Origin of the sequence: Snodgrassella sp. CS2 (assembly GCF_050310315.1) — a bacterium.
GTDB classification, from domain to species: domain Bacteria; phylum Pseudomonadota; class Gammaproteobacteria; order Burkholderiales; family Neisseriaceae; genus Snodgrassella; species Snodgrassella alvi_E.
On the sequence record NZ_JBNPBA010000001.1, the window covers coordinates 401141 to 458811 of the forward strand.

Consider the following 57671-nt stretch of genomic DNA (forward strand, 5'->3'; position numbering starts at 1 on the left):
AGGCGCCCTTACGCTGCAATTTCACGAAATCAGCCAGCATGGCCGTGTAGTTCAAAATCTGGTGACCTTTGGCACCCTCATTACCATTGCAGTATTGTCACTAGCTACCTATTGGCTGTTTAAACTGGACATACGGGTGGCTATACTGTTTGGTGCTCTCGTCTGTGTCACCGGCCCAACTGTTATTGCGCCCATGCTGCGTAGCGTCAGGCCACGTACAAAGATTGCCAATATTCTGCGCTGGGAAGGCATTATCATCGACCCCATCGGCGCCATTGCCGTTGTACTCGTCTACGAGTACATAGTTTCCAACGGCCACGAAAATTCACTGTTGCTTTTTAGCAAAATTGTGCTGGTAGCTGTAATCTGTGGTGGGCTGGGTGCTGTAATTCTAGCCAATGCCATCAAACGCTATTGGCTGCCGGAATACATGCGCAACGTCGTCACCTTTGCATTTGTACTTATTCTGTTCTCTTTTTCCAACTATCTGGAAAGCCAATCCGGCTTGCTCACGGTAACGATTTTAGGACTTGCACTAGCTAACTGGCCCCAATTTCCTCGTCAAAGTATTCTGGCGTTTAACGAATCCCTTACCTTACTCTTCATTCCGACATTATTCATTATTCTTGCGGCACGTATGGACCTAGCTGCGCTACTTGGTCTTGGCTGGCACGGATTGTTGCTACTGATGATTGCCATGTTCGTTGCGCGTCCGTTGGCCGTTTGGTTTTCTTCTATCCACTCCGGTTTAAGCGTGCAGGAGAAACTAATGATTAGCTGGATCGGACCGCGTGGTATTGTCGCAGCCTCGATTGCCTCATTGTTTGCAATGCGTTTAGAGCACCAGCATTTAGCCGGTACAGAACTACTGGCACCATTGGTATTTCTAATTATTATTGGTACCGTGTTGATTCAGGGGCTGGGCGCAAAAACAATTGCTATCATCTTGAAAGTACGCGAACCAGCCAATAACGGCGTACTGATTGTTGGCAGCAACGATGTCGCCCTGATGCTGGCTAATACGCTAAAACAACTGAATATCGATGTTTTGGTTGCCGATTATCACTACATACAGATTGCCCGTGCCCGCATGCAGGGTCTTCGCACCTATTTCGGTAATCCGGTATCAGAAAATGCACAGACACAACTCGACCTAATTGGCATTGGCCATTTGTTCGCCGTCAGCCGCGATAAAGAACTGAATACCTTATGTGAACTCCAATTTCGGCATGAATTCGGCGAGCAGAATATCTACCGTATCCGTTTTGCCGAAGAACAGCATTTAACCGCTCGCGCCCAGAAACAACATCAGTTTGTTTCCCGCCAACTGTTTGAAAAAGAGGTGACATTCGGGCGTCTGGAAAACATGCTAAACAAGCAGGCTCGGATAAAAATTACCAACATTACTGCTGCCTACAACTATCATCAGTACTGTCAAGACCATCCGCAAGCAATTCCTCTGTTCTTACAGGATAAAAACAATACCTTATATATCATCAGCAGTGAATTTCAGCCTGCATCCGCCATTGGAAAAAGATTAATTGCATTGGATTACTGAGCATCAGTTCCGAAAGTCTCAGCGACTATTGGCTCATTCAACAATTTGCTGCCTGAATCAGATTATAATTAGCTAATTTTCCGGCCAATCCAACAAGCGCTAATACTGATGACACGTCTGCAGCACTCGGTGCCAGCAAATATGTAAGCATTGCCAGATAAATCTTCTGCCTGATATAAAATCAATATAAGATGGTTTGATGTTTTATGTGCAAACCATATAGCCAAAATAACGTAAGAATATAAATATTAATTTTTAGTATTTAATATCGATTCAAAAGCTTTCAAACGTTTATGAATCGACAATAGCTCAATAATAGTTTTCCACGAACTAATCAGATATTGGAACGAATCACGCACATTGCCAAACACGTTCAGAATCTGATTAATTAGCCCCAAAGTCATCGTGCCTGCTGCAATCGAAGGGGATAATATGAATAAACCGAATAAATTATCCAACTGCATGTACCATGTACTCACCAAATTAAAATAGGCGTAATGAAAATACAATCGGTAGTAATTCACCCTTACCCGCTCAAAAAGTTCTTTTAACGTAGCTGGCTGGGCGCGTGCAATATCATCCTCTCCATATACCAACTCTTTCCGGTAAGCTGCTTCTACTTTCTGATTATTGAATTGCAATCCCGGTAGCTTAATCCCCACCACCATCAGCAGCACCGTACCAAATAAAGACCAGCCTATCGCTGCCCAAACCAGCGAGTATTTAATTTCACCAATCAATGCAAGCACAGGTACATGGCTCGACAATTCAAATAGAATCGGTAAAAAAGCAATCAGCACCATCACAGCCCGTACCAGACTGACACACAATTCTTCCACAATAGTGGCAAAGCGCATTGTATCTTCCTGCACCCGCTGAGAGGCCCCTTCTACTGTATGTAATTTTGGCCAGTGGTCTATATAATACTGGTTCATCGCAGTGCGCCAACGAAACACATAATGGCTGACAAAAAAAGCATTCAGCATAATCATAGTCACCGAAACCATCGCAATCAGCAAAAATGTCAGCATATTCTGATAAATATTACTGATTGGCCCTCCACCACTGCTAAGCATCTTCTGTATCATGTCCCAGAACGGTCCATACCAGGCATTTATCGCCACACTTACCTGCACATTAAACCAGATGTTAAACAGAATTAATGCCGAACCCCATATAGACCAACGCTGCCATGGATGGCGTGCCACCACCGACCAGAAAACCGCGAATACCAACGTAGCCAGCACAAACCAGATATAAAACCATACAAAAGCAGGCGACCAAAAACGCGAAAGGCCAATAGCCAGAGGCTTATCAGCATAGCCTTGCGGAAAGCCGAACCATTCACCTGCAGACTTACCCCCCGTATACCAGAGAGCAATATTTAAACCAATCCACAAAATGGCCGACAAAAAAAACCAACGAGGCTTAGGAAAAAACGACTGGAACACAATTTCATCCTGACAAAAAAACTACCGGTTAAAAAAGATGGTTTCAACAATGTCAGCTCGTGCGTCACCAGCCATATGCATGCATCAGCAGAGATTGTAAAGAAGCTATTAAAAAGCGAGTGACCCACAAAGTCAATCAATATAGTTAATCCAGTAACGGATTTATTTTAAACATCTGTTTGTTGTGTCTGCTAGTCTCAAGCACAGCAAATTGGCTTAGAGCATCCATTTTAAAATGGATTTGGATTTGTTCGTAAAAATTACGGTACCCAAATTCCACCAGCAGAAAAAAAGATAGCAGAAAATGAGCAATGGCTAGAAAATTTAAAATATGCCATTTTTTCCACAAAAATATTATCCTCTATATTAAATATTTATTAGCTTATTTCACTATAAAAAGCAAAGAAACAAACCCATTATCATTATATTTTTAAGCATCAAAATACTTAAACGATGCAGGCAACTAATGTACAGCCGGCATCACGTTTCTGTAGCGCTTAATTTAACATATCATTCAGGGTTATTTTGCAGACCTAAAGTAATTAAATCAATTACCATGCGTGCAGAATTTTGGCCTGTTTGCTGTAAAAACTCATCAAAACTGATGGCAGCATTAGCGTCACCATTATCGGAAATGGCTCGGATGATGACAAACGGGATATGCAACTGATAGCAGGTCTGAGCAATGGCAGCGGCTTCCATTTCCACCGCCAGCACATCAGCAAATTTATCTTTGATGGCGCTGTTCTGCTCGGCAGTACCAATAAACTGATCTCCACTGACTATCAAGCCTGTATGAATATGTGCACCAGTGTATACTTGCGCCGCACAAGTAGCTGCTTCAACCAAAAGCTGACTAGCTTTAAATCTAGGTGGCAGCTGTGGCACCTGACCAGATTCATAGCCAAAAGCGGTAACATCGACATCATGATGAGCTACTTCTTGTCCTACCACCACATCACCAATCTGCATACCAGCTTTAAGACCGCCTGCACTTCCCGTATTAATCACATAATCAGGTGTATATCGTTCAATAATGATTGCTGTTGTCAGTGCCGCATTGACTTTACCTATTCCGCTTAGTGCCAGCACTACCCGCACACCCTTAATTTCACCTAGATAAAAATGCACTGCTCCAGCCACATCATCCTGACGTTTTTCCAGTTGAGTTAGTAAATAATCCAGCTCAGGCTGCATGGCAGCAATAACGGCAATTAAAGGTGTTGGCATCATTCAATCTTTGTCATATTTTTTGATAAAAACAGGATAGCAGAATTTACTTTATGCAGCCAGATAGGCATGAATACTAACAATGTCAATGTTACCTAAACCAAACCAGATAATTTGATTCCACATTTAGTAGCAGAATTAAAATAAAGACAATTGCGACTGCTGTAATGCTTTTCCAGCCAGAGCAGCACCCAGACCACTGCGTCGTTGCTGGCTATTTTTAATTCCCTGAACCATTTGTCTGGCAGTACCACAGAAAATAAACTGCTCCCGTGCACGAGTCAACGCAGTATAAAAAAGCGCTCGGTTAAACAGTGGGTCATCTGCTGCTGCGTTAGTCTGAGGAGCCACAAACCATACACTATCGTATTCCGAACCTTGACTTTTATGTACCGTAATCGCAAAGGCATCTTCGTGAGGAGGCAGACGGCTGAGAACCATCGAACGAAAAGAATTACCATCATTAAAATAGGCACACAGGTGACCAGAATGATTTTCATCAGGAAGAATGATACCTATATCGCCATTATACAAACCCACCGCATAATCATTTTGGGTAATCATGATAGGTAAACCAGCAAACCAGCTATTGGTATTCAGATGCAGCCGACTACGCAAAAACTGCCGGTAATGCCGATTAAATGCTTCAGCATCAGCTCGCCAAGCTGTCAACACCATAATATCATTTAGATGGCTAAAAACTGCATCAACATCATGATCGGCCACGGCCTGCCACCATGGCTGATGCAGAGCATACAAATCATGACACATCCGCTGCCAATCAGCCGAACGCACCTGCAACTGTGCCGGAAAACGGCGGACGGCATTCATAGCACTTTCATCATCACCTTTAATACAGGCAGTCGCCAAAGCACCGATACCTTGCGTAGCATCAAAACGGTAGCTGTGACTCAATGTAGCCACATGACTTGCCATTCCAGCCTGACTGCTGGTTTCGGGCAGAATCTGATTTGGCAGCAGCGTGGTAAGCTTTTGTTTTAGAGCAGGAGACAATACTGTCGGCCGCGACAACTCTGCTAATACATTACCAGCACCAACAGCTGGAAGCTGATTAGCATCACCAAGCAATATTAGGCGAACATCCTCTTTCAGAGCACGCAGCAATGCCCGAAACAAAGATAAATCCAGCATTGAGGACTCATCTACCACCAGAATATCCACCGGTAAAGGATGCTCAGCATCATAAGGGCCTGTTAAAAGAGGCGGTTGTAGCTGAAGCAACCGGTGTACAGTTTGACCGCCAAGCCGTCCCAGCAAACGTCTACTATCTTGATCCAAAGGTAGTTTACTTAAAGCTCGCTGCAAGGCATTGGCCATATGTGCTGCCGCTTTACCGGTAGGCGCCACCAAAGCAATATGCGGCGGACGTGATAATTTCCATGCGTGCTTGAGCACCAATCCCAAAATTTTGGCAACAGTAGTCGTTTTTCCGGTACCCGGCCCGCCATTTATAACCACAAAATGCTGTAATAGAGCCAGCGCCGCTGCAAACCTCTGCTGTGCACTGTCTGCATCCGGAAACCACTCAGTCAGATCAACAGCCACAGCCTCCATATCTAAAGGTACAGATTTTACTGTCGTGCGTTTCCACAGATTCTCAGCAATATCCTGCTCGAGTTGCCAGATACGGCCTGAAAACAAATGATTATCCAGCAAAACAAATGGCGTATACGCACCGGCTGCCCCTACCAGCATCCGACAATTGCGGACAGATGTCCGGTATTCGCGCGGAACAACAATATAACTGTCCCCCCGATTGAACGCCCATAACAGTGCATTAGCCCAAGGTTGCATCACAGCCCATTCAGCCGGAACAACTGTACCCAGCACCTGAGCCATTGCCGCCAGAGCCGGATGGTCGGGTTGTTCAGAGCCTGCCTGCACCGTTATTTCATTTGCCATACACTGCAACCATCATTAGCCATTAACCCTAGGGTCAGTTTGCTGCAAAAGGTATTAATTTCCCATCTGATACCGTTAATACCTCATCAAAACGTACAGCAAGCTCATCATCATGGGTCACCACTACCAGACTGGTGCCTAGCTCATGTTGCAAATCGAGCATCATATCGAGCACATTACTGGCATTTTTACGATCCAAATTTCCTGTAGGTTCATCCGCCAGAATACAGGCTGGATGAGTAACCAAAGCGCGAGCAATGGCAGCACGCTGCCGCTCACCGCCAGATAATTCTCCAGGACGATGCGCCAAACGCTGTTTCAAACCCACTTTATCCAGCATTGCTCTTGCTTGTTCTTCCGCCTGTGCTTTGGGCATGTGACCAATCAACAAAGGCATCATCACGTTTTCCAGCGCTGTAAACTCTGGCAGCAAATGATGAAACTGATATACAAAACCCAGATACTGATTTCGCAGCTGACCAATGGCTTTCTGACTCAGCTCAGTAATATCACGCCCCATTAGGCGAATGCTGCCTGAGCTGGGTGTATCCAGGCCACCCAAAAGATGTAATAAAGTGGATTTACCACTGCCGGAAGCGCCAACCACACTGATACTTCGGCCACTCCCGATTTTGAAATTCAAATCATCAAGTACCGATACCTGTAAATGGCCATCATCATAAGTTTTACTGACATGTTCACATTCAATCACATATTCCGGCTTATTCATAACGTAATGCCTCCGCCGGTTGAGTTTTGGCAGCACGCCAGCTCGGATACAGCGTAGCCACAAAAGCCAGTAGCAAAGAAATCACCGCAATAGTACAAACATCAGTAAACTCCACATCCGACGGCAGGTAGCTAACAAAATAAATTTGCGATGGAATCAAATGCTTACCAGTTAGGTGCTCAAAAAAGGCAACAATGCGGCCAATATTTAAACCAAGAGTGACACCAAACAAGGTTCCGAAAAAAGTACCCAGAAAACCGGCTACCGCACCCTGAATCATGAAAATACGCATTACACCGGCTGGGGAAAGCCCAAGAGTGCGTAATATAGCAATATCTGCCTGCTTTTCAGTTACCGCCATCACTAATGAAGACACCAGATTAAATGCAGCCACCGCAATTATTAGCAGCAAAATAATAAACATCATGCGTTTTTCCATCTGTACTGCATCAAAATAACTGCGGTTTTGGAAAGTCCAGTCACGAATCCAAATTTCATTCTGTAATTTAGGTGGCACAATTTTGCGAATCACATCTGGTGCATTTTGTGGGTCAGCCAGTTTCAACCTTAGACCACTTACATTATTTCCTAGCCGGTAAAGCTTTTGAGCATCACTAATATGGGTTAAAGCCAGCGTATTATCCACTTCATAAATCTTGGTTTTTACTACCCCTACCAGAGTAAACTGTTTCAGACGCGGCACCATGCCAGCTGGCGTGACATTTCCATCAGGCGTGATAACAGTGATTTTGTCTCCAATATTAGCACCCAGCGCCTCTGCCAAATCCTTGCCCAACAAAATACCGAATTCACCAGGTTTCAGTGAAGCAAAACCATTTTTGGGCATGCCGGCTCCATAATCCACAACTTTGCCTTCCAGTGCGGGATCAATGCCGCGAATCTGCACTCCACGTACCTCGCCGGCATTGGCTAACAAAGCTTGGTCTGCTACATAGGGTGCCGTGCCCACCACCTGTGGATTCCCTTGTACTAACTTTTGCAAATCCTGCCAATGCTGATCCAGACTGTTTTCATAAAAGCCCATTTCAGCATGCGGTGCGACACTGAGTAACTGATTACGAATTTCTTTTTGAAAACCATTCATCACCGACAGCACCACAATCAAAGTAGTAACTCCGAGTGCGATACCAGCAATTGACACTGCGGTAATGAATGACATAAACCCGTTACGTTTCCTGGCCCGTAAATAACGTAAACCAATCCATGTTTCCAGAGATGCCATGAGTAAAAAATTTCAATAGAAAAAACTGATTGTACCCGAGCGTAACGAGCAGCGTCATGCTCAACACTTACAATAACAATGTTAATATTCGTTAATCAAACTATCGTTTTACACCAGCACCAGTTGAACATCTCTCATCTCAAGTAGACTAGACTATTCAAATAATTGATTATATTTAACCTTTTAAATATTTTATAGGTCGAACTTAATTTCTGAACCATAAAAACCTAAAACCACAAACGCATAAATATGTCATCCTAAAAGCAAACTGCTTTTATCAACCCAAGTTCATTCTAACCTTCAAAACACACTTCCAAATACACAAATACAGCACTGTTGAAAGAGCATCTACATAGCAAAAATCAGCTTAGTTTTACCAGAATTAACCGCCTAATTTTGATTATCATCAATACAATAGCTTTAATATATGCCATTGTTATATATACTACTTTTGCTCAATAGAAGAGTACAAAGGTTTACGCTACCATGCGCCTATTTCTAATTTTAGACTGATTCTGATTAACTGATAATGCGTATGAATACCCCATCTTCTCCACTATATAATCCGCTTACCCTACCCAACGGGGCCATTCTGAAAAACCGGCTGGTCATGGCACCAATGACAACATGCTGCGGATTCTATGATGGCACGGTTACCGACAACCTAATTGAATATTACCGCCAGCGAGCTGGCAGCATCGGAACTGTTATAGTGGAATGCGGGTTCGTCGATACCATGGGACCGGCTTTTCCTGGCGCCATCGGCATACATAACGACGACTGCATCGAAGGTCTGAGCCTGCTTGCTGCAGCTATCAAAGAACAAGGTTCTAAAGCAATTATACAAATCTATCATGGCGGACGCATGGTGGAACCTCAGCTTATCGGCGGCCAAACACCAAAAGCACCCAGTGCCATCGCTATTCCTCGACCAAATGCCACAGTACCGGTAGCAATGAGCGCAGGTGAAGTGGAAGACATGATTATAAAATTTGGCGATGCCGCCAGACGAGCCATAGCCGCCGGCTTCGATGGCATTGAAATTCATGGCGCCAATACTTATCTGATTCAACAGTTTTTCTCACCTCATGCCAACCAGCGACAAGACAAATGGGGTGGTAGCCGTGAAAACCGCACCCGTTTCCCGCTAGCGGTACTAGAAATCAGCCGGCAAATGGCAGAAGAACATGCAAATAAAGAATTTATCATTGGTTACCGCTTCTCACCAGAAGAGCTAGAAGTACCTGGGATTACCTTTGAAGATTCCTTGTTTTTACTAGATAAACTAGCACAGACCGGTCTTGACTATGTCCATTTCTCCATGGCTGCGACTTTACGTCCATCCATCATTGATACTGACGACGAAACACCGTTAATAGATAAATACATTCAACAGCGTTCAGCAGCGCTGGCTAAAGTACCCGTAATCGGCGTAGGTAATGTAGTAAACAAGGCTGATGCAGATACAGCCATGGCACACGGCTATGATTTAGTAGCTGCAGGACGAGCATGCGTTGCCTATCCAGATTGGGCAGATCGTATACAGCAATACGATGATTTACAACTGTCCATGAATAGCGATCAGCGTACCGAGCTGTGCATACCCGAGCCCTTATGGCGCTTTCCGCTTATCCATAGCATGGTACGAGAAATCAACACCAAAAAATTCCATGCCGGCACCTACCAGCAGACAGTCAGCGATGACTACGAAAACAAATTCGTTATCAATGTAGAGCTGGGAGAAGATTTCATCAAAGACATGTCACTTATAAATGCCGAACAGCTAGACCATGTTTCCGTTCGCAATTTCAACGAAATCAAAGAGCGGATACTGGCTGCCAACAGCCCTTATGTCGATGCCATCAGTGGTGCCACATCACAGTGCGATGCCTTTAAAAAAGCAGTAACAAAAGCCATTTCCACCTCCTACAAAGTAGCCAGCATTGTTGAAGGCGGCGATGGCGACGACAAAACCTGTGATGTGGTTGTAGTAGGTAGTGGTGGTGCCGGACTGGCAGCAGCAATAGAAGCTCACGACAAAGGTGCATCTGTCGTCATCATTGAAAAAATGCCAATTGCCGGTGGCAATACCAATAAAGCCTCAGCCGGCATGAATGCCGCAGAAACCCTGTTCCAGCAACAGGCAGGCATTACCGACCATAAAGAATGGTTCTATAACGAAACCCTAAAAGGCGGTAAAAACAAAAACAATCCTGAACTATTACACTACTTTGTCGAACATGCGCCGGCGGCTATCAATTGGCTGGACGCAAAAGGAATCCGCTTAAACAATCTAACCACCACAGGCGGCATGAGCGTAGACCGCACCCATCGTCCGAATAATGGTGCGGCCGTAGGCGGATTTCTGATTAGCGGCTTATTGAAAAACATCAATGAGCGCGGTATCGAACTGATGCTCGATACCTCAGTCACCGATATTGAACTAAAAGATGGACGGATCAATGCAGTAATAGTGAATGACGAAGATGGCAATGAACAACGCATCAGCACCAAAGCAATCATCGTAGCCACAGGTGGTTTTGGTGCTAACGCGCAGATGGTGACACATTACCGACCAGACTTAGCAAATTTTGTAACCACCAATCACAAAGGCGCTACCGGTTCAGGTATCGCCCTGTTACAGAAAATCGGCGCTGGTACAGTTGACATGAATGAAATACAGATTCATCCCACAGTCGAACAAAAAACTGCCTATCTGATTTCAGAATCTATACGTGGCGGTGGTGCCATACTGGTATCACGGCATGGCAAACGCTTTGTCAACGAGCTAGACACACGCGATAAAGTTTCCAACAGTATCATCGCCCTTACCGATCATTATGCTTATATATTATTCGATGAGCAAATACGTCAGGAAAACAAAGCAGCAGATACCTACATCGGCAAAGGACTGGCTGTACAGGCCGATTCTTTAGTTGGACTGGCAGAAAAACTGGATATCAATCCCGAAACCCTCAGCAATACGGTAGAACGCTATAATCGTTTTGTCGAACAGCAGCATGACGAAGATTTCGGCCGCACCACCGGCATGCGCCATCCTTTAAACCAGCCATCATTCTATGCAATTCCGATTGCACCAGGTATCCACCATACCATGGGTGGTGTTACTATCAACACCAATACAGAAGTACTGGATACCAATGCGCAAGTTATTAAAGGCGCATACGCAGCAGGCGAAGTAGCTGGTGGCGTACACGGGGGTAACCGCATCGGTGGTAACGCCATTGCCGATATTATTATTTTTGGTATTCAGGCTGGTGATCAGGCAGCTGCCTATGCAAAAGACCTATAATTATTGATTTACCTTGCTCATCACCATGTCAGAAATCTGCCATACCTACAGCCAGCAGCTTATGGGAACAACGGTTTCTCTACAACTTTTTGTAGAAAACCTGCCGGCTGTGTCAGCTGTGTTTCAAACCATACAGGCTTTGGAAACACGATTAACGGTCAACAGAAACCATTCAGAAGTGATGAGCATCAACCATGCTGCCGGCTCACAGCCGGTAGCAGTCAGCAAACTAGTATTTGATTTAATCCGTCAGGCCAAACAGGCCAGCCTACTCCCCCATAGCTGTTTCAACTTTGCCATTGGACCACTGGTTAAACTATGGAAAATCGGTTTTAACGGCCACAGCGTCCCGCCTGCTGAAGAAATTGCCCAACGGCTAACTTTAACTAGTCCTGAGCTAATAAGGCTAGACGAAAAAAATCATACTGTTTTTCTGACCAGAACCGGCATGGAAATAGATTTAGGCGCCATTGCCAAAGGCTATATAGCAGATATAACCAAACTGGTATTAGCCAGCTATGGCATCCATCAGGCCATAATCAACTGTGGCGGTAATGTATTAACCATTGGAAGCTCACCCCTCACCAGCAATCAGCAATGGCATATCGGACTAAAACGCCCGTTTGCCGCCGCAGACAGCCTGCTGGGAATTCTGCATCTGCAAAATAAATCAGTTGTAACATCTGGGATTTATGAACGCTATTTCATCCTGAATGAAAAACTGTATCACCACATCATTGATCCTCAGAGTGGCTACCCTTTAGACAATGAGCTGCAAAGTGTCACCATCATTTCCGACAACTCCTTGACTGGCGATATCTATTCCACAATTCTTTATGGCTTGGGAGTAGAACGAGGAATAAAAGAATTAGATAAACATCAATATATGGGTGCCATATTTGTGACCAAAGACAAAAAAATAATCATCAGATCCAATCAGCACTTCGAATTTAAATCACTAGCAGATGATTACCAAATTTGCTCATATGAACTAAATTGAATTCCTACGAACTGCCTGAAATAGCCAATACCCAAATAATAAATCAATATTTTTAATTATCATTATTTCATCAATAATTCTTTCAGCACCGCTATTAGACGCTGCTGTTGCTCAACTGTCCCAATACTGATACGCAAAAAATTATCAATCCTAGCCTGTTGAAAATGGCGCACCACCACACCATGCTGGCGCAAAAAAACAGCAATCTCCTCGGCAGCTTTTTCTACGTGACAAGCAAATACAAAATTGGCATAAGAAGGTAAGACTTCAAAACCCAGTTGCCGTAATTGTTCAGTCAGCCAGATACGGTTATCGATGACTTTTTTACAAGTAGAACGGAAATAGCCATCATCCTTGAAGGCAGCAATAGCCGCTGCCTGTGCCACACGATCCAGCGGATAGGAATTAAAACTGTTTTTTACTCGCTCTAGCCCTTCAATCAATTCAGCCTGCCCCAATGCCAGACCAACCCGCATACCAGCTAGCGACCGTGATTTAGATAATGTCTGCACTACGAGTAGATTAGGATAATCTGTAATCAACTTCACCGCAGAGACACCACCGAAATCAATATAAGCTTCATCCACCAGCACCACACAATCAGGATTAGCTTGCAATATCTTTTCAATCATTACGAGTGGTAGGATACAGCCGGTAGGTGCATTCGGGTTTGGAAAAATCACACCCGCCACTGCCCCAGCGTAATCTGCCGAATTAATGGCAAACTGCGCATCCAGTGGTATCACACGCGGTTTCACATCATACAACTGACAATACACTGGATAAAAGCTATAGCTAACATCGGGCATCAACAACTGCTGTTTACCTTGAAAAAAAGCTGCAAAAGCGTGTGCCAGCACCTCATCAGAGCCATTTCCCACAAACACTTGCGATTTTTGCAAACCATAGTAGTCTGCCACTGTCTGCTTAAGATTATCTGCATTCGGATCAGGGTATAAACGCAAATCCCCATTTACTGCGTCATGCATTGCCTGTAACACCAAAGGTGATGGTGCAAATGGATTCTCATTAGTGTTCAGTTTAACCAGATTAGAAAATTTAGGCTGCTCACCGGGTACATAAGGCTGCAACCTTTTAGTATTCTCACTCCAAAATTTACTCATTCTATTTCTATTCCCTTATTATAAAACTTGGTTACTTACAAACCCACACAATCGCAACTCAGCCCCGTATCACAACCGAATTCATACTGTTACAGGCTCACCAGCATAGCTTGGGCTGATCAATAAAGATTCAGCATCACGCGTACTCAATTGCTCAGGCAGCAAATAATCCAATTTTTTAGTCGTTAGCACCATACATGCCGCTTCACTCAGGCCACAGATATATAAAGTTTTACCTTGCTGATGCAGGTTACGTGCCAACACCTGCAGATGGACAAATACCGTCACATCAGTATGACAGCCTGCACTCACATCCAGATAAACCTTTTGTACTTTCAATGTCCGAACCAAATCAAAACTTCTATGGAGTAAGCTACTGGCATTAGCAAACAGCAAAATCTGTGGCAGCGTAATAACAGCTTCCTGTACCACAATCTGCACTTCAGGCAGCAACAACGGCCATGCTCGCAGACGAATAGTATGCCAGCACATCACAATCAAGCCTAAAGAAATAATCAGCCATAAACCGGCACAGATACCAAACAACACAATCAGCAGCGCAGAAACACACAACCATAACAAATCACCCCATTGGCGATAATACAAGCGCAACTCACTCCAGTTTATCTGCACGCAGATTGCATACAGCGCAATTACGGCCAGCACTGGCAGCGGAACCGCACGCCACCATGACCAGCAATAGATCAGTAACAATATCACCAGCGCTGTCAACAACGTCGAACGGGTTAATCGCAGAGCCTGATCATCTACATAACCCACACTGGCCACCATACCGCCAGTCAGCGCAGACAGAATATTAGTCAAACCAGTCAAACCAGTGCTGTACCGGAAACGATCTGGTAAATATTGGCAAATTTCTACATTAATCAATAAAGCAATCGTAGCACTCATAAATACCAGCAAAGCCCAGTCTGCATGTACTTGACTCACTTGCATCCAAACTTGCCAGTTTTGCTGTACCGGAGTAGCCACACCCAGCAATGTAAACGGCCAAATATGGCTGAGCATCCATACCAACAGCAACACCCACAAAGCTTTCGGCTGAGATTGCGTTCGCCAAAACAGCAGTAAAGCAAGAGAAAGAGCAGCCAGCACCACGCTCGGCCAGTTCCAGCTATGCCAGTTTAGCAGTAGCACCCATTGCTCCAGCCATGAGCTATTATTGGCGGCCACACCAAGAATAATCGGTGCCAGCATCACCATCAGAGTCAAGGAAATCCCCATTCCAATACCGTGCCACACCGGACGGGCAATCCAGTTCATACAATGCCGTGGCAGAATCACAGTCAGCAATACTAACCAGCCTCCAGTAAACAGAGTCAGCATACTCGCTACCATAAGCCGATCCGACACCGCACCGGCATAGTAAGCTATCGATGCGGTAAGCATCAAAGCTGAAAACGGTGCGGGCGTCAGCAATACTTTATTACGGCCACCAAAAAGAAGGCAGCACAATAGTGCACACAACAAGCTGGCCAGAGCCATAGAAATGGGCAAGCCGGTGATACCGGCACAGGCAAGAGCCATCGGCAAAACATAGCCCAGCATCTTCCAGCCATGTGACAGCCATACCAAAGGCCGCCACTTAAAGCTTTTCAGTTCCAAGGTATTATCCTTTAGCCCAAATCATCAGGATAAATTAACATCAGTCGAGCAAAATTCTTGAGCACCAGATTGCAAACGCAGATGAAGAGCGCGAGCCATTTGCAAGGCCTGCTCAGAATCCTGTGCAAGAACAGTAAAATGTCCCATCTTGCGACTCGGACGGACTTGTTTTTTACCATACAGATGTAAAAATGCCGTTGCATGATTCAGCACGACAGACCAGTTCGGCTCAGTTTGCGGCGGCCATACATCACCAAGAATATTGGCCATACAGCAAGGCTGTAACAAATCAGCAGCAGCCGGTTTTAAACCACACATTATCCTTACCTGTTGCTGAAACTGGTCCGAAATACAGGCATCCATACTAAAATGGCCCGAATTATGCGGCCGCGGCGCCACTTCATTCACTACCAGATGCATCTTGCTGCCCACAACAAACATCTCAACTGCCATGACCCCTCTATATTCCATGGCCTGAGCCAGCCGGCATGCCATCTGCTCAGCCTGCTGTAAAACTGAAAGAGGTAGTCTAGCCGGTACCAGCGAATATGCCAAAATACCATTTTCATGCTGGTTTTCTGCAACTGGAAAACACACCGTGTGCTCTTCATCAAGCCGTGCCACTACCACCGAAATTTCCGCACGCAAATCTACTTTTTTTTCCAGCACACAGCGCACCTGCCCTAATTTGGCAAAAGCAGACTTCAATTCAGCAATTGTACTAACCGCTATCTGACCTTTACCATCATAGCCCAGCGTCGCCGTCTTCAGTATTCCTGGTAATAATTCTTCAACATGGCTATCAATATCAGATTCAGCACAAACAACACGATAAGGTACCGTTTTCAGCCCAGCTTTAGCAATCCATTCCTTTTCCTGCTGCCTGTCTTGTGCAATAGCCACACATTCACCAGAGGGAGACACAACTGTATATTGTGCCAACCAGCGCATAGACTGAGCATTGACATTTTCAAATTCCGTCGTTACCGCCGCACATTCAGCCATAGCCTGTAAAGCTTTAGAATCATCAAAAGCAGAGCACAAATGCACATCAGCAAATTGAGCAGCAGGAGCTTCAGGATCAGGATCCCATACCATCACCTGATAACCCATTGTTTTAGCAGCAACTGTAAACATTGCCCCTAACTGGCCACCGCCCATAATGCCCAGCATTGAAGGTGGCAGAATACAGGAAGAAAAACAAGACATAACGGTATAGAACAACCCTCAGAATACAAACAATATCATTTTAAAATAATCTTATGCCAAAACAGCTAACCGCATTGAGATCTTAAACTTACTCAGTGTCTAATTTACCTGTCAGCAAATCAATATACAAACTATGCAAATAATAATAGTAATTAATGCACTTAGCAGCCAGATAGGTTGCAAAAAACCTTCATATCAGCCAAATCTCAGAATTTTTAAATAAAAAAATAAAATTCTTTAAATAAATTACCTTAACCAATCGAAAAATAAAATTAAGTAAACCCAAAATAATATTACCTTCAATTATGTTAACATAAATCAATTCTTGATTACAAAATCAAACACAAATGACCAGTTATAATCCATCAATTTAAATTCAAAATTAGTAAAACAGAGCAGTCAACAGTCATCTAATTAGATACCACAAACCCAAAATACATTTAATCAATTTCCAATTTATTCATAGTTTTAATGAAATTGCTGACTAGAAACATCACTACAGGGTTGTAATTGCAAAGAGCCGTTAGCCCCATCCACACATAATTTACTATCCCTATCTCGAAGCTGGCGTCCCGTTAGTAACCAGTTATTTCTTCTACTTTGCGTACAAGAAACGACTCCAACATCATGATTTTTAACAGCAAGGCAACGATTGTTCAGCCATACTTTTCCCTGATGGAAATACATAGCCTCACTGATTTCTCCAGCCGTACAAGTTTCAAGCAAAACAGGCTGCCATACCGAAGCCATGCTTTTCGTACGCAAACATACACTATTGAGCGGACGCAAGCTGATACTGGAAGAAACAGGATAAACAGGCGGATAAGGTAAACCTTCAGGATAATCTGGATAAGGCAGAGCAGCAGGATATACGGGCGTATCAGTATAAATCACAGTTGCGCCAGCAGGGGCATCAATATGTACCGTTTTATTAATCGTAGTGGTTCGTGAAATAGGCAAATCAACAATGATATCGCGTTCACCATGACCGGAATGATATATGACCTCTGCTTCGGTCAAAGCTGGACAACACAGCATACTCATCAAAATCAAAATTTGCTTGAATTGTATATTGCCAATCATTATCACCTCCCGTAATCATAACCCAGAAATTATCGATGCCTGATCTCCCAACACTGGTGAATGCGGGTATTGCGAAAATCATCAGGTACAGTATTTGCAGAAATATCCCGAATGCTGTAGCGTTGATGCAAACCAGCATTCAACGTGAAACTCCGCAGATTATTTGAGAAAAACAACACCCCCTGTGGCGCCAATAAATGCATCGCCCCATCAATCAACTTTTCCTGATCCCGCTGAATATCAAGAATATCACGCATTTTCTTACTATTAGAAAAACTCGGTGGATCCATTACAATTAAATCAAACTGCCTGCTTAGTTCAGCTGCCTGCTGCAGATACAGGAACACATCAGCACGCACAATCTGATGCTTTAAACTATCCAATCCATTTAGCTCAAAATTACGTTTCGCCCATTGCAGATAAGTATTTGACAAATCGACTGTTTCACTCAATATGGCTCCACCGGTGGCCGCATAAACCGTAAAACTACCCGTATAAGCAAATAAATTCAAAAAACGTTTACCTTCAGCTAGATTACCGATTAACCTGCGAGTATTACGATGATCTATAAATAAACCCGTATCTAAATACTTATCCAGATTTACCCAAAAAGCACGTCCGTATTCATGAATAACAAAATCTGTGCCTTCAGCACCGGTTTTTTCATACTGCTCTTTACCTTTCTGGCGCGCCCGTCTTTTAACATGAATATTGTCTGCAGGCAGCCCTGTAACGAACACTATCGCCTCAGTCACCCCGCCCAGCCATTCCTCATACTCTGCCTTCTGCATCAGCCAGCCAGTATCATATTCCTGCAAATGAACCTGATCCTTATAAATATCCACCGCAAACGGATATTGAGGAATATCACGGTCGTACATCCGCCATGCCTCCAGCCCCTGACGCTGCGCCCACTTACGCAAATGTTTAATATTCTTACCAAGACGGTTAGCAAAAGCACCTATATCATTACTCATAAATAAAACTTTACATATCTGCCATAAACAACCTAATACCCACATTGTAACGGAAAAAACCACCATCTCCCCAGCGCGTTTGAAATAACCATCCAGTCATCAGGTTGCTAAAAAAACCGAAATAACTTATAATTTAACGAATAATTTGAAACCATCGTTTACAACCTGAGTTAATTCCGGCGTATCCATAATCTCTTTTATGATGTAACGCCATCTACCATTAGCCGCAGTATTGCTTTCGCTACTTGGTTGTCGTCGATGTATAAAATACCCACACACAAGCTAACGACAACCAATTGCTATCTTTATATTACTTTCCTCCTTGGCTTAAGCTAGCAACAGTTTCCAGTAATCTATTTTCAACAAAATAAACTAGATTATCACGTTTGGTTGGTCGTTTAACCAAAGGAAAACCATGACATTGTCTTTTTCAGATTTACATTTAGACAAACAAATTACCAGCGCGCTCACTGCTGCCGGATATGAAACCCCAACTCCCGTACAACTGGAATCTATTCCCGCTGTTTTAAATAATCAGGATGTAATGGTTTCTGCACAGACAGGTTCAGGCAAAACAGCCGCTTTTCTTTTGCCAACGCTACAAAAATTGCTTAAACGCAGCGAAAAATCCGGCAAAGGCCCGCGTGCACTGGTATTAACGCCCACACGTGAACTTGCCCAGCAAGTCGAAAAAAATGCTCAGATATACGGCAAAAATATGCCTTGGCTGCGCACAGTTACCCTAGTGGGCGGCACCGCCTTCGGACAACAAATCCGAGCCTTAGCGCGCCCCATCGACCTGATCGTAGCTACTCCAGGACGATTAATGGATCACATGCGTCAGGGACGCATCGATTTTGGGCGTTTGGAAGTCCTCATTCTGGACGAAGCAGACCGCATGCTAGACATGGGCTTCATTGATGACATCGAAACCATCGTCGCAGCCACTCCTGCCGAACGTCAAACCCTATTATTCTCAGCCACATGGGATGGCATGGTTGGCAAACTGGCGCAGAAACTAACCAACCAGCCTCAGAAAATTGATATTGCCCGTGAAGAAAAACAAGGCAAAATCGATGAACAATTGCTATATTGTGACGATATTCGTCATAAAAATCGTCTGCTAGATCATTTGTTACGTGATGCCAGTATCGATCAAGCAGTAATCTTTACCGCCACCAAAGCTATGTCCGAACAACTGGCTGACGAACTATACGAAAAAGGTTTTTCTGCTAACTGTCTGCATGGAGACATGCCTCAGGGCTGGCGAAACCGTACCTTGATGGATTTACGCAAAGGCCGAATTAAAATTCTGGTCGCTACAGACGTAGCTGCACGAGGTATTGACGTACCTACTATTACGCATGTAATCAATTACGACCTACCCAAACAGGCAGAAGATTATGTACACCGTATAGGACGTACCGGCCGTGCAGGTCGCACCGGTTTGGCCATTACTTTTGCTGAAGTGAACGAGTACATCAAAGTTCACAAAATAGAACGCTACCTCAATCGGAAACTGCCGGAACATACCATCAGCGGCATGGAACCCACTCGCAAGCGTTCGAGTAAATTTGCTAATAAAGGTCGTCGTTCATTTGGCAACCAAGGCAAAAGCGGCAACTGGAATGCCGGCCGTCGCCATAATAATGAGCAGCAGCCCAACCGTTCGCGCCAAGGCAACCAAGCAGGACGTCAGCGCAGCAATCCGCAAAATAGACATAGCAGCAACAGCCAACCAAAACATTAATTCTTAATTATCTACACATTTATCAGGCAGCTTTTGCTGCCTGATATCTTCAAAATTATTAAGTTCAGACCATATCTGTTTTTATCATCATCAAACAGAACATCTTTACTGTCTTGCAAATTTTTGTTATATCTAATATATTTTATAATAAAACGAAAATTATCTAAAAAAACAATAATAATATTCATGCAGGCATAAGCATTGTCACCTTATAGTAGTACCTGTAAAACAAGTATTAATGACAACAGTTGGTGCACAACACCGACAAGCGAGAAAGGAATTAACTATGCAACATCGTCGAAGATTACAAATTTTTCAGGCAGCCAAACGAGCTGCATTTTACCAGCACACTCAGCCGGTTAATACAAAAGAGCAGATTCCAGAAGAAAACGAAAAAAATATTCTTCTATTGGAAACTGTGCACCAGTAATAGTACTTAGGTAATACATAACAAGCCATATTGATCAGATATGGCTTGATTCATAATTATCCGGATAATCAATATATCCAATACTGACTCAATTGCAATATACAATCAACATAACATATTACTTACTCTACTCTTGTTTGATAAATCCTTTAATATATAAAATCAACAAAAATACCAATAGCATTTAATTAAGCAAATAGCCTTGTCTCATCATCAAACAATCCTAACTGGTTTCCTATCTCGATTTGTGCGAAAATTCAGTTTATTTACTGGGCGAACTACCATGTTAGACAGAGAAGGTTATCGCCCCAATGTCGGGATAATCATCACCAACGACCGTAATGAGGTTTTCTGGGGCAAACGGGTACACGAACATTCTTGGCAGTTTCCACAGGGTGGCATCAAACCGGGAGAAAGTCCCGAAGCTGCCATGTATCGAGAATTGATGGAAGAAGTAGGCCTGTTGCCACATCATGTCAAAATCATTGGGCGCACTCGTGACTGGTTACGTTATGACGTTCCCACACATTGGATTAAACGCGAATGGCGAGGCTCCTATAAAGGACAAAAACAGATATGGTATCTGCTGCGTCTGACTGGACGGGAAAGTGATATCCACCTGCGTGCCACCCACCATCCCGAATTTGATGCATGGCGCTGGCACCAGTACTGGGCACCAGTGGATGAAGTGATAGAATTCAAACGCAATGTCTATCTTAATGCACTGCACGAATTGTCGCGTTTTCTGCATCAACTACCGGAGTGGACAGAATTCGTACAAAACCGTCAGAACCACGATGATAAATATTCACTGGCTGAATAAAAGCCGGTCATTCAGCCGGCATTCACCTGCCTGATCCCAGCACAAAACAAAAACAAATTACCGAAAAATTAAATTTTTTACGGTAATTTGTTCTATATTGGCAATACTACCAGTCTGAAATAAATTATGAGCAAATCCATAACTTACGATGAATCTAGCGTAACCGTACTCAAAGGTCTGGCACCAGTTAAAGAACGGCCAGGCATGTACACCAGAACCGACAGCCCTACCCACATCATTCAGGAAGTCATTGATAATGCTGCCGATGAAGCACTTGGCGGTTATGCACAAAACATCGACGTAATCCTAAATCAGGATGGTTCAGTAACCGTAAAGGATAATGGACGAGGCATACCAACTGGATTACATCCAACTGAGCAGGTTCCCGTAGTCGAACTGGTTTTTACCCAGCTTCATGCGGGTGGTAAATTTAACAAAAAAAGTGGTGATGGTGCTTACGCATTCTCTGGCGGGCTACATGGTGTCGGCGTTTCCGTTACCAACGCCCTCTCTACCAGATTAGAAGTCACCGTTAAAAGAAACAGCAAAATTTATCAAATTGTCTTTGCAGCTGGAGAAGTTATTCAGCCCCTGACTGAAATTGGCAAATGCACCTCCAAAGATAGTGGAACAGAAGTTCGCATCTGGCCTGACGGTCATTACTTCGACAACCCACAATACAACATAGCTGAACTTGAACGCACATTGCGTGCCAAAGCAGTATTACTGCCAGGTATCAGCGTCACCCTTACTCGGTATATCAATGGTACAGATGAAGCACAGACACAAAACTGGCACTATCCGAATGGCCTAAAAAGTTATTTACTGAATCTCCTTTCAGATAGCCAAACCGCTACACCTATCTTTGCTAGTGAAAATTATCTAGGCGCCAACCATGACACAGATTTCAATCAAGGCGAAGGTGCAGCTTATGCATTAAGCTGGGTAGAAGAAGGTAATGCACCCAGTGAAAGCTATGTAAACCTCATACCCACAGCCCTTGGCGGCACACATGAGGCAGGTCTCAAACAAGCCGTCTTTCACGCCGTCAATAATTTCATTAACCACCACAACCTGCTGCCACGCGGTGTAAAACTTCAATCAGATGATGTATTTTCCCGCGTCGCTTTTGTATTATCCGCCCGTCTGCTGGATCCACAATTTCAGGGACAAACCAAAGACAAACTCACCAGCCGTGATGCACTCAAACTGGTGGCAGCTATGTGCAGCGATCCGCTTGAGCTCTGGCTGAACCAAAATATCGATACCGGAAAAAAAATAGCCGAACTGGCCATTCGTCAGGCGCAGGCGCGCATGCGCTCAACCAAAAAAATAGAAAAGAAAAAAGGATCCGGAGTAGCCGTCTTGCCAGGTAAACTCACAGACTGTGAAAGTGAAGATATACGTGAAAATGAACTTTTTCTGGTCGAAGGAGATTCTGCCGGCGGTTCTGCCAAACTGGCTAGAGATAAAAATACCCAAGCCATCCTGCCCTTACGCGGCAAAGTATTAAACAGCTTCGAAATTCATCGCGATCAGTTATTTGGCAATGCAGAAATTCACGATATTTCTGTAGCCATTGGCGTAGACCCGCACGGAAAAAATGATAATCCAGATTTATCCGGCCTTCGCTACGGCAAAATCGCCATATTATCCGATGCCGATGTAGACGGTGCTCACATTCAAGTACTACTACTTACCCTCTTTTATACCCACTTTCCCCGTCTGATTGATGCAGGACACATCTACGTAGCCCAGCCGCCTCTATTCAGAGTGGATGTCAACGCACAGGGTAAAAATAAACCAGCGCGTAAACTTTATGCACAGGATCAGGCAGAACTAGATACCATTCTGGATCGACTGCAAAGCGAAAAGGTTAAAGAAAGTACCTACAGTATCAGTCGATTTAAAGGTCTGGGAGAAATGAATCCAGATCAGCTTAAAGACACCACCATGAACCCCGATACCCGCTGCCTTTTACAAGTACAGATAAGAGAAGAAGACAGCAACGAAACCCGCAACATCTTTGTTAAACTAATGGGAAAAGGAGAAGCAGCATCCAGACGCGTATGGATGGAAGCAGAAGGAGACAAAGTAGAAACCGATATATAATTAACCATATAACCAATATCGGCTTGACCTAAATACATAAGACTCTGTATCAAAGCATATCCGTAAGCAATGAAGTTTTATATAAATGTAACTACAGGTTCTTAACAAATAACAACCTGTAGTTACATTTATATGTTTAAATACGTATCAATGCTTTTTTATTTATAAGAATTAAGCTAATAGTCAAATAATATATCACCATTACCGCTAAATAATATAATTAGCTTGTTCAACAATGCTCAACTTACATCACGAATAAAAAACTTGAAACAAATTCTGTATAGCAAGAACCTTCATGCAATACAGACTAAATCTCCCCAAAACTTTAGAATTAAAATCCGTACAAAATCTAGCAAAATTAAAATATCTCACAGCATAACCAAATCAAGAGTCACAAACTATATAAAGACATACCCTCATCAGAAGGTAAAAGCAAACTCTAAACACCAGGTCATTAAAATAAATGAACATAAATTTTATTTAATATTAGTTTAATTAAAATATGGCCAACAAAGTCGTATATTATTTGCTAATTAGATATGTAAATTTATATTTATACATAGTAGTCACACAACTTAAAATTGAACTTTAAGTCAAACGGATATTGATTTAAATCAAATAAATGTTCTTTAAGCAATCCAGCATTCTGTCCATATTTAGAATAATGTTATAATAAAGAATAGTTTCTGAAGACCAATAAAATAGACTGAACAAATACTACAGAATATTACTTTCAATACAACGTCAAATCAGAAAAAAAATGCATCGAAAATAAAAATAAGAATTATCTATAAAGATAATTGATAAAATTTAATAACATTTTTTTGCAAAAAAATTCACCCATCTTTATAATTAACACGGTTACAGTCAATTTTAGAGGAATTTTCATGAAATATGATTTCATCGAAGGCGTATTAAAAACACTAAACAGTACACCTGACATTACATCTTCTGCTGTTATTTCTACTGACGGTCTGCCAATCGCCTCAGCACTGCAAAGTGGCATGGATGAAGACCGAATCGGCGCCATGGCTGCGGCATTACTTTCATTGGGTAACCGCTCTGCTAAAGAAGTATTAAAAGGTTCTTTGGATAATACTATTATTCATACAGATAAAGGCTATATGCTGCTGTTTCAGGCATCTGAAGCCATCTTGTTAACCATCACTACAACACATGAAGCAAAATTAGGTTTGATTTTGTTTGAAGCTAAACGTGCATTGAAAGAACTAGCTGATCATTTTGGTTAATATTCAGTTTGCTTAACCTGAAATGTGCCATGCCTAATTAAAGCCATACATGCAAAATAAATGGTATATCCAAAACGGTTTTTGTAATCAGCACAACACTGAAAATTTGGTTTAATCTTTCAGAATTGTTCAAATCCGGTTTCATAAACAGGATTGATCGCTGTCAGGCAAATTCATATAAGCAAAAACCGGTTTTACTGTATGACAGAAATTTTAATATCTTTAAGCATCCTTTAGATTAAAGCATAGCATATAAACATCGGGCGAAGATTACTCTGTCCCCGAAAAGCATATTCAGAAGTTTTCAGCAGCAATTGACGTATAACATCAAAACAGACAGAGCTGCTACAAAAACATAATAACACTGAAATGCTTACATTAAGCACACTCATTCTTCACCAGATTAAACCAAATTGAAGGACAAATTAACATGGATATGAGTCGTTGGATTCAGCCAAAACCTCAGAGCGAATCTACAGAGTATAAAATCAAACATTATCAGCAAGAAGGGGAATCCACAGTATATGTTACCAATCAGGAATTTCCCTATCCTGATGGCGCATTGATTGTATCCCGTACTGATCTTGACGGTATCATTACACATGCCAATGATGTATTTGTTGATATCAGTGGTTGGACCCGTGATGAAATTATCGGCGCGCCGCACTGCCTATTACGTCATCCAGATATGCCCAAAGCACCCTTTGCCGACATGTGGGCTACCTTGCAAAGAAAAGAACGCTGGTATGGCTATGTCAAAAACCTGCGCAAAGACGGTGGTCATTACTGGGTATATGCAACTGTTATTCCCAACCTGCGTCAGGGCAAAGTTATCGGCTATAGCTCAATCCGCCGCAAACCGAGCCGCGAAAAAGTAAATGAAATGAGCGCGAAGTATGCAGAAATGCTGAAATCTGAACAGGAAGGAAAATAATATGCTAAGTTTAATGGTTGTACCTGATTATTTGCCTGACCAATTCAGTACCTGGTATCTGCTCAATAACTACCTTCAAAAGAAAAGCGATCAAAATATATCACTGATCATGCCTCCTTCGTTTGATGAAGTCACAGCTCATCAGGAAAAAGAAAAAGTATCTATGCTTTTTGTTAACCCTTTTGCTGCTGGTACTTATGTACGTGAACAAGGTTATTTACCGCTCGTTAGACCTAAAAATAAATCAGACGAAATTGTCATCGTTGCAGCCGCTGATTCAGACATCAATGCAATTGAAGATCTGAAAGGAACTGTAGAATTAGCACTTTCAAATAATGAAGATGCTAATTTCATTGGGTTACGCCTGCTAGAACCAGCTAATCTGAGTGATGATGAACTAGTTATTAAACGCAAAGATAATTTCCTGATGGTTGCCTCAGGTGTAATTCGGCATCATGCAAAAGTAGGAATTATCCAATCTGATGTATATGATAGCTTCAACTCAGTCACCAAAGATCAGCTGAAAGTATTATTGAAGAGTCGTATTAACGAAGTTTCACACGTTATGCTGTATCATCCTGATGCAGTTTCCAACGCTGAACTTCTGAAAGATGTGCTATGTAAAATGGCCGATGACGCCGATGGCGCCAATATTGTAAAAGCATTAAACTTCCCTGAAGGCTTTACTGCATTATCAGAAGAAGAAATGGAATTCATGATCGACGTTGTAGACACCATGCGCAAGTAATCAAGCTTGGATTAAACCGTATAGGATACCACCTATACGGTTTAATTTTTGGCTGCCGAATTTCTCTAATCAGAAAAGATAAGAATAAAGTTATTGACTTCTTTATCTTTCAAATATACTGAATAGAAATATATTTTTTCACCAACTTATCAAGTGTAATAATTCCCTTACCTTATAATTTCATAAATATTGTTAGGTGAAATTTAAAATTAACACTTTCACCTTTTTCTAATAATACAATCAACACATATATTTTTTGAAAACAAATCTGAAATAAATAAAATTATTTTCTATTAATAATTTGAACATTTAAATATAGATATAAAACCATCAATTGAGAGTAATCAACATCAATATCTGAGCTCATCAATATTAGACAGCAGTAAAGCTTTTACCAGCCATAATTCATAGCAACATATTGGCATACCCAACTGATAATGTATCAATGCTGCCTAATGGAACACAACATGATTCTGTTATAATGGATTAAATCATAATCGTTATCAACAGCTTCAATGGCTACCATTAGCACAACAAAACCTTCACGCTATTTGCCTATATTACTAGCAATAGCAATTTTCATGCAGCAGCTGGATGCCACCATCCTGAATACTGCTCTGCCTTCCATGGCTGCGGATTTAGGACAATCGCCTTTGAATATGCAATCGGCAATTATTGCCTATGCACTGACGCTGGCCATCATGATGCCGTTGTCAGGTTTTTTATCGGACAAATTAGGTACCCGCAAGCTCTTCATGGGATCAATGGTCATATTTATTATCGGTTCAGTTCTCTGTGCAGCCAGCAACAATTTACCCCTGCTGGTATTAGCTAGGATTATTCAGGGATTGGGTGGTGCCATGCTTACTCCTGTAGCACGATTAACCATGATGCAAGCCTATGACCGCTCTAAACTGATTACCGTTATGAATTATGCCATTATGCCAGCACTTATCGGCCCAGTATTAGGACCGATTATTGGTGGTTATCTGGTCGTCTATATGAGCTGGCACTGGATTTTTTTATTAAACGTACCAATTGGTCTGCTGGGATTGCTGGTCACATGGTACATCATGCCCGATTTTAACCGGCCGGCTAATTATTTTGACGGATTAGGTTTCTTTTTATTTTCTGCGTCCGCATTTTGCATGACTCTGACCTTTGAAACCATGTCTCACGCAAATAACATTCTTTTCGGCTGTATGATGGCAGCTGCCGGAATTGGTGCATTATTTGCCTATTTAGCACATGCACGCCAGAACAACCGCGCTTTGTATCCACCTCATCTGATTCTGGTACGCACGTTTCGTCTCGGATTGGCCGGTAACCTTGTCAGCCGTTTGGGTATGAGTGCTTTACCTTTATTATTACCCTTACTGTTTCAGGTTGCATTCAGCTACGATGCAGTCAATTCAGGTTGGCTACTGATGCCGTTGGCACTGGCTGCAATATTTGCCAAACCTTTCCTGAAACCATTAATGAACCATTTCGGCTACCGCAACACATTAGCATGGAACACACGTATCATCGGCATACTTATAATGTCTCTGGCATTTATCAGTGCTGCTACCCCACAATGGCTTATTTTGCTTCATCTGTGCGTACTCGGCGCTTGTAATTCATTACAGTTTACCGGTATGAATACCATTACACTGGCTGATTTGCGGCCTAATCAAGTAAGCAGTGGTACTAGCCTAATGGCAGTTAATCAGCAGCTTGCTTTAAGTTTTGGTATCGCGATCGGTGCCTTACTTTTACAAAACCTTAGCCGAGCCAGCTTTATACATCAAAATATCACTAGTGCCTTTCGTGTCACATTCATTATTTTGGGCGTCTTTACCCTGCTTTCCAGCTGGATATTCGCTCGTCTGCATCCTACCGATGGTGATAATCTACTTACCAGAGAAAAATAAATTACTAATAACGTTTTTTTTACATAATAAAAAGACTGCCTTAAAAAGGCAGTCTTCCATTCAGCATAAATAAATTAATGAGGAATATCATCACTCAAATACACTGCTGGTTCACTTTTATCATGGGGCAGTAAAATATTCAGTATGATAGCCACAATACCCCCCATACAAATCGGGTTTTGAAACAGAATAGGCAATTGAGCAAATACTTCCGGCTCAAAAGCTACGCCCAACCCCAATCCTAAAGAAGTAGCACAGATAACTGCTTCCCGGCGGCGAATACCAGCTGTGATAATAATACGGATACCTGCTGTAACAATCAGACCAAACATAACCACCATTGCACCACCAAGAACCGGGCTCGGAATAGTGGTAAAAATTGCGCCAACCCAAGGGAACAAGCCCAATATCACCAAAATCACTGCAATGTATTTGCCTACATGGCGAGATGCAACACCGGTCATCTGAATCACACCATTATTCTGAGCAAATGTTGTTAACGGCAACGAACCAAGTGCGGTAGCAATTACAGAAACCAAGCCATCGGCCATGACGCCACCGCGTAAGCGGCTAGTATATGCTGCTCCGTCCACCGGCTGATTGGATATCATAGCAGTAGCAGTTAAATCACCAACAGCTTCAAATACACTCAGAAGATAAATGGTACCTGCTACCATAAATGCATGCCAGTCAAAAGCAAAACCGTATTTGAATGGAATTGGAATGGTAATCAGCGGCAGATCATGCAGATTGGAAAAATCAACAATACCCATAAAAATGGCGATTACATAACCAGAAATCAAACCAACCGCAATACCTGCCATACGCCACCATGCATTGCGAAAGCAGTTAAATAACAGTACGGTAAAAAGAACAAAAGTAGAAAGAGCAAGATTCGGCCATGAACCGAATGTATGATTAGCTTTAGCGGTGAGCCCCCCACCGAAATCAGTAATCCCGACATGAATCAAGCTTAAGCCTATCATCAATACCACTACACCACTTACCGTAGGAGTGATAATTTTTTTCAGAAACGGCAATAGCCATGATGCTCCGACTACTAAAAAGGCGCCCACAAAAGAGACGCCCAATAAAGTAGAAATCATGGTATGTTCATTCATCCCGTTTTCCTTCATGCCCAGTCCTAGCGCAATCATCACAGTAACAAATGAAAAATTAACCGATTGAATCGATAACAGCCCAGAACCGATCACCCCGAAACGGTGCACTTGAATATACGTACCGACACCTGAAGCAACCATAGACATCGATACCAAATAGGCAGTCATATCTGCCGGCAGTTTCAGTGCGCCGCCCACCACTAAAGCCGGAGCCACCATAGGTACGAATAGAGCGAGTAAATGGGTTAATGCACTCAGCAAACCATTAAAAACTGGAGGTTTATCCTCCAGACCATAGACCAGATCAGAGCGTTCTTCTTGTTTAAGAACAGAGGGATTATCGGCCATTTCAACCTTTCTTATTTGCTTTATACTTGCAAAAAACGAATATAAAGCCCCGTATTTTAAGCTAAGCAGATACATTTAATCTACATCAGACAATTGAGTAATAAAATCTTTAACTCAAGCAAACCTCTTTTATCAAAACACATTATGAACGGCCTATTTTCCATCAAGGGATAAAATACGCTACAATCATCACATTTTTAGCTCTCCTGTAAAGGGTAGAATTATGTTGACAGGCAGCCTGGTTGCCATCGTAACGCCTATGCATGCAGATGGTAGTATTGATTACGACCAATACAAACAGCTTATTGACTGGCATATCGAATCCGGTACCGACGCTATTGTCGCTGTAGGAACCACAGGTGAATCAGCAACCCTTAGTGTTGATGAACACCTAAACGTAATTAAAACTGCTGTAGAACACGTAGCCGGACGCATTAAAGTGATTGCCGGTACAGGTGCAAATAATACGCACGAAGCTATTTATCTTGCTCGAGAAGCACAGCAAGCTGGTGCGGATATGACACTGTCAGTAGTGCCTTACTACAACAAACCCAATCAGGAAGGCATATACCGCCATTTCAAAACCATAGCTGAAGCTACTTCTATTCCGATGATTCTGTACAATGTGCCTGGACGCACTGTTGCCGATATGCAACCGGATACTGCTTTGCGGCTAGCTCAGATAGAAAATATTGTCGGAATCAAAGAAGCCACTGGCAACATCGGCCGAGCTTGTTATCTGTTTAAACATGTTCCCGAAAACTTTGCAGTTTACTCTGGCGATGATCCTACCGCGATGGCATTCCTACTATGCGGTGGCCATGGTGTTATCAGTGTGACTGCCAATGTAGCTCCGAAAATGTTTGCCGACATGTGTCATGCTGCACTACGCGGTGATATAGCCGGTGCGCGAAGCCTGAATGATAAATTACAGCGTTTGCATGGCGACCTTTTCTGCGAACCCAGTCCGGCACCTACTAAATGGGCACTGTCCCAGATCGGTAAAATCAATCCGGTATGCCGCCTGCCCATTACGGAGCTGACTGAAGCAGGACAGACTATAGTAACAGCTGCCATGCGCGAAGCCGGCTTAATCTGAACATAAGCCTACCCTATCAGAAAAATACACACAGAAAGTGGCCGATATGAATATAAGTAAAACCGTTGTCCTGACCATGCTGGCAGCCAGTCTTGCCGCCTGTGCCAGCAAAAAAGAAAACTTACCTAAACTCGATTATCAGTCAGACAATAAAAAAATTGTTCAGCTGGATGTACCGCCAGATTTGACTGATCCCAATCAAGGTAATCGTTTCAGTGCTCCTGGCAGCTCGCTGATTAATGGTGCCGTCCGTGCCAGTGATCTGAACAAACGCAATAACAAAAACCAGCCCGCAGCCAATACGCAGGTATTGACACAAGTACCGGATATTCATTTTCAACGTGATGGCAGCATCCGCTGGTTAACGGTAGACAATAAACAAGCTGCTGAGTTATGGCCTCTATTAAAAGCTTTTTGGCAGGAACAGGGCTTTACTATAGAGCGTGAAGAACCATCTATCGGCCTGATGCAGACCAACTGGGCTGAAAATCGGGCCAAACTGCCTTCAGATGCCATTCGCGGTATATTTGAAAAAGTTGGCTTGGGTGGCGTTTACTCCAGTGGTGAACGTGATATGTTTACCATCCGGCTGGAAAGAAACAATAAGGGTGGTACTGATGTATTCTTCAGCCAGAAAGGCATGAAAGAAGTCTATACCAGCAAAGATGGTGACAGTACCGCATGGCAGCCTCGCCCTAATGAACCTGAACTAGAAGCAGCATTTCTGGCACGCTTCATGCAGTATCTAGGTGCAGATGCCAAACAGGTACAGCAACAGGTAGCCGCTCAACAGCAAAATCCGAATGAGAACGCTTTGGCCAGAACCGATGGCAGTAGTGTTTATCTGCTTGGCCCACAGGAACGCAACTGGCGCCGCGTTGCTCTGGCACTGGATCGCGTAGGTCTAAATGTTATTGGAGAAAATCAGAGCCAGTATGCCTATCTTGTGGAAGTGGCCGCTGCCGAAGCCTCATCTGTAACCAACAAAAAACCGGGGCTGTTTAGCCGCATGTTTGGTCGCAGCAAAAAAATCGAACGCCAGCAACAGCCTAAAGAGCAGCCGCGTTTGATGGTACTGGCTCAACCATTGAAAGATGGAGGAACACGCGTCAGTCTAGCCAATGTTGACGGCACACCTTATACCGGTAAAGATGGTAAAAAATGGATTCAGCAACTTGATCAGCAGTTGCGATAAAAACCAAAAGCCTGCTACAGCAGGCTTTTTTATCAGCAACCTTTTAACATTGCCCAAAATTTTTTTATTTACTTTTCAAGCAGCTAAACTCTAAATACAAACCTAATATAAAAATCAATATCGTTAATTACATTATTGGCTTGGTATAGCCCATCTTTCTCTAGAAACTTCAAATATGAGTTAAACACTACCGTGAAACAATACTGTAAGATACTTTTGACAACTCTTTTATAATCAAATCGTGACTATAAATTATTTTGATAAATAAAACAGTATCAACACAATAATCTTAAATTTTTAAGAACCATTACCTAGGAAAATGCTTCATCAGATACAATAGCTGGCAATTAAGCTACACTTGCTTTCATCTTATAAAATTCTTGAATCGACTAATATGAAAAAATGATAATCAGTTATAGTTTTCTATCTTTACTGATAATTGCTGCATTTATTATGGGTACCATCTTTTTTGCAGACATCCGTTACCCCTTATGGTACAGCTTGTGTTGTTTTGCAGTAGGTATTACAGGATTGGTTATTATTGCACCCTTTACAATTAAACTGATTAAAGTTAGCCAGAAACTCCTTCTTACATCACAAAAAAATGACTAGAATTCAATCTTTAGAAAAAATAAAATACAAAATGATTTTTAAGATCACATGGGGCAAGATACACTTAAATAACAATTTTTAAAATTTTTTATACTTATTTTAAATACAATGATTAAAATAATTATTCCCCTGAGCATTAACTTTATTCTGTTTATGGTGTCCTTTTACGTTGGCTTTTCTCTTTTTCAAAAAGAGCAACAGCTAACAACATATAGTACTGTATGCTTTTTCATCAGTAGTATTAAATGGCATGACATTTGTCAGAATTGTATACAGTTAACGCTTTAACATCTTTCAGAATTAAAAGGTGAAACTTATTTAACACAAAATCACCTAATGTCTAAGTAATAAAAAAATTTGTTGCTATACAGTTGTTTTTGAACCTGAGTAAATGACAAAATTCAATTTTTATTAATTATTCTAACGTCATGTATATTCATGTTTATTGAAGCATTTATATTGGGTACTATCTTTTTTACAGATATCCATTACTTCTTATGGTATTGCCTGTGCTGCTTTGCAATAGCTATTACAGGATTGATTTTTATTGCACCCTTTACAATTAAACTGATTAATGTTAGACAGAAATCTTATCTTAACATCACAAAAAACTAACTAGAATTCAATCTTTAGAAATAATAAAATACATATGGAATTTCAAGACCAAATAAGGTAAACTTCAATAAAATAACATTTTTTTATACTTTTATACATTTCATTTAAATACTATGTTCAGAATAATAATTCTCCTTAGCATTAGCTTTATTGTATTTATAGTGTCACTTTACACTGGCTATTTTCTTTTTCAAAAAGAGCAACAGCTTACAATATACAGCACTGTATGCTTCATCATCAGTATATTTTGTTTAATTGTAGATATTCCATTAAGCTTGAAATTATCTAAACTAGGACAAAAACAAAAATCTTAATATCTAGAGTATTAAATGGCATCACTTTTGTTAGATTTGTATTTAGTTAACGCTTTAACATTTTTTTTGAATTAAAACGTGAAACTGATCCAACGCAAAATCATTAAATTTTAAGTAATAAAACATATTTGTCGCTATACTGTTGTTTTTGAGCCTGCGTAAATGACAAAATTCAAACTTTTATTACTTATTCTAGCATCATGTACATTCATGTTTATTGGCTGGATAATATTGGGCTGCTATTATTGGGTACAAAATCAGCGCAATATTGCGCTGATTTGCTGTTTACTCGCATTTGTTAGCTCATTAGGCCAGTTTGCAGCGTTGGCATTCACATTACGTGAACGTGCTGCCCAGCAAATATATCGGTCTTTATCTTCTAAAGATGTTAAACATGAATAAAATTGTTCTTGCCAGTAATAATCAGGGTAAATTAACTGAGTTCAAGCGTCTGCTACAATCATTAAATATTGAAATAGTGCCACAGGCTGAATTCAATATTCCAGAATGTCCAGAACCTTATATTACTTTTGTTGAAAATGCTTTAGCAAAAGCCCGCCATGCCAGCCGCTATAGTGGCTTACCGGCATTGGCAGATGATTCAGGTATCTGTGCCAATGCACTAAAAGGCGCACCTGGAGTTTATTCCGCCCGCTACGCCGGTACAGAACCCAAATCAGATGCAGCCAACAATGCCAAACTGGATGCAGACTTACAACCATTCAGCGATAAAACTGTATTTTACGTCTGTGTATTGGTGCTAGTACGCCATCCAGATGATCCACAGCCAGTCATTGCTGATGCCATCTGGCGCGGATTGTGGCAATCCACTGCAACTGGGAACAATGGTTTTGGCTACGACCCGCATTTTTATCTTCCCGAACAGCACCTCACAGCAGCACAAATGAGTCAAGACGAAAAAAATCGTGTCAGCCATCGTGCGCAGGCGCTGAATATTTTACTCACTAAATTAAAGCAACAATCCGGTTTAAATCTGCATGTCTGAGTTTTCTCTACCATTGCACAATAACCAGACAGCCACGCCCAATTTGACAAATTTACCTCCTTTATCCCTGTATATCCATGTACCTTGGTGTGTGCGTAAATGTCCGTACTGTGATTTCAATTCGCATCAGTTGAAACAAGAGCTTGATGAACGGGCTTATATTTCAGCTTTACTTACCGATCTTGAGGCCGAGCTTCCCTATTTCTGGGGTAGGACGGTACATACTGTCTTTATTGGTGGCGGCACGCCCAGTCTTCTATCTGCTGCGTCATTGGAACAATTGTTGAGTGGTATACGTGCCCGCATTAATCTGCAGCCCGCTGCTGAAATAACACTGGAAGCTAACCCAGGCACCTTTGAACGCCAACGCTTTGCCGGGTACGCTGCAGCCGGTATTAACCGTCTGTCAATTGGTGTACAAAGCTTTGCTGACGACAAGCTAGCCACATTGGGACGTATTCATAGTCGTGATGATGCATTAAGAGCTATTGAAGTCGGATTATCCCTGTTTCCCAAAGTAAATATAGATCTGATGTATGCATTACCCGGACAAACTCTTATGCAGGCAAAGGAAGATATTCAAACTGCTCTTGCCACTGGTGTACAGCATATCAGTGCCTATCAGTTAACTCTTGAGCCTAACACTCCTTTTGCCCATACCCCGCCGCCACAATTACCAGACGAAGACCACCTCGCCGATATAGAAGAAGTCGTGCATTCAGCTTTAAAGCAAGCCGGATTTATTCATTATGAGACTTCGGCTTTTGCCCGTTCGCATCAGCAATGTCAGCATAATCTGAACTACTGGCAGTTTGGTGACTATATCGGTATCGGAGCCGGAGCACATGGTAAAATATCCAGCGCTCAGTCAATTGTGCGCACCACCCGCAGCCGCCATCCCAAAGACTATATACAAAGCATGCAGCGGCAACCACAACGCGTCATTAGCCGCCAGTCAGTTGCTGCCGTGGATTTGCCATTTGAATTCATGCTTAATGTTTTACGTTTAACAGATGGTGTACCTACTGCATGGTTCAATGAGCGTACCGGACTTCCGCTGTCAGTAATCCAGCAAGCTATCAGTGAAGCTGTTAAACGCGGCTTATTAGATGCCAACCCATTCTTTCTGCGCCCTACAACACTCGGACGCAGTTTTCTCAATGACTTGTTGGCTTTATTTCTGAAAGCCTGATTTTTTTTGACAACCCTTTTAATACGAAGGAGTAGCATTGTGAGCAAAACCATTATTCATACTGATAAGGCACCCGCTGCTATCGGCGCATATTCGCAGGCTGTCCGTGCAGGGGATACAGTATATCTGTCTGGACAGATTCCCTTGGTAGCAGAGACCATGCAAGTTGTTGCAGGCGGCTTTGCTGAGCAGGCTCATCAAGTATTCAAAAACCTACAGGCTGTAGCACAGGCAGCCGGTGGTAATCTGAATGACCTGGTGAAAGTAAACGCCTATCTCACTGATTTAAGCAATTTTGCCACCTTCAACGAAATTATGGCGCAATACTTTACTGCACCCTATCCAGCTCGTGCTGCGGTAGAAGTATCTGCGTTACCTAAAGGCGTACTGGTAGAAGCTGAAGCTATACTAGTATTAGAAAAATAACAGTCAGACTCGTTCAGCACAGGCAAGTATTGAGACTGCCTGTAGCTGAACGAACTGGAGAGTAAATATGGCGCAATATGTGATTGGCGATATACAAGGCTGTCTGACTGAATTTCAACAGCTTTTAAATAAACTAAATTTTAATCCCGGTACCGACACTATCTGGCTCACTGGTGACTTAGTCAATCGCGGCCCCCAGTCTCTGGCCACATTGCGTCTGGTCAAACAGCATGATGGCTGTATGCAGACTATTCTAGGCAATCATGATTTGCATTTACTCGCATTGCATTACGGTCATGGCAAACTCAAGCGTGGCGACACCATCAGTGACATTCTCAATGCCCCAGACAGAACACATTTAATTGACTGGCTACGCCAGCAACCTCTTTACCGTGAGGAAGAAGATTATGTGCTGGTGCATGCTGGTATTTGGCCGGAATGGAACTGCAAACAGGCACAACGGCTAGCGGTAGAAGTGGAAACCGTATTACAAAACAATCCGCAAGATTTTTTTGCCCGTATGTATGGCAATAAACCTGTACGCTGGAACAACAACCTCAATGGCGATGAACGGCTGCGTTTTATTACCAACAGCTTCACACGTATGCGTGCACTTACCGTTGATGGCGCCATGGATTTTGATTACAAAGGTATGCTTGGTGATATGCCATCTCAGTTAATGCCATGGTTCAAAGCACCTGCGAGACAAAACACAGACAGAACTATTTTATTTGGCCATTGGTCAGCATTAGGACTGTACCATCAAGACAATGTTGTTTGTGTCGATACCGGAGCACTATGGGGCGGAAGTCTCACAGCTTACAACCTTAAAAACGGAAGCGTGGTACAGACACCAAGTCAAACAAAGTTAAATTTTGAAAATTAAATGCCGGTAAAATAATAATTAAAATATTACCTTTATCAAAGTGATAAATAGTTTATGTTCTTAAAACATTGAGTTGTGCAGAGTTTTTTAATCATGTACTATTAACTCAGTAACGATAACGTTTATTTGGTCATTTTTAATACTAACCTACATTAGCTAAAAAAGACTAAGATACATCTATTGCTTCTTTACCTAAGCCAAGTATCATGGCTTATGTTATCTAATAATTTATTCATAAATACTTGAAGGAGTTGTCATGAAAAAAGTTCTAGTTCCTGCTGTGTTGTTAATGATTGCACTGACTGGTTGTGCGTCCAAATCTCATCACAAAGCCCCCGCTGCACAATCAACTGCAACTGCCGCTGCTACTACTGCCAATGTACAGATTGACGGACGTAAAGAAGTATCTTACCTTTGCGGTACTGGCAACGCTAAAAACAACTTACGTGTAATGTATGGTCTACAAGGCCAAAACGTTGTGGCTGCACAGGTAAACTATCAGGGTAAACTTTCTCCAGTGATGATGCGTGATGCGCGTGACGTAAATTACAATACATTCGTTTCTCCTGAAGGTATCACTTGGAAAACAGCAATTGCTACTAGCGATACTGTAGATAAAGTAGGCGCTTTAGGCTTATTACAGCCTAGCAAACAGGTTGTTAATGGTCAGGAAAGAATTGTTCCGCAAATCGTTACTCAAAACTGTGTAGTTGATAATGGTACCGTTGCTGTCGCTGCAGCTCCTGCAAAAACAAAAACTGTTAGAACTACTAAAACTGTAACTACCAAAAAAGTATACAAACACAAAAAATAAGTAACCATGTTTAAAAAACGGCAGCCACAGAGGTTGCCGTTTTTTTTACTGATGCAATTCAGGCTTAAACTTTTGGCTGTATCCGGCAACTCATACTTCAGACATATACATTAGGCCTATTTACTCTCATCCTGATGTCTTGAAAGCCTGCATCAGCGCCCTTATTTAAAGGCAGTTATTTTTCCCAACAGTTATGGCGACTGTTGATCAGCAAAGGATCATAAGACATGCAACAATTTGACGGCACCACCATTATTTCCGTTCGGCGCGGCGAAAACGTCGCCATCGGTGGCGATGGTCAAGTGACATTGGGGAACACTATTATTAAGGGTACTGCACGTAAAGTACGGAAACTTTATAACAATCAAGTGCTGGCTGGATTTGCCGGCGGTACTGCCGATGCCTTCACACTTATAGAACTGTTTGAAAGCAAATTACAGAAACATCAGGGCAAGCTGATGCTGGCTGCCATTGAGCTGGCCAAAGAATGGCGTACCGACCGCGCTTTACGCCGACTGGAAGCCATGCTGATTGTAGCCGACAAAAAAAATACCTTAGTGATTACTGGTAATGGTGACGTACTTGAACCAGAACAAAGCATTGCTGCGATTGGTTCCGGTGGTGCATTCGCGCAGTCTGCTGCGCGGGCACTGATGGAAAATACGGAACTTGAACCTGAAGTGGTGGTTAAAAAATCACTGGAAATTGCCGGTGATATCTGCATCTACACCAACCAGAGCCATACAATCGAAACCTTATAATTGTCTTGACCGATAGTTTAAATCATTAGCATCGGTTCAGCCCTATGATAGGAACATGATGAGTACAGTAGTAATGACACCAAACGAAATCGTTCATGAACTGGATAAACACATTATCGGCCAGAATCAGGCCAAACGTGCAGTAGCGGTCGCACTGAGAAACCGCTACCGCCGCAGCAGAGTTGCCGAACCATTACGAAGTGAAATTGTCCCGAAAAATATTCTCATGATCGGCCCCACCGGCGTAGGTAAAACCGAAATTGCACGCCGTCTTGCCCGTCTGGCCAATGCACCCTTTATCAAGGTAGAAGCTACCAAATTTACTGAAGTTGGCTATGTCGGCCGCGACGTAGACAGCATCATTCGAGATTTGATTGAAATAGCCTTGAAAAACATCCGCAGCCAGACAATTGCAAAAAACCGCGACCGAGCTCAGGATGCCGCAGAAAACCGCGTTTTAGATGCGCTACTACCTCCTCCTCGCACAGTTGGCTTTGCAGGAGAACCACAGGAGGCTCAACCGGAAAATCATACACGTCAAAAATTCCGGCAGATGTTACGTAAAGGAGAATTGGACGATAAAGAAATTGAAATTGAAATTGCCGCCACTCCTTCACCAGCCATGTCGGTAATGGGTCCTCCAGGAATGGAAGATTTTACCAACCAGCTGCAAGACATGTTTAGCAACATGGGTCAGGGTAAAACCAAAGCGCAGAAAATGAAAGTCAGCGCAGCGATGAAGATATTGCTGGATGAAGAAGCTGCCAAACTCATTAGCGAAGATGAATTACGTGAACAAGCCATCAAAGCAGTAGAGCAGAACGGTATTGTCTTTCTGGATGAAATTGACAAAATTGCCACAGACAGCAACCGCCATGGTGGCGACGTATCACGTCAGGGCGTTCAGCGCGACTTACTCCCACTTGTGGAAGGAACAACAGTTCAAACCAAATATGGCATGATTAAAACCGATCATGTACTGTTTATTGCTTCTGGTGCATTTCATCTCAGTCGTCCTAGCGACCTGATACCTGAATTACAAGGCCGCTTTCCCATTCGCGTAGAACTAAAAAATTTAAGTGTGGACGACTTTAAAGCCATCCTGACCAGCACAAATGCCAATCTGACTGAACAATATACAGCCTTACTGGCAACAGACGATGTGAAATTACAATTTACCGAAGATGGTATTGCTCGGATTGCAGAAATTGCTTTTCAAGTGAATGAAAAAACCGAAAATATTGGCGCACGCCGCTTGCACACGGTTATGGAAAAGCTACTCGAAGAAGTATCTTTTGAAGCGCCTGCAGGAGACATCGCCATTGATGAAGCTTATGTTAATGCGCGTTTGCAGGATATAGTCGAAGACGAAGATCTGGCTCGATACGTACTATAAACCATCAATAAAGCGGCTACGGCCGCTTTTTTTATCTGGCTGATTATTTCTTCACCGTATCTCAATTATATCGACGGCGTTTCATGATTACTACACTGACTCAAACCCATCAACCTTATCTTTATCAACGCTATTCATTAACAGGATGGCAGTACCAGCTACTGGCCACCACCATCGCCGCATTAATGATGGCTTTATCCGCCAATATTAGTATCCCATTGCAGCCAGTGCCATTATCCCTGCAATCACTCGCAGTATTACTAACCGGTGCCGGCCTTGGGCGCAAGCTTGGTGTTTTGGCTATACTTGAGTATTTACTACTTGGTGCATGCGGATTGCCTTTTTTTGCTGGCGGCCATGGCGGCATTAACGTACTGGTATCGGCTTCTGCAGGTTACCTATACGGATTTGTTGTCAGTGCCTATCTGGCTGGACTGGCTGCTGAGCGAGGCTATGATCGGCATTTTCTCAGCGGCTTATGTGCATTTGCTCTGGCACATCAAATTATTTTTGTGTTTGGAGTTGTTTATCTGGCATTTTATCTGCATATCGGCATTTATCATGCAGTAGAACTCGGCTATCTACCCTTTGCCGGTTTTGATCTACTTAAATTTTTTATAGCCAGTTTAATCATGTTTGCCTTGTGGCGGCATTCTGGGTCACTAAATCATTAAGTTTCAAACAAAAATAAACCGTCTAAATGCACAGATACTATTAATAGTCTGCGCTTTCAGACGGGTTGTAGTTCAAGACTGCGATTAAATAGCTGATTCGTTCTGCTCACCGGTACGTATACGTACCGCTTCTTCTACTGGCAACACAAAAATTTTACCATCACCAATTTTGCCCGAATGTGCGGCAGCTACAATAGTTTCAATAGCCTGCTCTACCCGATCATCTGGCAATACCAGCTCAATTTTTACCTTGGGTAAAAAATCCACTGCATACTCCGCACCACGATATATTTCTGTGTGCCCCTTCTGGCGCCCAAATCCTTTCACCTCAGATACAGTCATGCCACTAAAACCAACGTCAGACAATGCTTCCCGAACATCGTCCAGTTTAAAAGGCTTTACAATTGCTTCAATCTTTTTCATACGTGCACTTCCCTATAACTGTATCCACACAAGTAAAAACTACCATAACCTTATCTGAAACTCAAACCAGCACTGCCTTACAACATAAAATTAAGCAAAACTCTTGTTTTTCGCGTAAAATTGCGCCTCAGCCAAAACCCACTATCAAAGTGAGCTTACCTCATCATGTCAGTTGTACTGTCACTGTGCGGCGAGGCCGCACTTTCACCATTCCGTATCGAAAAACTGTTACAGCAGGCAGCAAAACTGCAACTGAACTGCGAGATTCAGATAAACAGCGAATACCGCTATTTCGTGGCTTCATCCGCCGAAATCACATCCGACAATCAACAGAAATTATTACAATTGTTGCGTGCCAGACCACAGAGCAGCCACAAACTGTCTGGAACTCAGCTACTTATTATTCCTCGATTGGGCACCATTTCTCCCTGGTCCTCCAAAGCCACCGATATTGCCCGCAATTGTGGGCTGAGCATGATTGAACGCATCGAGCGTGGTATTCTGTATTCTTTTTCACGCCAGCTCAGCCAGCAGGAACAGGATAAATGGCAAACAATATTGCATGACCGCATGACTGAAAGTGTGCTTACGTCAGAGAAAGAAGCAATAAAACTTTTTCATACCTCATCAGCACAGAGCTTCAATTATATAGACGTACTAGCTGATGGCAAAAGCGCACTGGAAACAGCCAACCGGCAAATGGGTTTAGCTTTGTCTGCAGATGAAATTGATTATTTGGCAGAAAATTATCAGCAGCTACAACGCAATCCCAGCGACGTTGAGCTGATGATGTTTGCACAAGCAAATTCAGAACATTGTCGCCACAAAATTTTTAATGCTGAATTTATTATTGATGGCAAAACCCAGCCGCAATCCTTGTTTAGCCTAATCCGCGCTACTCATCAGGCACACCCCCAAGGTACACTGGTAGCATATAAAGACAATTCATCCATTATTACTGGTGCGAATATTGAACGCTTCTATCCGCAGCCTAATCAACAACAGCAATATCAATATAATGCGGAAGAAACCCACATTTTGATGAAAGTGGAAACCCACAATCATCCGACTGCCATTGCTCCCTTTGCTGGTGCAGCCACTGGTTCGGGCGGAGAAATCCGCGATGAGGGCGCAACCGGAAAAGGAGCTCGTCCTAAAGCGGGGTTGAGCGGTTTCAGCGTATCCAACCTTTCGATCCCCGAATTTACCCAGCCTTGGGAACAATACACAGCCAGCCGTAATCAGTACGGTAAGCCGACACACATCAGCAGTGCCCTCGATATCATGCTTGATGGCCCGATAGGCAGTGCAGCTTTTAACAACGAATTTGGTCGCCCCAATTTGCTGGGTTATTTCCGCACCTTTGAAGAATTATTCAGCGGCACTATGCGTGGTTTTCACAAACCAATCATGATTGCCGGCGGTCTTGGAAATATTCAGGCACAACAGGTTTTCAAAGATACCATTCCAGCCGGAGCATTACTTATTCAGCTTGGCGGTCCGGGATTACTAATCGGACTGGGCGGTGGCGCAGCTTCTAGCATGAGCACCGGCGCTAATCACGCCGACCTGGATTTTGATTCCGTACAGCGCGGCAATCCAGAAATGGAACGGCGGGCACAAGAAGTTATTGACCGCTGCTGGCAGATGGGCACCGATAATCCGGTTATATCCATTCACGATGTCGGTGCAGGCGGTCTATCCAATGCCTTTCCCGAATTGGTAAACGATGCCGGTCGCGGTGCCACATTTGAGTTACGCCGCATTCCCTTGGAAGAACATGGCCTGAACCCACTGCAAATCTGGTGTAATGAAGCACAGGAACGCTATGTGCTGGCTATATTGCCTCAAAATTTGGCTACCTTTCAAAACATTTGCCAGCGTGAACGGTGTCCGTTCGCTATAGTAGGCACTGCCACTGATGATGGGCAATTAAAGTTACGCGATGATTTATTTGACAATCTGCCGGTAGATATTTCGCTGGATGTATTATTGGGCAAACCACCCCGAATTACCTGTACTGATTGTACCGTTACCGAATTTATCCCAGCTTTTGACGGCAGCAGGCTAGACATACGCGAAAGCCTGTACCGTGTATTACGCCTGCCAACCGTAGCCAGTAAACAATTTTTAATTACCATTGGTGACCGCAGTGTCGGTGGACTGACCCATCGTGACCAGATGGTCGGACGATTCCAGACTCCTGTTGCAGACGTAGCCGTAACAAAAATGGGCTTTAACACGCTGCTGGGCGAGGCCATGAGCATGGGTGAAAAATCACCTCTGGCTTTATTTTCCGGCGCTGCTTCAGGACGCATGGCCATCGGCGAAGCAGTAACCAACATTGCTGCTGCAGACATTGGCACGCTAGATAAAATCAAACTCTCTGCCAACTGGATGGCAGCCTGTGGTTTTGCTGGTGAAGATGCCCGTCTATATGAAACAGTGGCAGCAGTATCAACACTGTGCCAGCAACTAGAGCTGAGTATACCAGTTGGTAAAGATTCTCTCTCTATGCAAACCATCTGGCATGATACCGGTGAGGAAAAAAGAGTGGTGTCACCACTCACAGCAGTGATTACCGCCTTTGCACCAGTAAACAACGTCTGCCACACCGTCACACCGGAGCTACAAAATATACCCGATACTACACTGCTAGCAATTGATTTGGGACAGGGTCACAGCCGTATGGGTGGTAGTGCCTTACAACAAGTATGGAAAAATCTTACTGGTCAGGCTCCCGATGTCAATTCCGCCTCTCTACTGGCTGATTTTTTCCGCATCATTCAGTCATTAATTCAGGAACAGAAAATTCTGGCCTATCATGACCGCAGCGATGGCGGGTTAGTGGTCACACTGGCTGAAATGATGTTTGCAGCGCACATCGGCGTCACCATCGACATTGCCTCGTTAATCCGGCAAATCAACGATCAGAGTCACAACCAGAAACTTCAGGATGCAGCAGTACGCTGCCTGTTCAATGAAGAACTGGGAGCAGTGATTCAAATACACAATACCGATTTAGCCAGTATTCAAGAGACTTTTGCCAAGGCCGGTATGGCTGATGCCCTGCACATACTGGGTCACATCAATACGACTGACCGTTTGATGGTACATCACGGAAATACAGTTCTGTTAAATGAAAACCGTGTAGATTTACAAAAAAGCTGGAGCGAAACCAGCTATCACATGCAGCGCTTACGCGACAATCCGCACTGTGCAGACAGTGAGTTTGCCTTACTCGAACAAGAGCATTTACCCAGATTATTTGCTGAATTGAGCTTTGATCCGGCCGAAGATATTGCTTTGCCATTTATTCAGCGCGGCAAACAGCCCAAAGCAGCCATACTTCGTGAACAAGGCGTCAACGGGCAGTTAGAAATGGCTGCTGCTTTCAGCCGTGCTGGCTTTGAAGCTTATGATGTACATATGAGTGATTTGCTTACTGGACGGGTGAGTCTCGCTGATTTTCAGCTACTGGCTGCCTGCGGTGGTTTCAGCTATGGCGATGTGCTCGGCGCCGGTGAAGGATGGGCAAAAAGTATTCTTTTTAATCAGCAACTGCGGCATGAGTTTGCCGAATTTTTTGCCCGTCAGGACACGCTGACACTGGGTGTATGCAATGGCTGCCAAATGCTGAGCAATTTAGCTGAAATAATCCCAGGTGCACAATTGTGGCCACGTTTTCGCCGCAACATTTCCGAACAGTTTGAAGCTCGCCTGAGTATGGTGACCGTGCCAAAATCAACATCATTGATTTTGGCCGATATGGCCGGCAGCAGCTTACCGGTAGTGGTGAGTCACGGAGAAGGACGAGCAGATTTCAGCCATCTGCCACAGTCTGATTTGCCGTCGGAGCTAGACATTGCTCTGCAATACGTAGACGGTCACAATCAGGTCACAAATACTTATCCGCTGAACCCTAACGGTTCTCCGGCTGGTATTGCCGGTGTGTGTAGTCAGGATGGGCGAGTAACCATTATGATGCCGCATCCGGAACGGGTCTTCCAGACCGCACAAATGAGCTGGGCACCGCGTAACTGGCCAGAAATGTCTGGCTGGTACCGCCTATTTGCCAGTGCCCGCAAAGTTTTAGGCTAACATCGACAAAGGAAACATCATGCCATTACTGGATAGTTTTACAGTAGACCATACCCGTATGCATGCCCCGGCAGTACGCATAGCCAAAACCATGTCTACTCCTAAAGGGGACGAAATTACCGTATTTGATTTACGCTTCTGTCACCCCAATCAGGACATCCTGCCGGAAAAAGGCATGCACACACTCGAACATCTGTTTGCTGGTTTTATGCGCGATCATCTCAACAGCAACAATGTGGAAATTATCGATATTTCTCCCATGGGCTGCCGCACCGGCTTTTACATGAGTCTGATTGGCTCACCAGATGAAGCCACAGTAGCCGGTGCATGGGCTGCTGCGATGCAGGATGTGCTATCTGTAGCCAACCAAAACCAGATACCTGAACTGAACCGTTATCAGTGTGGCAGCTATACTATGCACTCATTGGAAGAAGCCAAGGCCATCGCCCAAAAAGTACTCGACAGTCAAATAAGCATTAATTATAACAATGACTTGAAATTAGATGAGTCACTATTGCAACACTAAAAGCGAAATACGATTACGACTGTCTAAAAATAAGTGAAGTGGTACACAGCTTATATTTTAGACAGTTTTCATTTTTATTAGTAAAACTAGCCAGATACAGCATAGATTTAAAAGCTGATAAAAAAAAACTAATACAAATTAAAAATAGATAGCAATTTTTACACTTTAATTCAAAACACGCCAAACTTAGCCAAACCATTTGTCTATCAACAAAATCATTACATCACTTAACCCATTCGTTATGAAGAAGCGGATATAGTCGGTTTTGACAAGTCTTTTTTTTAAAGCAAAAAACCAGTATATTGTGTTCAGAATAACAGTTGACCACTACATTTTGTGTTGTCACTGTTTTTTTCTGCTTTACTTGTGCTAGAAAGAATAACTCATGAATGCGGTAGCCAATATAAAAGTAACCAAACGAAACGGCCGTTTGGAAGACATCAATCTGGATAAAATTCATCAAGTTGTTACTTGGGCGGCTGAAGGACTGGATAACGTATCCGTATCTCAGGTAGAAATGCGCTCACACATTCAGTTTTACAACGGCATCCGCACAGACGACATTCACGAAACCATCATTAAGGCTGCGGCTGACCTGATTTCTACCGAAACGCCAGATTATCAGTATCTGGCTGCACGGCTGGCAATATTCCACCTGCGGAAAATCGCTTTTGGCCAGTTTGAACCGCCCCATTTATATGATCATGTCACCAGCCTGACTCAGTCAGGCAAATACGATGAACATATCCTAACTGACTACTCCCGTGCTGAATTCGATGAGCTCAACAATTGTATAGACCATAACCGGGATTTAACTTTTTCCTATGCTGCTGTAAAACAGCTGGAAGGTAAATATCTGGTACAAAATCGCGTCACCAGACAAATTTTTGAAAGCCCGCAGTTTTTATATATGTTGGTGGCTATGTGTCTGTTTGCACGCTACCCGCAGGCCACTAGGTTGGAATATGTTAAAAAATTCTATCATGCTATCAGCACGTTCAAAATTTCCCTACCCACGCCGATTATGTCCGGCGTGCGCACTCCAACCCGCCAATTTTCTTCTTGTGTCCTGATAGAATGTGATGACAGTCTAGACAGCATCAACGCTACCACCAGCGCCATCGTGAAATATGTATCGCAGCGTGCCGGCATCGGCATTAACGCTGGACGCATCCGTGCACTGGGCAGCGAAATTCGCGGCGGCGAAGCTCAACACACTGGCTGTATCCCATTTTACAAAATGTTTCAGGCAGCAGTTAAATCCTGCTCACAAGGAGGCGTACGTGGCGGTGCGGCCACACTATTCTATCCTTTGTGGCATCTAGAAGTAGAAAACCTACTTGTACTTAAAAACAACCGTGGTGTAGAAGAAAACCGCGTTCGCCATCTTGATTATGGTGTGCAGATTAATCGTCTGCTTTATACTCGGTTGATTAAAGGTGAAAATATTACCTTATTCTCTCCTTCAGAAGTACCTGGGCTATATGATGCTTTTTTTGCCGATCAGGATGAGTTTGAACGCCTGTATGCCTTATACGAAAAAGACGATAGCATCCATAGCCGCAGTATTCCGGCTATAGACTTATTCTCATTATTAATGCAGGAGCGAGCTGGAACCGGCCGCATTTATATCCAGAACGTCGACCATTGCAACACTCACAGTCCATTTGACCCTAAGCTAGCACCGGTACGTCAGTCTAATCTATGTCTGGAAATCGCCCTGCCGACCCGTCCGTTGAACGACATAAACGATCCAGACGGAGAAATTGCGCTTTGTACCTTATCCGCTTTCAATTTGGGTGCACTAAAGAATCTCGAAGAGCTGGAAGAGCTGGCCGAACTAGCTACCCGTGCGTTAGATGCTCTGCTGGATTACCAAAACTATCCAATCAAAGCGGCCGAACTGGCTACGATGAACCGGCGTACACTTGGCATCGGCGTTATTAACTTTGCCTACTATCTGGCCAAAAACGGCGTAAAATACAGCGATGGTTCTGCCATCAGTCTTACCCACCGCACCTTTGAAGCCATTCAGTACTATCTACTCAAAGCTTCAGTCAAACTGGCCAAAGAGCTGGGCGCATGTCCTAAATTCAGCGATACTACATACGCTCAAGGCTTACTGCCGATTGATACTTACAAAAAAGATCTGGATAAAATCTGTCAGGAGCCACTTCATCTAGACTGGGAAGCACTGCGTGCCGATATTGTCAAACATGGATTGCGCAATTCAACACTCACTGCACTGATGCCATCAGAAACATCCAGTCAAATTGCCAATGCCACCAATGGCATCGAACCTCCGCGCGGACTAGTATCCGTAAAAGCCTCCAAAGACGGCATTCTCAAACAAGTTGTGCCAGAGTTCGAACGTCTGCACGACGAATATGAGCTATTATGGGATATGCCAAATAATGAAGGCTACCTGCATTTAGTAGGTATTATGCAAAAATTCATCGATCAATCTATTTCAGCCAATACCAATTACGACCCGCAGCGGTTTGAAGGGCAGAAAGTACCGATGAAACAATTAATTAAAGATTTACTTACCGCCTATAAATTTGGCCTGAAAACCCTCTATTACCAGAATACCCGCGATGGAGCCGACGACATGCAGACCAGCATTCAAGATGACGGCTGCGCCAGCGGTGCATGTAAGATATGATTCCTGGGTGCTCATGCACCCTTTTATTTCCCATTCCATTCATTAACCTAAATAAAGAGTAACATCATGGCCTGTGAACATCTGTCAATGAACTACAGCACATTCTGTCAGAAACCAAATAACGCCCTGACAGAACCGATGTTCTTCGGTCAGCCAGTAAATGTTGCCCGCTATGATCAGCAAAAATTTGATATTTTTGAAAAACTGATTGAAAAGCAATTATCATTCTTTTGGCGTCCGGAAGAAGTAGACGTATCGCGCGATCGTATCGACTACGCCAACCTACCCGAGCATGAAAAGCACATTTTTATCAGCAATCTGAAATACCAAACATTACTTGATTCCATTCAGGGTCGCAGCCCCAATGTAGCTCTGCTGCCCTTGGTATCCATACCCGAGCTGGAAACATGGATTGAAACATGGTCATTTTCTGAAACCATTCACTCCCGCAGTTATACACACATCATCCGCAATATCGTCAACGATCCATCCATCGTATTTGATGACATTGTACAAAACAAACACATTATTGCCCGTGCTGAAGAAATTGCCTGCTACTACGATGATTTAATCGAATATACTCAATACTACAATTTGCTGGGTATCGGCGAACACCAGATTAACGGTAAAACTGTAGTCATCGACCTGCATGAACTGAAGAAAAAACTCTATTTGTGTCTGATGTGCGTAAACGTACTCGAAGCCATTCGTTTTTATGTATCTTTTGCCTGTTCCTTCGCCTTTGCCGAACGCGAACTGATGGAAGGCAATGCCAAAATTATCAAACTGATTGCCCGTGACGAAGCATTGCATCTTACTGGTACCCAGCAGATGCTTAATCTAATGCGTACTGGCGCCGACGACCCTGAAATGGCACAGATTGCTGCCGAAACCGAAGAGGAATGCTTTCAGCTTTTCCGTCGTGCTGCTATGCAGGAAAAAGACTGGGCGGAATATTTGTTTAAAGACGGTTCTATGATTGGCCTGAATAAAGACATTCTTGGTCAGTATGTCGAATACATCACCAACCTGCGCATGCAGGCTGTCGGCTTACCACCAGCCTTTGAGCATGCCAAGCAAAACCCGATACCTTGGATAAATGCCTGGCTTTCTTCCGACAACGTTCAGGTGGCACCACAGGAGGTAGAAGTTAGTTCTTATCTTGTCGGCCAGATTGACGCAGAACTCAGTGAAGACGATTTAAGCGATTTCGAGCTATAAATCCAGACTTTCCAAAATAAACCAAGCTGACAGAACTGACCGAAATACAATAATACCAAACATGGCTTTAATCACCACTAGCGACAAAACCTTCACTCTGCAACAGGACGAAACCCTGCTGGAAGGTCTGGAACGTACCGGGCACGAAGTAGAATATCAGTGTCGCAGTGGTTATTGTGGTTCGTGCCGCCTCAGACTGCTTTCCGGACAAGTAAGCTATCCAGAACAGCCCTTGGCATTTATTGCAGCAGAAGAAATTCTGCCTTGCTGCTGTAAAGCAGAAACCGATTTACATGTAGTCTGCCATCTGCGTAGCGATACACCTGAAAACAATCCTGACCTCTTTGAAGATGATTTATTTCCCGCTGGACAAAATTAAAACGTTTTTCTTTACAGCCCTACAAGGCTAAAGTATCGTAACCTATCCATAATCAATTCTAGGTAAAAGCACATGCTACTTGGCGTCAATATCGATCACGTTGCCACCGTGCGCAATGCCCGCGGCAGTATTTACCCGAGTCCGCTAGAAGCAGCACTATTGGCTGAAACGCATGGTGCAGACCTCATTACCATGCACTTACGCGAAGACCGGCGCCATATTCATGATGCCGATGTATTTGCTGTCAGAAATGCCATCAGCACACGTTTAAATTTGGAAATGGCACTCACGCCGGAGATGCTGGACAACGCACTGGCTGTTCAACCTGCTGATGTGTGCATCGTGCCGGAAAAAAGGCAGGAAATTACTACCGAAGGCGGGCTAGATGTATTATCGCAACAGGATAAAGTAGCAGAATATATTCAAAAGCTCACAGCGGCCGGTATTCGTGTTTCCTTATTTGTTGATGCCGACAGCAATCAGATACAGGCCTGCCGCGAAGTAGCTGCACCCGTTATCGAACTGCATACTGGTGCCTATGCTGATGCCGCCCCACAGCAGAGAAGGCAGCAGCTTGCTCGTATTGAAGAAGCAGCCCATCAGGCCAGCGAAATGGGTATCATCGTCAACGCTGGACATGGTCTGAACATTCATAACGTCGCCCCCATAGCGAAAATTCTGGCTATTCAGGAACTGAATATCGGCCACGCATTGATTGCACAGGCCATTTTTATCGGTCTCCCCCAAGCCATCGAACAAATGAAGACCGCCATCTTCCGTGCGCGCAGTATTCCTTATTAATCTTTCAGCAGTAAAAGGGACAAAATGATTTACGGCATAGGTACAGACTTAGTCAAAATCGATCGCATCGCCAAAATGTGCAAAACCTACGGAGCCAATGCCGTGGCTGAAAAAATGCTATCTCGGATAGAAGCACTGGAATGGCCTTCAGCTAATCAGCCGGTTCAATTTCTCGCAAAGCGCTTTGCCGCCAAAGAAGCATTTGCCAAAGCCGTACATACCGGTTTGCGTAGCCCGGTCACGCTTCGAAACATTGGCATCGGTCACAATGAGCTGGGCCGTCCGGAATTTATAGTAGAAAAACCCTTAGCACAATGGCTCAGCCAAAAAAACATCGGCCGTATCCATCTCAGCCTCACCGATGAAGAAAATTATATTGTGGCATTTGTCGTAGCTGAGTATCTTAAATGAATACCGACAAACTGGTAGAAGTTGTAGCCGGCGTACTATACAACCCACAAGGAGAATTTTTGCTTAGCTCCCGTCCAGCAGGTAAAGCTTATGCCGGCTACTGGGAATTTGCCGGTGGAAAAGTAGAAACAGGTGAAACCTATCTAACCGCCCTACAGCGCGAATTCAAAGAAGAGCTAGGCATTGACGTCATCCAAGCCACCCCATGGCTCACCAAAATTCACAAATATGAACACGCCCATGTTCACCTGCATTTCTATCGTATTGGTGCCAGACAATGGCAGGGACAACTTTGCGCTCGGGAGCAACAAAGCTGGTGCTGGCAGCAACCGGGTAAGCTTACAGTAACACCCATGTTACCGGCTAATGCGCCTATTTTGGCGGCTCTGTCCATTCCTACGAAGATGAGAGGGCAGTTTAATACCGGTTTTCACACTGTCTCTGTCCAAGAGCCGCAGCTCAAAATACTGCCTTATCACTCTGGTATTGCCGCAGCAACCAGCATATATGCACCAGCCAATCAATTACAGTATTTGGCACAACAACACCCTATAGACCATATCTGGGCAATCTGCTCTAGCCGTGAACAGTGGCAGCAGGCACAATCAGCTGCTGCCATTATCTGGCCAATATCCAGTATCGATGATATAAAATTACTGCTTACCCTGTTACAACAAGAGCCCTCAAGTGTGCCTGTCATGGTTTTTCAAAAGAAAACTGGTTTAACAACACCGCAACCCGATTGGATGAATCTAGGTGCACATGGCATCATCCACGAGCAGGAATAAGTAAATAAATACCATTTAAAAATCCGCTACCTATTTATTCTCATTTACCAATTCTAAACTGAAACTTTTTGCCAACATCATGTCCCAGCCTGCTAAAAATTCAACAGCCGTTATCATCGGCTTACTGATATTCATTGTGGCCGTACCGTTCATTATTGGCATAATATTCTGGCAAAACAGCCGTATAGATGCACAAAGCACACTTAGTAACTGCAACATACGCAACGGCTGCATACTGCCTGGTGGTGCCATTATCCAGTTCACCCCACCGGCAGACGTTACCAAACCCTTTAATATCACTATGCGGCAGGTGCCTTCATCAGTTAAACGCATTAGCATCCATTTCACTATGCGCAACATGGATTTGGGTTTCAATCGTACAGACTTTAAGTCACAGGGAAATGGCCTCTGGACTGCTCATCACGCTGTGCTCCCTGTATGTGTGGATGAACGCAACGATTTTCTCGGCGACCTAACATTGGATGGACAACATTACAATATTGTATTTTCCGCCCCCTGAATACTATATAAGCATTGCATCGCCGGCGCTTTCACCCGTACAATCACACACATTGATTACCTTGCCATCAAAAGGATTCACGCCATGCTCAGCAAAAAATTTTTTGACGATATCAGCGAAAAACTCGGTGATACCATCAGCAATAGCCCCATCAAAGACATGGAAAAAAATGTTAAATCCATGCTAGGAAGTGCTTTTAATCGCATGGATCTGATTACCCGTGAAGAATTTGATATCCAGCAGCAGGTTCTTCTTAAAACTAGGGAAAAACTGGCTGAACTGGAAAGCCGCGTGATAGCACTGGAAGCTTTACTGGCACAAAACAGCAACACCGACAGCGCACAACCAATATCCTCCGCAGAAAATAATAACACTTCACCTGCCTAAGGAAATAAGCCATGTCATGGGCAGTTGTATATAGTCGTGCACTGGCTGGCATGGCAGCACCATTAGTAGAAGTAGAAGCACATCTGGCCAACGGTCTACCAGCATTTAGTATAGTAGGATTACCGGATACAGAAGTTAAAGAAAGCCGCGACCGCGTCAGAGCAGCTATTATTCAGTCTGGGTTTGATTTTCCAGCAAAAAAAATTACCGTTAATTTAGCTCCCGCAGATTTACCCAAAGAATCTGGTCGTTTTGATCTACCCATCGCCATCGGCATATTGGCCGCTTCCGGCCAGATTGATCCAAGCGCACTACAGACTTATGAACTGGCCGGGGAACTTGGCTTATCCGGCCAAATAAGGCCTATTCGCGGAGCCATCGCTATGGCGGAAGCAGCACGGCAAGCACAGCGTGCCTTTATCCTGCCTCAAGACAATGCTTATCAAACAGCTCTTCTACCAGAAGCACAAGTCTTTGGAGCCGAAACACTTGCAGCTGTAGTTGCTCATCTCAATTATGAACAGCCACTTAAAGCCATAAATACCGAACATCTGCATCAGTATCCTACTGAAATCAGCTATCCAGATATGGCCGATGTACGCGGACAACAAACTGCACGGCTGGCACTGGAAATCGCAGCCGCTGGTGGCCATAGTCTGCTCATGTCTGGGCCTCCCGGTACCGGTAAATCCATGCTTGCACAACGTCTTCCGGGCATTCTTCCGCCACTGACCGCCACTGAATTGGTCAGCGTTTGGTCTTTACAGTCACTGTTGCCACACGGACAACAACAATACCAGCAAAATCGTCCATTTCGCTCTCCGCATCATAGCACCTCTGCTGTTGCATTGGTCGGCGGTGGTTCTGATCCACGTCCAGGTGAAATATCTTTAGCCCACCATGGCATTCTGTTTCTGGATGAACTGCCAGAATTTGACCGCAAAGTACTTGAAGTGCTGCGAGAACCTTTAGAAAGTGGCGAAATACACATTTCCCGTGCAGCACGGCAGGCAACTTATCCGGCCAAATTCCAGCTGATAGCAGCCATGAACCCTTGTCCATGCGGTTATCTAGGTCACTCAGTACGAGCATGCCGTTGTACACCTGAAGCCATAGTGCGCTACCGCAACAAAATTTCCGGACCCCTCCTCGATCGCATAGATCTCATTATTGAAGTACCCAGCTTGCCAGCTAGTGACTTGATTCAGCAGGCAGACGGTGAAAGCAGCTGTAGTATCCGCGAACGAGTCAGCACCGCCCGTGCACGCCAGTATCAGCGTCAGGGTAAAATTAATGCTCAGCTAAGCAACCGCGAGCTGGACAACATCGCTCGCATTAGCAGCGAAGCCAAACAGACTTTAGCCGGTGCCATTGAAAAACTATCCCTTTCAGCCCGCAGTTTTCACCGAATATTACGTATTGCCCGAACTCTGGCCGATATGGATGATAACCATGACGTTGGAAACGGGCACATTTTGCGCGCCATAAGTTTTCGCCGTGCTTTATAATATGAAATAGGGCAAAATAACAGATGCCACCTCCCCTAAACAAGCATCCGGCCCTGATTAAAATTTGCCGTATAAAATGCCAACATAAAGGCTTTCAACATGCATAAGTACACATCGATTCGTCAGGCAGGTAAAGGATTAATCAGCTTTATCGTCGGCTTATTGATAGCAACTGCCATCATCGCCGGTATCCTGTTTTACCTGAATAAAAGCAAGTCTGATTTCAAAACCCCAGCTATCCCTGAGGCATCTGCGCCACAAAAGCCGGAAATACTCACTCCAGATAACGGCGCATCTGCAACCCAGCCATTCATTCCCGATGGTGCAGCATCAGCATCTTCAAACAGCCAGTCGCAGACTGTGCCCCCTGCCTCAGAACCGCTAAACATCGGGGGCATTGAAAATCAGGTTACAGGCGTGCATACACCGGCAACCAGACCAAATGAAGAGCATAAAGAGCCGGCTAAAACACCCAAAAAAGTACCCTCAGGTGGTAGCAAGACTCATGTCACCCCCGAACAGATACTCAGCAACGGCAGTCTGGAAAAAGCTCAGCAGGCAGCAGAAAAACAACATACTGGCAATAAAGTCTATCTGCAGATCGGTTCCTACAGCAGTCGTACCGATGCCGATGCCCAACGCGCTAAACTGGTGATGCTCGGTATCAATAGCACAGTACAGACAGCTAAAGTCAACGGCACAACCAAATACCGTGTACAGACAGACAATCTGAACCAGAATCAAGCTGGCCAGATTAAAAAGATACTGCAACAACATAATATCGATAGCCTGACCAGAGCAGCATCCTGAGTTACTCAGCTTTCATAAAAAAACAGGAAATCAACATGCTAAAAAAAATTATTACCATCATGGCCACTTCATTGGTATTCGCCAGTGGCCTAGTACATGCTTCACTCGTTAACGTAGATTACGTTGTGCTGGACAAACCTATACCGCAGCTACATAAAGACAAAGTAGAAGTACTGGAATTTTTCTCCTACAGCTGTATCCATTGCTCCCACCTTGAACCCTATATGCTCAAGGAAATGAAATCTTTCGCCCCCGATACCTACCTGCGTCCAGTACATGTAGTCTGGGATGATGACGTATACTACAATCTTGCCCGTGTCGCCGCCGCAGTTAACAGCACCAATATGAAATTACAGGCAGACCCGCTGATTTTCGACGCCATTTTCAACAAGCACATTGAATTATGGCGGCCGGAAGTATTCAATAAATGGGCGGTACAGCAAACCGCCTTTGACGGACAAAAATTGGTTAAATCTTACAACAGTCTGGAAAATGCCGCCGCCGCTACCAGCATGCGTAAAATGGGTGAAAAATACAATATCCTCTCCACACCAACTGTAATTGTAGGCGGCAAATACGAACTTAAATTTCCGCAAGGATTTGCAGCAGGAATGAAAACCCTGAATGAATTAATTGAAAAAGTACGCAATGAGAATAGCGCACGTGCTGCAAGCGCACGTAAACTACCAAAAAGCATAGGCGCATCACTAGCTGCTTCTGCAAATCGGTAGATTTCAGCCTGTGATTTAAAACAATAGTGTGTTTCCCTCAAACACACTATTGTTTTGCATAGAATTTGTGGCTTCAATTTATAAAGTACAGTAAATAAAATGGATATTGTCCTGTTTCTCAAAGCTCTAATACTGGGCATCGTAGAAGGCTTAACCGAATTTTTACCGGTTTCCAGTACCGGCCATCTAATTGTTGTTGGCAACCTGCTTAAATTTCAGACCACTGGCGAAGTATTTGACATCACTATTCAGCTAGGTGCCATCCTCGCCATTATTTTCGAATACAAACACCGCTTTGCCCACATCATCACGCATATCGGCAAAGAACCAGCCACTAACCGTTTTGTTCTCAATCTTGCCATTGCCTTTATTCCTGCCGCCATCATGGGTTTGCTCTTTAGCGAACAAATCAAACATTATCTCTTCAACCCCATTACCGTTGCTACTGCACTGGTTATCGGCGGCCTATTGATTTTATGGATTGAAAAACGTCAAACCCGTTGTCAGCCCAAAGTACGCAGCGTAGAGGAAATGCGTCCGCGTGATGCCCTCGTCGTAGGACTAGCACAAATTCTGGCACTAATTCCGGGTACCTCCCGTTCCGGCAGTACCATTATGGGTGGCATGATGTGGGGTATTGAACGCAAAGCCGCTACCGAATTTTCTTTTTTTCTGGCCGTACCGGTGATGATTGCCGCTACTGGCTACGACATGCTCAAACATTTGAATGAATTTACTCGCGATGATTTGCTGCTGATTGCCATTGGCTTCATTGCCGCTTTTCTTTCTGCTCTGGTGGCAGTCAAAGCATTACTGCGCTTCGTTGCCCACAAAAACTATATTCCCTTTGCTTGGTACCGAATCATATTTGGCGGCATCATCCTGCTAACTTGGGTAACAGGCTGGGTAAAATGGTAAGCCAGCCAGTATTGCCTCTGGTATAAAAACGTTAAATTGTGATAAAGTGATGTTTTAACAGACCACAGGCACAGCATTTTCCTGCCTTTTCATGTCCATGTCACACTGTTGCTTCCGCTGCAGTGTGGCTTGTATTTTGTAAGGAATATCAATGCAGTCTTGGCAATTGCCCGAATACATTGCCGACATCCTTCCTTCTGCGGCGCGCCAGCTGGAAAGCGCCAAAGAACAGCTGTTAGCACTTTATCGCGTTCATGGCTACGAACTCGTCTGCCCTCCTCTGCTTGAGTATAGCCAATCTTTACTTACCCGTATTGATGAAGGTTTGTCTCTTAAAACCATCCGAGTTGTCGACCAGCTTAGCGGCCGGCAACTGGGTCTGCGTGCAGATATCACCCCGCAGGTAGCCCGTATTGACGCACATTTACTTTCTGCCAACAGCGGCCTAAACCGTCTGTGCTATGCCGGTCCAGTATTACATGCAAGACCTGACGGCTTTCTGAGCACTCGTGAACCTTTACAGATTGGTGCCGAACTATATGGCCACGCAGGTATCGATGCAGATATTGAGCTGATTGATTTAATGCTGAAAAGTT

At 43.6% G+C, this 57671-nt stretch carries 49 protein-coding genes (2 of these 49 running past the window's edge); 37 read left to right on the top strand and 12 right to left on the bottom strand.

Annotated features, from left to right (window positions below):
- On the top strand, window positions 1-1558 hold the 3' portion of the coding sequence (locus tag ACQP6D_RS01980) for a cation:proton antiporter (RefSeq protein WP_427857304.1). Its footprint begins 209 nt before the window's first position; only the last 1558 of its 1767 coding nucleotides appear in the window; the start codon falls outside the window, past its left edge; the stop codon is at window positions 1556-1558.
- Between the two features lie 248 nt (window positions 1559-1806).
- Here the strand turns inward: ACQP6D_RS01980 and sbmA are convergent, their stop codons facing one another.
- From sbmA to ACQP6D_RS02005, 5 genes are all read right to left on the bottom strand, one after another.
- The gene (sbmA, locus tag ACQP6D_RS01985; protein WP_323811343.1) at window positions 1807-3009 is read right to left on the bottom strand and encodes a peptide antibiotic transporter SbmA; all 1203 of its coding nucleotides are present in this window, start codon (window positions 3007-3009) and stop codon (window positions 1807-1809) included.
- Between the two features lie 510 nt (window positions 3010-3519).
- Window positions 3520-4239: a 5'-methylthioadenosine/adenosylhomocysteine nucleosidase gene (locus ACQP6D_RS01990; protein WP_427857305.1), complete on the bottom strand. Its 720-nt coding sequence runs from the start codon at window positions 4237-4239 to the stop codon at window positions 3520-3522.
- A gap of 138 nt (window positions 4240-4377) precedes the next feature.
- Window positions 4378-6162: an exodeoxyribonuclease V subunit alpha gene (gene recD / locus ACQP6D_RS01995; protein ID WP_427857306.1), complete on the bottom strand. Its 1785-nt coding sequence runs from the start codon at window positions 6160-6162 to the stop codon at window positions 4378-4380.
- A 34-nt stretch (window positions 6163-6196) separates the two neighbouring features.
- Window positions 6197-6892 carry a lipoprotein-releasing ABC transporter ATP-binding protein LolD gene (gene lolD, locus ACQP6D_RS02000; RefSeq protein ID WP_100140016.1) on the bottom strand — a complete coding sequence of 232 codons (696 nt, stop codon included), beginning with the start codon at window positions 6890-6892 and terminating at the stop codon, window positions 6197-6199.
- Complete coding sequence (locus ACQP6D_RS02005; RefSeq protein WP_100140014.1) at window positions 6885-8135, bottom strand: lipoprotein-releasing ABC transporter permease subunit; 1251 nt, start codon at window positions 8133-8135, stop codon at window positions 6885-6887. The genes lolD and ACQP6D_RS02005 overlap by 8 nt, the downstream gene beginning before the upstream one ends.
- A gap of 535 nt (window positions 8136-8670) precedes the next feature.
- On the opposite strand from ACQP6D_RS02005, the gene ACQP6D_RS02010 reads away from it, so the two are divergent.
- Both ACQP6D_RS02010 and ACQP6D_RS02015 read left to right on the top strand, forming a co-directional pair.
- Complete coding sequence (locus ACQP6D_RS02010; protein ID WP_427857307.1) at window positions 8671-11448, top strand: flavocytochrome c; 2778 nt, start codon at window positions 8671-8673, stop codon at window positions 11446-11448.
- A 25-nt stretch (window positions 11449-11473) separates the two neighbouring features.
- On the top strand, window positions 11474-12448 hold the full coding sequence (locus tag ACQP6D_RS02015) for an FAD:protein FMN transferase (RefSeq protein ID WP_427857308.1): 975 nt from the start codon (window positions 11474-11476) through the stop codon (window positions 12446-12448).
- A 62-nt stretch (window positions 12449-12510) separates the two neighbouring features.
- Here ACQP6D_RS02015 and hisC read toward each other — a convergent pair whose 3' ends face one another.
- The 5 genes from hisC to ACQP6D_RS02040 form a co-directional block, all read right to left on the bottom strand.
- Window positions 12511-13572 (bottom strand): histidinol-phosphate transaminase, encoded by a 1062-nt coding sequence (gene hisC / locus ACQP6D_RS02020; protein WP_267390140.1) that lies wholly within the window; start codon window positions 13570-13572, stop codon window positions 12511-12513.
- A gap of 81 nt (window positions 13573-13653) precedes the next feature.
- Window positions 13654-15198 (bottom strand): SulP family inorganic anion transporter, encoded by a 1545-nt coding sequence (locus ACQP6D_RS02025; protein ID WP_267390139.1) that lies wholly within the window; start codon window positions 15196-15198, stop codon window positions 13654-13656.
- A gap of 24 nt (window positions 15199-15222) precedes the next feature.
- A complete protein-coding gene (locus ACQP6D_RS02030) occupies window positions 15223-16407 on the bottom strand; it encodes a 5-(carboxyamino)imidazole ribonucleotide synthase (protein WP_427857309.1) in 1185 nt (394 codons plus the stop codon).
- A 468-nt stretch (window positions 16408-16875) separates the two neighbouring features.
- A complete protein-coding gene (locus ACQP6D_RS02035; protein ID WP_367577964.1) occupies window positions 16876-17490 on the bottom strand; it encodes a hypothetical protein in 615 nt (204 codons plus the stop codon).
- Window positions 17491-17519: 29 nt separating this feature from the next.
- Window positions 17520-18467, bottom strand: coding sequence for a class I SAM-dependent methyltransferase (locus ACQP6D_RS02040; RefSeq protein ID WP_367577963.1), 948 nt, complete (start codon window positions 18465-18467; stop codon window positions 17520-17522).
- A gap of 415 nt (window positions 18468-18882) precedes the next feature.
- Here ACQP6D_RS02040 and ACQP6D_RS02045 point away from each other — a divergent pair, with 415 nt between their 5' ends.
- The 8 genes from ACQP6D_RS02045 (at window position 18883) to ACQP6D_RS02080 (ending at window position 28427) form a co-directional block, all read left to right on the top strand.
- Window positions 18883-20217, top strand: coding sequence for a DEAD/DEAH box helicase (locus ACQP6D_RS02045; RefSeq protein WP_369608113.1), 1335 nt, complete (start codon window positions 18883-18885; stop codon window positions 20215-20217).
- A gap of 286 nt (window positions 20218-20503) precedes the next feature.
- The gene (locus ACQP6D_RS02050) at window positions 20504-20647 is read left to right on the top strand and encodes a hypothetical protein (RefSeq protein ID WP_267390133.1); all 144 of its coding nucleotides are present in this window, start codon (window positions 20504-20506) and stop codon (window positions 20645-20647) included.
- A gap of 283 nt (window positions 20648-20930) precedes the next feature.
- The gene (locus ACQP6D_RS02055) at window positions 20931-21470 is read left to right on the top strand and encodes an RNA pyrophosphohydrolase (RefSeq protein WP_267390132.1); all 540 of its coding nucleotides are present in this window, start codon (window positions 20931-20933) and stop codon (window positions 21468-21470) included.
- Between the two features lie 126 nt (window positions 21471-21596).
- Window positions 21597-23582, top strand: coding sequence for a DNA topoisomerase IV subunit B (locus tag ACQP6D_RS02060; RefSeq protein WP_370389745.1), 1986 nt, complete (start codon window positions 21597-21599; stop codon window positions 23580-23582).
- A gap of 887 nt (window positions 23583-24469) precedes the next feature.
- The gene (locus tag ACQP6D_RS02065) at window positions 24470-24832 is read left to right on the top strand and encodes a roadblock/LC7 domain-containing protein (protein WP_100139998.1); all 363 of its coding nucleotides are present in this window, start codon (window positions 24470-24472) and stop codon (window positions 24830-24832) included.
- A gap of 430 nt (window positions 24833-25262) precedes the next feature.
- On the top strand, window positions 25263-25766 hold the full coding sequence (locus ACQP6D_RS02070) for a PAS domain-containing protein (RefSeq protein WP_370388963.1): 504 nt from the start codon (window positions 25263-25265) through the stop codon (window positions 25764-25766).
- 1 nt (window position 25767) lies between these two features.
- A complete protein-coding gene (locus ACQP6D_RS02075) occupies window positions 25768-26514 on the top strand; it encodes a phosphate/phosphite/phosphonate ABC transporter substrate-binding protein (protein ID WP_267390128.1) in 747 nt (248 codons plus the stop codon).
- A gap of 515 nt (window positions 26515-27029) precedes the next feature.
- Entirely contained in the window at window positions 27030-28427 is a 1398-nt protein-coding gene (locus ACQP6D_RS02080) for a DHA2 family efflux MFS transporter permease subunit (RefSeq protein ID WP_100139994.1), read from the top strand.
- Window positions 28428-28501: 74 nt separating this feature from the next.
- Here the strand turns inward: ACQP6D_RS02080 and ACQP6D_RS02085 are convergent, their stop codons facing one another.
- On the bottom strand, window positions 28502-29896 hold the full coding sequence (locus tag ACQP6D_RS02085; RefSeq protein WP_427857310.1) for a nucleobase:cation symporter-2 family protein: 1395 nt from the start codon (window positions 29894-29896) through the stop codon (window positions 28502-28504).
- 223 nt (window positions 29897-30119) lie between these two features.
- On the opposite strand from ACQP6D_RS02085, the gene dapA reads away from it, so the two are divergent.
- The 11 genes from dapA (at window position 30120) to ACQP6D_RS02140 (ending at window position 40886) form a co-directional block, all read left to right on the top strand.
- Window positions 30120-30995 carry a 4-hydroxy-tetrahydrodipicolinate synthase gene (dapA, locus tag ACQP6D_RS02090; protein ID WP_267390124.1) on the top strand — a complete coding sequence of 292 codons (876 nt, stop codon included), beginning with the start codon at window positions 30120-30122 and terminating at the stop codon, window positions 30993-30995.
- 46 nt (window positions 30996-31041) lie between these two features.
- Complete coding sequence (bamC, locus tag ACQP6D_RS02095) at window positions 31042-32190, top strand: outer membrane protein assembly factor BamC (protein ID WP_267408082.1); 1149 nt, start codon at window positions 31042-31044, stop codon at window positions 32188-32190.
- A gap of 1703 nt (window positions 32191-33893) precedes the next feature.
- Entirely contained in the window at window positions 33894-34133 is a 240-nt protein-coding gene (locus ACQP6D_RS02100; RefSeq protein WP_427857311.1) for an NGO_0222 family membrane protein, read from the top strand.
- The gene (rdgB, locus tag ACQP6D_RS02105; protein WP_100152413.1) at window positions 34126-34737 is read left to right on the top strand and encodes an RdgB/HAM1 family non-canonical purine NTP pyrophosphatase; all 612 of its coding nucleotides are present in this window, start codon (window positions 34126-34128) and stop codon (window positions 34735-34737) included. Before ACQP6D_RS02100 ends, rdgB begins: the two co-directional genes overlap by 8 nt.
- Window positions 34730-35929, top strand: coding sequence for a radical SAM family heme chaperone HemW (hemW, locus tag ACQP6D_RS02110; RefSeq protein ID WP_427857312.1), 1200 nt, complete (start codon window positions 34730-34732; stop codon window positions 35927-35929). The genes rdgB and hemW overlap by 8 nt, the downstream gene beginning before the upstream one ends.
- A 39-nt stretch (window positions 35930-35968) precedes the next feature.
- On the top strand, window positions 35969-36355 hold the full coding sequence (locus tag ACQP6D_RS02115; protein WP_267403648.1) for a RidA family protein: 387 nt from the start codon (window positions 35969-35971) through the stop codon (window positions 36353-36355).
- Window positions 36356-36422: 67 nt separating this feature from the next.
- Window positions 36423-37241: a symmetrical bis(5'-nucleosyl)-tetraphosphatase gene (locus ACQP6D_RS02120; protein WP_370387934.1), complete on the top strand. Its 819-nt coding sequence runs from the start codon at window positions 36423-36425 to the stop codon at window positions 37239-37241.
- 256 nt (window positions 37242-37497) lie between these two features.
- On the top strand, window positions 37498-38055 hold the full coding sequence (locus tag ACQP6D_RS02125) for a hypothetical protein (protein ID WP_267408086.1): 558 nt from the start codon (window positions 37498-37500) through the stop codon (window positions 38053-38055).
- A gap of 227 nt (window positions 38056-38282) precedes the next feature.
- On the top strand, window positions 38283-38816 hold the full coding sequence (gene hslV, locus ACQP6D_RS02130; protein ID WP_100139982.1) for an ATP-dependent protease subunit HslV: 534 nt from the start codon (window positions 38283-38285) through the stop codon (window positions 38814-38816).
- Between the two features lie 58 nt (window positions 38817-38874).
- The gene (gene hslU / locus ACQP6D_RS02135; RefSeq protein ID WP_427857313.1) at window positions 38875-40212 is read left to right on the top strand and encodes an ATP-dependent protease ATPase subunit HslU; all 1338 of its coding nucleotides are present in this window, start codon (window positions 38875-38877) and stop codon (window positions 40210-40212) included.
- 83 nt (window positions 40213-40295) lie between these two features.
- Complete coding sequence (locus ACQP6D_RS02140; RefSeq protein WP_370386397.1) at window positions 40296-40886, top strand: biotin transporter BioY; 591 nt, start codon at window positions 40296-40298, stop codon at window positions 40884-40886.
- A gap of 84 nt (window positions 40887-40970) precedes the next feature.
- On the opposite strand, the gene ACQP6D_RS02145 is transcribed toward ACQP6D_RS02140, so the two are convergent.
- Window positions 40971-41309: a P-II family nitrogen regulator gene (locus ACQP6D_RS02145; RefSeq protein WP_100139980.1), complete on the bottom strand. Its 339-nt coding sequence runs from the start codon at window positions 41307-41309 to the stop codon at window positions 40971-40973.
- Window positions 41310-41474: 165 nt separating this feature from the next.
- On the opposite strand from ACQP6D_RS02145, the gene purL reads away from it, so the two are divergent.
- The 15 genes from purL to ACQP6D_RS02220 all read left to right on the top strand — a co-directional run.
- Window positions 41475-45410: a phosphoribosylformylglycinamidine synthase gene (purL, locus tag ACQP6D_RS02150; protein ID WP_427857314.1), complete on the top strand. Its 3936-nt coding sequence runs from the start codon at window positions 41475-41477 to the stop codon at window positions 45408-45410.
- Between the two features lie 19 nt (window positions 45411-45429).
- Window positions 45430-45936, top strand: coding sequence for an S-ribosylhomocysteine lyase (gene luxS / locus ACQP6D_RS02155; RefSeq protein ID WP_427857315.1), 507 nt, complete (start codon window positions 45430-45432; stop codon window positions 45934-45936).
- Between the two features lie 385 nt (window positions 45937-46321).
- Window positions 46322-48601 carry a class 1a ribonucleoside-diphosphate reductase subunit alpha gene (gene nrdA / locus ACQP6D_RS02160; protein WP_370387932.1) on the top strand — a complete coding sequence of 760 codons (2280 nt, stop codon included), beginning with the start codon at window positions 46322-46324 and terminating at the stop codon, window positions 48599-48601.
- 87 nt (window positions 48602-48688) lie between these two features.
- The gene (gene nrdB / locus ACQP6D_RS02165) at window positions 48689-49822 is read left to right on the top strand and encodes a class Ia ribonucleoside-diphosphate reductase subunit beta (protein WP_100152721.1); all 1134 of its coding nucleotides are present in this window, start codon (window positions 48689-48691) and stop codon (window positions 49820-49822) included.
- Between the two features lie 61 nt (window positions 49823-49883).
- Entirely contained in the window at window positions 49884-50201 is a 318-nt protein-coding gene (gene yfaE, locus ACQP6D_RS02170; RefSeq protein ID WP_369608105.1) for a class I ribonucleotide reductase maintenance protein YfaE, read from the top strand.
- A gap of 72 nt (window positions 50202-50273) precedes the next feature.
- Complete coding sequence (locus tag ACQP6D_RS02175; protein WP_100139975.1) at window positions 50274-51002, top strand: pyridoxine 5'-phosphate synthase; 729 nt, start codon at window positions 50274-50276, stop codon at window positions 51000-51002.
- A 24-nt stretch (window positions 51003-51026) separates the two neighbouring features.
- The gene (gene acpS / locus ACQP6D_RS02180) at window positions 51027-51413 is read left to right on the top strand and encodes a holo-ACP synthase (RefSeq protein ID WP_100156850.1); all 387 of its coding nucleotides are present in this window, start codon (window positions 51027-51029) and stop codon (window positions 51411-51413) included.
- Window positions 51410-52201, top strand: a complete 792-nt coding sequence (locus ACQP6D_RS02185) for an NUDIX domain-containing protein (RefSeq protein ID WP_427857316.1) — start codon at window positions 51410-51412, stop codon at window positions 52199-52201. The genes acpS and ACQP6D_RS02185 overlap by 4 nt, the downstream gene beginning before the upstream one ends.
- 79 nt (window positions 52202-52280) lie before the next feature.
- Window positions 52281-52721, top strand: a complete 441-nt coding sequence (locus ACQP6D_RS02190) for a hypothetical protein (protein WP_367433824.1) — start codon at window positions 52281-52283, stop codon at window positions 52719-52721.
- A gap of 84 nt (window positions 52722-52805) precedes the next feature.
- Complete coding sequence (locus tag ACQP6D_RS02195) at window positions 52806-53108, top strand: accessory factor UbiK family protein (protein WP_370388960.1); 303 nt, start codon at window positions 52806-52808, stop codon at window positions 53106-53108.
- Between the two features lie 11 nt (window positions 53109-53119).
- Window positions 53120-54616 (top strand): YifB family Mg chelatase-like AAA ATPase, encoded by a 1497-nt coding sequence (locus ACQP6D_RS02200; RefSeq protein WP_427857317.1) that lies wholly within the window; start codon window positions 53120-53122, stop codon window positions 54614-54616.
- A gap of 99 nt (window positions 54617-54715) precedes the next feature.
- On the top strand, window positions 54716-55426 hold the full coding sequence (locus ACQP6D_RS02205) for an SPOR domain-containing protein (protein ID WP_427857318.1): 711 nt from the start codon (window positions 54716-54718) through the stop codon (window positions 55424-55426).
- Between the two features lie 35 nt (window positions 55427-55461).
- Window positions 55462-56157 (top strand): thiol:disulfide interchange protein DsbA/DsbL, encoded by a 696-nt coding sequence (locus ACQP6D_RS02210; RefSeq protein WP_100139968.1) that lies wholly within the window; start codon window positions 55462-55464, stop codon window positions 56155-56157.
- Window positions 56158-56256: 99 nt separating this feature from the next.
- Window positions 56257-57075 carry an undecaprenyl-diphosphate phosphatase gene (locus ACQP6D_RS02215; RefSeq protein WP_100139967.1) on the top strand — a complete coding sequence of 273 codons (819 nt, stop codon included), beginning with the start codon at window positions 56257-56259 and terminating at the stop codon, window positions 57073-57075.
- Between the two features lie 151 nt (window positions 57076-57226).
- Window positions 57227-57671, top strand: partial view of an ATP phosphoribosyltransferase regulatory subunit gene (locus ACQP6D_RS02220; protein WP_427857319.1) — the 5' end (the start) only. The gene runs 713 nt beyond the window's last position; the window shows 445 of its 1158 coding nt (coding positions 1-445); it begins with the start codon at window positions 57227-57229; its stop codon lies beyond the right edge, outside the window.

Bases quoted from the DNA above. Each gene is read 5' to 3' on its own strand.
- ACQP6D_RS01990 (WP_427857305.1), bottom strand. From the start codon at position 4,239: ATGCCAACACCTTTAATTGCCGTTATTGCTGCCATGCAGCCTGAGCTG.
- recD (WP_427857306.1), bottom strand. From the start codon at position 6,162: ATGGCAAATGAAATAACGGTGCAGGCAGGCTCTGAACAACCCGACCAT.
- lolD (WP_100140016.1), bottom strand. From the start codon at position 6,892: ATGAATAAGCCGGAATATGTGATTGAATGTGAACATGTCAGTAAAACT.
- ACQP6D_RS02005 (WP_100140014.1), bottom strand. From the start codon at position 8,135: ATGGCATCTCTGGAAACATGGATTGGTTTACGTTATTTACGGGCCAGG.
- ACQP6D_RS02010 (WP_427857307.1), top strand. From the start codon at position 8,671: ATGAATACCCCATCTTCTCCACTATATAATCCGCTTACCCTACCCAAC.
- ACQP6D_RS02015 (WP_427857308.1), top strand. From the start codon at position 11,474: ATGTCAGAAATCTGCCATACCTACAGCCAGCAGCTTATGGGAACAACG.
- hisC (WP_267390140.1), bottom strand. From the start codon at position 13,572: ATGAGTAAATTTTGGAGTGAGAATACTAAAAGGTTGCAGCCTTATGTA.
- ACQP6D_RS02030 (WP_427857309.1), bottom strand. From the start codon at position 16,407: ATGTCTTGTTTTTCTTCCTGTATTCTGCCACCTTCAATGCTGGGCATT.
- ACQP6D_RS02035 (WP_367577964.1), bottom strand. From the start codon at position 17,490: ATGATTGGCAATATACAATTCAAGCAAATTTTGATTTTGATGAGTATG.
- ACQP6D_RS02040 (WP_367577963.1), bottom strand. From the start codon at position 18,467: ATGAGTAATGATATAGGTGCTTTTGCTAACCGTCTTGGTAAGAATATT.
- ACQP6D_RS02045 (WP_369608113.1), top strand. From the start codon at position 18,883: ATGACATTGTCTTTTTCAGATTTACATTTAGACAAACAAATTACCAGC.
- ACQP6D_RS02050 (WP_267390133.1), top strand. From the start codon at position 20,504: ATGCAACATCGTCGAAGATTACAAATTTTTCAGGCAGCCAAACGAGCT.
- ACQP6D_RS02055 (WP_267390132.1), top strand. From the start codon at position 20,931: ATGTTAGACAGAGAAGGTTATCGCCCCAATGTCGGGATAATCATCACC.
- ACQP6D_RS02060 (WP_370389745.1), top strand. From the start codon at position 21,597: ATGAGCAAATCCATAACTTACGATGAATCTAGCGTAACCGTACTCAAA.
- ACQP6D_RS02065 (WP_100139998.1), top strand. From the start codon at position 24,470: ATGAAATATGATTTCATCGAAGGCGTATTAAAAACACTAAACAGTACA.
- ACQP6D_RS02070 (WP_370388963.1), top strand. From the start codon at position 25,263: ATGGATATGAGTCGTTGGATTCAGCCAAAACCTCAGAGCGAATCTACA.
- ACQP6D_RS02075 (WP_267390128.1), top strand. From the start codon at position 25,768: ATGCTAAGTTTAATGGTTGTACCTGATTATTTGCCTGACCAATTCAGT.
- ACQP6D_RS02080 (WP_100139994.1), top strand. From the start codon at position 27,030: ATGGCTACCATTAGCACAACAAAACCTTCACGCTATTTGCCTATATTA.
- ACQP6D_RS02085 (WP_427857310.1), bottom strand. From the start codon at position 29,896: ATGGCCGATAATCCCTCTGTTCTTAAACAAGAAGAACGCTCTGATCTG.
- dapA (WP_267390124.1), top strand. From the start codon at position 30,120: ATGTTGACAGGCAGCCTGGTTGCCATCGTAACGCCTATGCATGCAGAT.
- bamC (WP_267408082.1), top strand. From the start codon at position 31,042: ATGAATATAAGTAAAACCGTTGTCCTGACCATGCTGGCAGCCAGTCTT.
- ACQP6D_RS02100 (WP_427857311.1), top strand. From the start codon at position 33,894: ATGACAAAATTCAAACTTTTATTACTTATTCTAGCATCATGTACATTC.
- rdgB (WP_100152413.1), top strand. From the start codon at position 34,126: ATGAATAAAATTGTTCTTGCCAGTAATAATCAGGGTAAATTAACTGAG.
- hemW (WP_427857312.1), top strand. From the start codon at position 34,730: ATGTCTGAGTTTTCTCTACCATTGCACAATAACCAGACAGCCACGCCC.
- ACQP6D_RS02120 (WP_370387934.1), top strand. From the start codon at position 36,423: ATGGCGCAATATGTGATTGGCGATATACAAGGCTGTCTGACTGAATTT.
- ACQP6D_RS02125 (WP_267408086.1), top strand. From the start codon at position 37,498: ATGAAAAAAGTTCTAGTTCCTGCTGTGTTGTTAATGATTGCACTGACT.
- hslV (WP_100139982.1), top strand. From the start codon at position 38,283: ATGCAACAATTTGACGGCACCACCATTATTTCCGTTCGGCGCGGCGAA.
- hslU (WP_427857313.1), top strand. From the start codon at position 38,875: ATGAGTACAGTAGTAATGACACCAAACGAAATCGTTCATGAACTGGAT.
- ACQP6D_RS02140 (WP_370386397.1), top strand. From the start codon at position 40,296: ATGATTACTACACTGACTCAAACCCATCAACCTTATCTTTATCAACGC.
- ACQP6D_RS02145 (WP_100139980.1), bottom strand. From the start codon at position 41,309: ATGAAAAAGATTGAAGCAATTGTAAAGCCTTTTAAACTGGACGATGTT.
- purL (WP_427857314.1), top strand. From the start codon at position 41,475: ATGTCAGTTGTACTGTCACTGTGCGGCGAGGCCGCACTTTCACCATTC.
- luxS (WP_427857315.1), top strand. From the start codon at position 45,430: ATGCCATTACTGGATAGTTTTACAGTAGACCATACCCGTATGCATGCC.
- nrdA (WP_370387932.1), top strand. From the start codon at position 46,322: ATGAATGCGGTAGCCAATATAAAAGTAACCAAACGAAACGGCCGTTTG.
- nrdB (WP_100152721.1), top strand. From the start codon at position 48,689: ATGAACTACAGCACATTCTGTCAGAAACCAAATAACGCCCTGACAGAA.
- yfaE (WP_369608105.1), top strand. From the start codon at position 49,884: ATGGCTTTAATCACCACTAGCGACAAAACCTTCACTCTGCAACAGGAC.
- ACQP6D_RS02175 (WP_100139975.1), top strand. From the start codon at position 50,274: ATGCTACTTGGCGTCAATATCGATCACGTTGCCACCGTGCGCAATGCC.
- acpS (WP_100156850.1), top strand. From the start codon at position 51,027: ATGATTTACGGCATAGGTACAGACTTAGTCAAAATCGATCGCATCGCC.
- ACQP6D_RS02185 (WP_427857316.1), top strand. From the start codon at position 51,410: ATGAATACCGACAAACTGGTAGAAGTTGTAGCCGGCGTACTATACAAC.
- ACQP6D_RS02190 (WP_367433824.1), top strand. From the start codon at position 52,281: ATGTCCCAGCCTGCTAAAAATTCAACAGCCGTTATCATCGGCTTACTG.
- ACQP6D_RS02195 (WP_370388960.1), top strand. From the start codon at position 52,806: ATGCTCAGCAAAAAATTTTTTGACGATATCAGCGAAAAACTCGGTGAT.
- ACQP6D_RS02200 (WP_427857317.1), top strand. From the start codon at position 53,120: ATGTCATGGGCAGTTGTATATAGTCGTGCACTGGCTGGCATGGCAGCA.
- ACQP6D_RS02205 (WP_427857318.1), top strand. From the start codon at position 54,716: ATGCATAAGTACACATCGATTCGTCAGGCAGGTAAAGGATTAATCAGC.
- ACQP6D_RS02210 (WP_100139968.1), top strand. From the start codon at position 55,462: ATGCTAAAAAAAATTATTACCATCATGGCCACTTCATTGGTATTCGCC.
- ACQP6D_RS02215 (WP_100139967.1), top strand. From the start codon at position 56,257: ATGGATATTGTCCTGTTTCTCAAAGCTCTAATACTGGGCATCGTAGAA.